This window comes from Pseudomonas orientalis (assembly GCF_022807995.1).
Taxonomy (GTDB): domain Bacteria; phylum Pseudomonadota; class Gammaproteobacteria; order Pseudomonadales; family Pseudomonadaceae; genus Aquipseudomonas; species Aquipseudomonas orientalis_B.
Genome location: NZ_CP094351.1, coordinates 525,223 through 582,893, shown reverse-complemented (window position 1 = coordinate 582,893; position 57,671 = coordinate 525,223). Strand labels below are relative to the sequence as shown.

General features: G+C 61.7%; 43 protein-coding genes and 1 riboswitch (1 of these 44 running past the window's edge). Of the genes, 12 read left to right on the top strand and 31 right to left on the bottom strand.

Annotated elements, in window-relative coordinates; genetic code table 11:
• The 7 genes from parC to MRY17_RS02365 all read right to left on the bottom strand — a co-directional run.
• Nucleotides 1-525, bottom strand: the beginning of a protein-coding gene (parC, locus tag MRY17_RS02395; RefSeq protein WP_243353242.1) for a DNA topoisomerase IV subunit A. 1,740 nt of this gene lie to the left of the window's left edge; 525 of the gene's 2,265 nt are visible here — the first part of the coding sequence; it begins with the start codon at nt 523-525; the stop codon falls past the left edge of the window.
• A gap of 70 nt (nt 526-595) precedes the next feature.
• Nucleotides 596-1,591, bottom strand: a complete 996-nt coding sequence (locus MRY17_RS02390; protein WP_243353241.1) for an esterase-like activity of phytase family protein — start codon at nt 1,589-1,591, stop codon at nt 596-598.
• Nucleotides 1,591-3,495, bottom strand: a complete 1,905-nt coding sequence (gene parE, locus MRY17_RS02385; RefSeq protein ID WP_057724311.1) for a DNA topoisomerase IV subunit B — start codon at nt 3,493-3,495, stop codon at nt 1,591-1,593. Before parE ends, MRY17_RS02390 begins: the two co-directional genes overlap by 1 nt.
• Nucleotides 3,496-3,540: 45 nt before the next feature.
• On the bottom strand, nt 3,541-4,149 hold the full coding sequence (locus MRY17_RS02380) for a YqiA/YcfP family alpha/beta fold hydrolase (RefSeq protein WP_243353240.1): 609 nt from the start codon (nt 4,147-4,149) through the stop codon (nt 3,541-3,543).
• A 182-nt stretch (nt 4,150-4,331) separates the two neighbouring features.
• Nucleotides 4,332-5,144 carry a 3',5'-cyclic-AMP phosphodiesterase gene (gene cpdA, locus MRY17_RS02375; RefSeq protein WP_243353239.1) on the bottom strand — a complete coding sequence of 271 codons (813 nt, stop codon included), beginning with the start codon at nt 5,142-5,144 and terminating at the stop codon, nt 4,332-4,334.
• 97 nt (nt 5,145-5,241) lie between these two features.
• Nucleotides 5,242-5,691: a DUF1249 domain-containing protein gene (locus MRY17_RS02370; protein ID WP_003209507.1), complete on the bottom strand. Its 450-nt coding sequence runs from the start codon at nt 5,689-5,691 to the stop codon at nt 5,242-5,244.
• Nucleotides 5,682-6,299, bottom strand: a complete 618-nt coding sequence (locus MRY17_RS02365; protein WP_243353238.1) for an NUDIX domain-containing protein — start codon at nt 6,297-6,299, stop codon at nt 5,682-5,684. Before MRY17_RS02365 ends, MRY17_RS02370 begins: the two co-directional genes overlap by 10 nt.
• Before the next feature lie 195 nt (nt 6,300-6,494).
• Between MRY17_RS02365 and MRY17_RS02360 the strand changes: the two genes are divergently transcribed.
• Nucleotides 6,495-7,241 (top strand): RsiV family protein, encoded by a 747-nt coding sequence (locus tag MRY17_RS02360; RefSeq protein WP_181285881.1) that lies wholly within the window; start codon nt 6,495-6,497, stop codon nt 7,239-7,241.
• Here MRY17_RS02360 and cytX read toward each other — a convergent pair.
• Nucleotides 7,210-8,499 (bottom strand): putative hydroxymethylpyrimidine transporter CytX, encoded by a 1,290-nt coding sequence (cytX, locus tag MRY17_RS02355; RefSeq protein ID WP_243353237.1) that lies wholly within the window; start codon nt 8,497-8,499, stop codon nt 7,210-7,212. The genes MRY17_RS02360 and cytX overlap by 32 nt on opposite strands.
• 164 nt (nt 8,500-8,663) lie before the next feature.
• Nucleotides 8,664-10,574: a phosphomethylpyrimidine synthase ThiC gene (thiC, locus tag MRY17_RS02350; protein WP_243353236.1), complete on the bottom strand. Its 1,911-nt coding sequence runs from the start codon at nt 10,572-10,574 to the stop codon at nt 8,664-8,666.
• A 147-nt stretch (nt 10,575-10,721) separates the two neighbouring features.
• A riboswitch (TPP riboswitch) is annotated at nt 10,722-10,827 on the bottom strand.
• A gap of 195 nt (nt 10,828-11,022) precedes the next feature.
• On the opposite strand from thiC, the gene MRY17_RS02345 reads away from it, so the two are divergent.
• Entirely contained in the window at nt 11,023-12,462 is a 1,440-nt protein-coding gene (locus tag MRY17_RS02345; protein WP_181285878.1) for a TolC family outer membrane protein, read from the top strand.
• A gap of 115 nt (nt 12,463-12,577) precedes the next feature.
• Here the strand turns inward: MRY17_RS02345 and waaA are convergent, their stop codons facing one another.
• Nucleotides 12,578-13,855, bottom strand: coding sequence for a lipid IV(A) 3-deoxy-D-manno-octulosonic acid transferase (gene waaA, locus MRY17_RS02340; RefSeq protein ID WP_243353235.1), 1,278 nt, complete (start codon nt 13,853-13,855; stop codon nt 12,578-12,580).
• Between the two features lie 190 nt (nt 13,856-14,045).
• On the opposite strand from waaA, the gene MRY17_RS02335 reads away from it, so the two are divergent.
• From MRY17_RS02335 to MRY17_RS02320, 4 genes are read left to right on the top strand one after another with little or no spacing between them, the layout of a single operon-like run.
• Nucleotides 14,046-14,381 (top strand): DMT family transporter, encoded by a 336-nt coding sequence (locus MRY17_RS02335; protein ID WP_076951831.1) that lies wholly within the window; start codon nt 14,046-14,048, stop codon nt 14,379-14,381.
• A 55-nt stretch (nt 14,382-14,436) separates the two neighbouring features.
• A complete protein-coding gene (locus MRY17_RS02330; RefSeq protein ID WP_243353234.1) occupies nt 14,437-15,612 on the top strand; it encodes an NAD(P)/FAD-dependent oxidoreductase in 1,176 nt (391 codons plus the stop codon).
• Entirely contained in the window at nt 15,609-16,421 is an 813-nt protein-coding gene (locus tag MRY17_RS02325; protein ID WP_243353233.1) for an aldo/keto reductase, read from the top strand. Before MRY17_RS02330 ends, MRY17_RS02325 begins: the two co-directional genes overlap by 4 nt.
• Nucleotides 16,422-16,462: 41 nt before the next feature.
• On the top strand, nt 16,463-17,431 hold the full coding sequence (locus tag MRY17_RS02320) for a metal ABC transporter ATPase (RefSeq protein ID WP_124356751.1): 969 nt from the start codon (nt 16,463-16,465) through the stop codon (nt 17,429-17,431).
• A 16-nt stretch (nt 17,432-17,447) separates the two neighbouring features.
• On the opposite strand, the gene MRY17_RS02315 is transcribed toward MRY17_RS02320, so the two are convergent.
• The 3 genes from MRY17_RS02315 to msbA form a co-directional block, all read right to left on the bottom strand.
• A complete protein-coding gene (locus tag MRY17_RS02315; protein WP_243353232.1) occupies nt 17,448-18,383 on the bottom strand; it encodes an NAD-dependent epimerase/dehydratase family protein in 936 nt (311 codons plus the stop codon).
• Nucleotides 18,376-19,800 carry a bifunctional D-glycero-beta-D-manno-heptose-7-phosphate kinase/D-glycero-beta-D-manno-heptose 1-phosphate adenylyltransferase HldE gene (gene hldE, locus MRY17_RS02310; protein ID WP_065886558.1) on the bottom strand — a complete coding sequence of 475 codons (1,425 nt, stop codon included), beginning with the start codon at nt 19,798-19,800 and terminating at the stop codon, nt 18,376-18,378. Before hldE ends, MRY17_RS02315 begins: the two co-directional genes overlap by 8 nt.
• A 241-nt stretch (nt 19,801-20,041) precedes the next feature.
• Nucleotides 20,042-21,847, bottom strand: a complete 1,806-nt coding sequence (gene msbA / locus MRY17_RS02305; RefSeq protein WP_181285873.1) for a lipid A export permease/ATP-binding protein MsbA — start codon at nt 21,845-21,847, stop codon at nt 20,042-20,044.
• A gap of 158 nt (nt 21,848-22,005) precedes the next feature.
• Here msbA and MRY17_RS02300 point away from each other — a divergent pair, with 158 nt between their 5' ends.
• The gene (locus tag MRY17_RS02300) at nt 22,006-23,862 is read left to right on the top strand and encodes a bifunctional O-antigen ligase/aminoglycoside phosphotransferase family protein (protein WP_181285872.1); all 1,857 of its coding nucleotides are present in this window, start codon (nt 22,006-22,008) and stop codon (nt 23,860-23,862) included.
• A gap of 53 nt (nt 23,863-23,915) precedes the next feature.
• Here MRY17_RS02300 and MRY17_RS02295 read toward each other — a convergent pair whose 3' ends face one another.
• The 6 genes from MRY17_RS02295 to MRY17_RS02270 all read right to left on the bottom strand — a co-directional run bounded on the left by MRY17_RS02295 (nt 23,916) and on the right by MRY17_RS02270 (nt 30,515).
• Nucleotides 23,916-24,797 (bottom strand): glycosyltransferase, encoded by an 882-nt coding sequence (locus tag MRY17_RS02295; RefSeq protein WP_243353231.1) that lies wholly within the window; start codon nt 24,795-24,797, stop codon nt 23,916-23,918.
• Complete coding sequence (locus MRY17_RS02290) at nt 24,794-25,942, bottom strand: glycosyltransferase family 4 protein (RefSeq protein ID WP_181285870.1); 1,149 nt, start codon at nt 25,940-25,942, stop codon at nt 24,794-24,796. The genes MRY17_RS02295 and MRY17_RS02290 overlap by 4 nt, the downstream gene beginning before the upstream one ends.
• Before the next feature lie 52 nt (nt 25,943-25,994).
• Complete coding sequence (locus MRY17_RS02285) at nt 25,995-27,395, bottom strand: PIG-L deacetylase family protein (RefSeq protein WP_243353230.1); 1,401 nt, start codon at nt 27,393-27,395, stop codon at nt 25,995-25,997.
• Nucleotides 27,392-28,288 (bottom strand): antimicrobial resistance protein Mig-14, encoded by an 897-nt coding sequence (locus MRY17_RS02280; RefSeq protein WP_191953185.1) that lies wholly within the window; start codon nt 28,286-28,288, stop codon nt 27,392-27,394. The genes MRY17_RS02285 and MRY17_RS02280 overlap by 4 nt, the downstream gene beginning before the upstream one ends.
• Nucleotides 28,289-30,046 (bottom strand): carbamoyltransferase family protein, encoded by a 1,758-nt coding sequence (locus MRY17_RS02275; protein ID WP_243353229.1) that lies wholly within the window; start codon nt 30,044-30,046, stop codon nt 28,289-28,291.
• A gap of 133 nt (nt 30,047-30,179) precedes the next feature.
• Nucleotides 30,180-30,515 carry a YceK/YidQ family lipoprotein gene (locus MRY17_RS02270; protein ID WP_243353228.1) on the bottom strand — a complete coding sequence of 112 codons (336 nt, stop codon included), beginning with the start codon at nt 30,513-30,515 and terminating at the stop codon, nt 30,180-30,182.
• Between the two features lie 204 nt (nt 30,516-30,719).
• Between MRY17_RS02270 and MRY17_RS02265 the strand changes: the two genes are divergently transcribed.
• On the top strand, nt 30,720-32,801 hold the full coding sequence (locus tag MRY17_RS02265) for a TonB-dependent receptor family protein (RefSeq protein ID WP_243353227.1): 2,082 nt from the start codon (nt 30,720-30,722) through the stop codon (nt 32,799-32,801).
• A gap of 170 nt (nt 32,802-32,971) precedes the next feature.
• On the opposite strand, the gene MRY17_RS02260 is transcribed toward MRY17_RS02265, so the two are convergent.
• The 8 genes from MRY17_RS02260 to glnE are packed head-to-tail and all read right to left on the bottom strand — an operon-like array spanning nt 32,972 to nt 42,924.
• The gene (locus tag MRY17_RS02260; protein WP_181285866.1) at nt 32,972-34,423 is read right to left on the bottom strand and encodes a lipopolysaccharide kinase InaA family protein; all 1,452 of its coding nucleotides are present in this window, start codon (nt 34,421-34,423) and stop codon (nt 32,972-32,974) included.
• Nucleotides 34,423-35,175: a lipopolysaccharide kinase InaA family protein gene (locus MRY17_RS02255; protein WP_181285865.1), complete on the bottom strand. Its 753-nt coding sequence runs from the start codon at nt 35,173-35,175 to the stop codon at nt 34,423-34,425. Before MRY17_RS02255 ends, MRY17_RS02260 begins: the two co-directional genes overlap by 1 nt.
• The gene (locus MRY17_RS02250) at nt 35,172-35,906 is read right to left on the bottom strand and encodes a lipopolysaccharide kinase InaA family protein (protein ID WP_243353226.1); all 735 of its coding nucleotides are present in this window, start codon (nt 35,904-35,906) and stop codon (nt 35,172-35,174) included. The genes MRY17_RS02255 and MRY17_RS02250 overlap by 4 nt, the downstream gene beginning before the upstream one ends.
• Nucleotides 35,906-36,712: a lipopolysaccharide core heptose(I) kinase RfaP gene (rfaP, locus tag MRY17_RS02245; RefSeq protein ID WP_191953187.1), complete on the bottom strand. Its 807-nt coding sequence runs from the start codon at nt 36,710-36,712 to the stop codon at nt 35,906-35,908. The genes MRY17_RS02250 and rfaP overlap by 1 nt, the downstream gene beginning before the upstream one ends.
• Nucleotides 36,709-37,833, bottom strand: coding sequence for a glycosyltransferase family 4 protein (locus MRY17_RS02240; RefSeq protein ID WP_181285863.1), 1,125 nt, complete (start codon nt 37,831-37,833; stop codon nt 36,709-36,711). Before MRY17_RS02240 ends, rfaP begins: the two co-directional genes overlap by 4 nt.
• A complete protein-coding gene (waaC, locus tag MRY17_RS02235) occupies nt 37,833-38,894 on the bottom strand; it encodes a lipopolysaccharide heptosyltransferase I (protein ID WP_181285862.1) in 1,062 nt (353 codons plus the stop codon). Before waaC ends, MRY17_RS02240 begins: the two co-directional genes overlap by 1 nt.
• 1 nt (nt 38,895) lies before the next feature.
• The gene (gene waaF, locus MRY17_RS02230; RefSeq protein WP_243353225.1) at nt 38,896-39,930 is read right to left on the bottom strand and encodes a lipopolysaccharide heptosyltransferase II; all 1,035 of its coding nucleotides are present in this window, start codon (nt 39,928-39,930) and stop codon (nt 38,896-38,898) included.
• Between the two features lie 54 nt (nt 39,931-39,984).
• A complete protein-coding gene (gene glnE, locus MRY17_RS02225) occupies nt 39,985-42,924 on the bottom strand; it encodes a bifunctional [glutamate--ammonia ligase]-adenylyl-L-tyrosine phosphorylase/[glutamate--ammonia-ligase] adenylyltransferase (RefSeq protein WP_243353224.1) in 2,940 nt (979 codons plus the stop codon).
• Between the two features lie 383 nt (nt 42,925-43,307).
• Here glnE and aceE point away from each other — a divergent pair, with 383 nt between their 5' ends.
• The 4 genes from aceE to msrA all read left to right on the top strand — a co-directional run bounded on the left by aceE (nt 43,308) and on the right by msrA (nt 51,324).
• The gene (aceE, locus tag MRY17_RS02220; protein ID WP_191955913.1) at nt 43,308-45,953 is read left to right on the top strand and encodes a pyruvate dehydrogenase (acetyl-transferring), homodimeric type; all 2,646 of its coding nucleotides are present in this window, start codon (nt 43,308-43,310) and stop codon (nt 45,951-45,953) included.
• Nucleotides 45,954-45,964: 11 nt separating this feature from the next.
• The gene (aceF, locus tag MRY17_RS02215) at nt 45,965-47,608 is read left to right on the top strand and encodes a dihydrolipoyllysine-residue acetyltransferase (protein WP_191953190.1); all 1,644 of its coding nucleotides are present in this window, start codon (nt 45,965-45,967) and stop codon (nt 47,606-47,608) included.
• 302 nt (nt 47,609-47,910) lie between these two features.
• On the top strand, nt 47,911-50,604 hold the full coding sequence (locus MRY17_RS02210) for a putative bifunctional diguanylate cyclase/phosphodiesterase (RefSeq protein ID WP_191953191.1): 2,694 nt from the start codon (nt 47,911-47,913) through the stop codon (nt 50,602-50,604).
• Nucleotides 50,605-50,676: 72 nt separating this feature from the next.
• Nucleotides 50,677-51,324 carry a peptide-methionine (S)-S-oxide reductase MsrA gene (gene msrA / locus MRY17_RS02205; RefSeq protein WP_124425866.1) on the top strand — a complete coding sequence of 216 codons (648 nt, stop codon included), beginning with the start codon at nt 50,677-50,679 and terminating at the stop codon, nt 51,322-51,324.
• Between the two features lie 726 nt (nt 51,325-52,050).
• Here the strand turns inward: msrA and MRY17_RS02200 are convergent.
• The 4 genes from MRY17_RS02200 to putP form a co-directional block, all read right to left on the bottom strand.
• Nucleotides 52,051-52,887, bottom strand: a complete 837-nt coding sequence (locus MRY17_RS02200) for a 23S rRNA (adenine(2030)-N(6))-methyltransferase RlmJ (RefSeq protein ID WP_243353223.1) — start codon at nt 52,885-52,887, stop codon at nt 52,051-52,053.
• 79 nt (nt 52,888-52,966) lie between these two features.
• The gene (locus MRY17_RS02195) at nt 52,967-53,692 is read right to left on the bottom strand and encodes a DUF4123 domain-containing protein (protein WP_243353222.1); all 726 of its coding nucleotides are present in this window, start codon (nt 53,690-53,692) and stop codon (nt 52,967-52,969) included.
• Complete coding sequence (locus MRY17_RS02190) at nt 53,692-55,710, bottom strand: type VI secretion system tip protein VgrG (protein WP_243353221.1); 2,019 nt, start codon at nt 55,708-55,710, stop codon at nt 53,692-53,694. Before MRY17_RS02190 ends, MRY17_RS02195 begins: the two co-directional genes overlap by 1 nt.
• Nucleotides 55,711-55,910: 200 nt before the next feature.
• Complete coding sequence (gene putP / locus MRY17_RS02185; protein ID WP_043050728.1) at nt 55,911-57,395, bottom strand: sodium/proline symporter PutP; 1,485 nt, start codon at nt 57,393-57,395, stop codon at nt 55,911-55,913.
• Nucleotides 57,396-57,671 lie beyond the last annotated feature (276 nt).

Sequence of the window (57,671 nt, the reverse complement as noted above, 5' to 3'; positions counted from 1 at the left end):
GCCATTGAGCAGGATATTCGGCAAACGTGCCGGCAGTACCAGGGGTTCGTCGAGGGTGCCGTCAAAGTTGGGCCCCCAGTTCGCGGTACCCTGGCCCAGTTCGCTGAGCAATACTTCCGAATAACGCGACAGGCGCGCCTCGGTGTAACGCATGGCGGCGAAGGACTTGGGATCATCCGGCGCCCCCCAGTTTCCCTGGCCATCGACCAGGGTGTAGCGGTAGCTGAACGGCTGGGCCATCAGCACCATGGCTTCGTAGCACGCCGAATCGCCGTGGGGGTGGAACTTGCCGAGCACGTCACCGACGGTACGCGCCGACTTCTTGTGCTTGGAGTCGGCGTCCAGGCCCAGCTCACTCATGGCGTAGATAATGCGCCGCTGTACCGGCTTCAGGCCGTCGCCGATATGCGGCAGGGCACGGTCCATGATCACGTACATGGAGTAGTTGAGGTAGGCATTTTCGGTGAAGTCAGCCAGCGATCGGCGTTCTACGCCATCTAAGCTGTCTGCGAGGATGTCACTCATGCGGGCCTCATCGTTGGGTAAGGCGCAGCGGAACTGCCGCTGCGCTGAGTCAATTCAAAAAAGTCTCGGTTCATGGCTGGGCACTCCAGCCACCGGCCGGGGCGGCGAAACGATAGACCACCGGGCGCTTTTCACCATCGGCACGCGCGCCGAAATTATTGTCGATGCCAATCCAGGCGCCGTCGGCATCTACCACCAGTGCTTCGGCCAGGCCATAGGGTTGGGGATAACGCCGTTCGGGCGTCAGGGTTTCATCGGCAAACGACCAGCACAGCTCAACCTTGGCCGTGAGCGGGTCGCGCCGGCAGATCTGGAACGCATTGCGCTCCAGGGTAAACAGCTTGCCGTTGAACAGCGCCAGGTCGGCAAAATCCTTGGACACGGCCTTGGCGTTGGTGAACTGCGCCGGCTGCACTTCCAGCCCGGCCTCGCTCAACAACACGCAAGCACCGTCGCAATCCCACACGCTCTGACCGCGCTTGATCGACATCAGGCCACGGCGCTCACGCTCGGCGGCCAGCCAGATCTGATTGCCTTGCGGGCTCACTGCCAGGCCTTCGAACAGCGCATTGAAGTGCAGCAACATGCCGCTGGCCCGCGCTTCGCGGACCATGCCCGGGGCGATCTTCAACCACTCGGGCGCACCGGCTGCCGGCACCTGCAACACCGCTGCATGGGCTTCGCTGACAATGTAGCGGTTGCCTGCGGCATCACAACTGATGCCTTCGAAATCCAGGTCGCCACCGCGAATGAACGAAGCCGCCGTGGTGCGCGAGCGCAACCCCCACGGCAAGCCGGACTCGGGCACGGGTGGCACGTCGATCTTCAACACCTCGGCGTTCCAGGTCGGCTCGCGAGTGTCCAGACGATAAATCTGGTCATCATCACGGTCCGATACCGTCCACAACGCCTTGCCGCACAGCGCCAGGCCCGACAGGTTGCCACCGCGCACGCCGTCTACCGGATGTTCGGACACCAGTTTGAGCTCAACCACGGGCGAGGCAACCCCATCGGTGGCCGCCAACCCGCACCCCATCAGGATCGCCAGGGCGACGCCTGTGCGCATCAGCCCAATACCTCGGCCAGGTTACCTTTGGATTCGAGCCAGGCCTTGCGATCCGGCGCACGCTTTTTCGCCAGCAGCATGTCCATCATTTCCGAGGTGCCAGCGAAGTCTTCCAGGGTCAACTGCACCAGGCGCCGGGTGTTCGGGTCCATGGTGGTTTCGCGCAGTTGCGGCGGGTTCATTTCACCCAGGCCCTTGAATCGCGTGACCTGTGGCTTGCCGCGTTTCTTCTCGGCCACCAGGCGGTCGAGGATGCCATCGCGCTCGGCTTCGTCCAGGGCGTAGAAAATTTCCTTGCCCAGGTCAATACGGTACAGCGGCGGCATCGCAACGTAGACGTGACCGGCATCCACCAACGGGCGGAAGTGCTGCACGAACAGCGCGCACAGCAGCGTGGCGATGTGCAGGCCGTCGGAGTCGGCGTCGGCGAGGATGCAGATCTTGCCGTAGCGCAGCTGGCTCATGTCCGCCGCGCCGGGGTCGACGCCGATGGCCACGGCGATGTTGTGCACTTCCTGGCTGGCCAGGACTTCGCTGCCGTCGACTTCCCAGGTGTTGAGGATCTTGCCGCGCAACGGCAGGATCGCCTGGAATTCCTTGTCCCGCGCCTGCTTGGCGGAACCGCCGGCGGAATCACCTTCCACCAGGAACAGCTCGGAGCGCATCGGGTCCTGCCCGGCGCAATCGGCCAGCTTGCCGGGCAATGCCGGGCCCTGGGTGATGCGCTTGCGCTCGACTTTCTTGCTGGCCTTGAGGCGACGACCGGCGTTGTTGATCGCAAGCTCGGCCAGGGCCAGGCCCAGTTCAGGATGCTCGTTGAGCCACAGGCTGAAGGCGTCCTTGACCACACCGGAGACAAACGCCGCCGCCTCGCGGGACGACAGGCGCTCCTTGGTCTGGCCGGAGAACTGCGGCTCCTGCATTTTCATCGACAGCACGAACGCAATGCGCTCCCACACGTCTTCCGGCGCCAGCTTCACGCCGCGCGGCAGCAGGCTGCGGTATTCGCAGAATTCGCGCATGGCGTCCAGCAAGCCCTGGCGCAAGCCGTTGACGTGGGTGCCGCCCTGGGCGGTGGGGATCAGGTTGACGTAGCTTTCCTGCACGCTGTCGCCGCCTTCGGGCAACCACAACAGCGCCCAGTCGACGGCTTCCTTGTTACCGGCCAGGCTGCCGCAGAACGGCGCGTTGGGCAGGCGCTCGAAGTCGCTGACCGAATCTTCCAGGTAGGAGCGCAGGCCGTCTTCGTAGTGCCACTCGACCTTCTCGCCGGTACCTTTGTCTTCAAAGCTCACCAACAGGCCCGGGCACAGCACGGCCTTGGCCTTGAGCACATGCTTGAGGCGGCTGATGGAAAATTTCGGCGAATCGAAGTATTTCGGGTCCGGCGCGAAGTACACGCTGGTGCCGGTATTGCGCTTGCCAACAGTGCCGATCACTTCGAGGTCGGTGGCTTTGTAGCCATCGGCGAAGGTCATCTGGTATTCGTTGCCGTCGCGCTTGACCTTGACCCTGACCTGCGTGGACAAGGCGTTGACCACCGAAATACCCACGCCGTGCAAGCCGCCGGAGAACTGGTAGTTCTTGTTGGAGAACTTGCCGCCGGCGTGCAGCTTGGTCAGGATCAGCTCGACGCCCGACACACCCTCTTCAGGGTGAATGTCCACCGGCATGCCGCGGCCGTCGTCGGACACTTCAAGGGAGTGGTCGGCATGGAGAATGACCTGTACCGACTTGGCGTGCCCGGCCAGGGCTTCGTCGACACTGTTGTCGATGACTTCCTGGGCAAGGTGGTTCGGCCGACTGGTGTCGGTGTACATGCCGGGGCGTTTGCGCACCGGGTCGAGGCCCGAGAGGACTTCGATGGCGTCGGCGTTATAAGAGCTAGCGCTGGGAGTGGCCATGGGGTCTCGTCGTGAGTCGTTCGATTAAAAAATGACCTGCGATTTTCACAGTGACGAAAAATCGAAGGATTGATACTGATCAGCGCCAATGCCGGCAAAGCACAGCAGTGCCGGCAATTGCCGGGCGAACCCTTGGTAGCCATGGTCGCCACCGGCCTGAATGCGCAAGGCACAGGCCCGGTAATACTGCTGGGCGAGGCGATAATCCAGGGTTTCGTCCCCGGTCTGCAACCACACCTGGTAACGCGCAGCGTCTTGAGGGGCCGCTACTTCCAGCTCGGACAACGCCGTGACGTGGTCGAGGGTCAATTCCCAGCTTTCATCGGTATAGAGGTTCTTCTGGGTGCCCAGGTAGCCGTCAAACATCCGATGGGGGCTGACCGCCGGGTTGACCAGCAGCGCCTTGAGGCCATGGCGTTCGGCAAGATGGGTTGCATAGTAGCCGCCCAATGAACTGCCGACCAGCAGCGGCCTGCCCAGCTCTGCGATGGCCTCCTCCAATTGAGGAATCGCCTGACGGGGATGGTGATGCAGCGCCGGAACACGCAACTGCCCGGCCAGGCCAAGCTTGCCCATGACGGTGATCAACTGGCTGGCCTTGTTGGAGGCTGGCGCACTGTTGAAACCGTGAATATAGAGGATCGAAGCGGACATGCCGGGCTCTCCGTGACTCAGCCAAAGAGGCGCAGTTTACAGGGATAAGGGGCCGGTGTGAGAACCCATGTGGGAGGGGGCTTGCCCCCGATGGCTGAGTGTCAGTCAGCACATGTGGCAGCTGACACACCGCAATCGGGGGCAAGCCCCCTCCCACATTTTTTGCTCAGTGTTGACAGCTATTAATAGCCGTTGCTGCCGTAGTCGACGGTGAAAGCGAAATTCTTGACCCGCTCCACCCCGGTCTCCAACCGCCCGTCGGCACGCAACCGCAGCCAGCGATAGCCTGGGGCCTGGTCGCTGACCTGAAAGTCGTCACTGCCCGGCGCGAACTGGATGCAGGTGGACGGCGACGCCAGCAGGCGCACGCCATTGTGCTGGTCGTCGATTTCCTGGTGCACGTGCCCCCACAACACCGCCTTCACTTGGGGGAACCGGTCAAGCACCGCAAACAGCGCATCGGGATTGCGCAGGCCGATAGGCTCCATCCAGGCGCAGCCGATCGACACCGGGTGATGATGCAGGCACACCAGATGATGCCGGTTCGGCGCCTCACTCAAGGCCTGGACAAGCAGTTGCAGTTGCTGGTCCTGCAGGTAGCCGGGCACGGAACCGGGTACGGCGGAATCCAGCAGGGTGATGCGCCAGTTGCCGACATCGACCACCGGCTCCAGCAGGTCGCTGTGCACGGCGGCGTCGGCCATGATCTGCGGCTCATCGTGGTTGCCGGCCAGCCAGCGGGCGGGAGCGCCCATCGGCGCGGTCATGTCGCGAAATTGCTGGTATGACGCCAGTGTGCCGTCCTGGGACAGATCGCCCGTGGCCAGCACCAGATCGATGTGCGGCTGCTGTTCGCGCACCAGGTCGATCACCCGCTGCAGGCTTTCGCGGGTGTTCATGCCCAGCAGCGTGACGTCTGCATCGGCAAACAAATGGCTGTCGGACAGTTGCACCAACAGCACAGCGTCAGGGTTCATGGCGGATACGCTCGGCAAGGCGCTCTCCCTAGCGGTCACAGGAATAGACAGGTGAGGCAATTATGCTGGGGCAGGACACAAAGAGGAAACCCAGAGAAACAAACGCAGTTCACATCTACCGCACGACTTCGAACTCATGACCCAGGGCCAGGCAGTGGCTCAACCATTCGCCGAGGAACACATTGAGCTGGGCTTTCTCATCGGGCTGGTGCATGAACACATTCGGATAAGGATAGATGCTGCGAAAACGTCGCGCATGTTCGGCGCTGATCACTTCGGCCATGCGTGCATCGTGGTACACCTGCACTTCCAGCTGCGGCACCGGCAGCCAGGGCAGGCTGTGTTCCTGGCGCACGCGCAAGGTGGTGGTATACGGGCAATTGACGATGACTTCCAGGGTCAGCACGCCGAGCATCTGGTCGCCGTGGGTCACGGCAATGCGCCGCGCCTCGGGCGTGTGGCGCATGTCGGGGAGCAGGCGCATCAGCCGCGCATAGTTGGCCTCGCACGCGGCTTGCAGCCCGATCAGGTCAACCCGGTAACGTTCCCGTGCCTTTACTGCCATAGCCCCCTCACTTCCACGCGATTAAGCGCAAGCCATTGCAGGGCGATGATGCTGGCTGCATTGGAAATTCTGCCGTCGCGTACCGCCTTGAAAGCATCTTCGAATGCCCAGGTGGCCACGCGGATATCTTCGGCCTCTTCCTCCAATCCATGGATGCCACCGGCCTGTGAGCTGTCGCAACGGCCCAGGTACAGGTGGACAAACTCGGTACTGCCGCCGGGCGACGGGAAATACTGGGTGATCGGCCACAAAGCGGAAAAGGTCAACCCAGCTTCCTCCTCGGCTTCGCGGTGTGCAACCTCCTCGGGTTGCTCGTCCTTGTCAATCAGGCCGGCGACCATTTCCACCAGCCACGGGTTGTCGGTACGGCCCATGGCGCCGACGCGAAACTGTTCGATCAGCACCACTTCATCGCGCTGCGGATCGTAGGGCAGTACGCACACCGCATCATGGCGCACGAAGACTTCACGATTGATCACGCGGCTCATGCCGCCGTCGAACTTCTCGTGGCGCAGTTGCACGCGATCGAGCTGATAGAAGCCCTTGTAGGCAGAGTCGCGCTGGACAATTTCGATGTTCTTTGGCGTCGACTTCGTTAAGTCCGTCATATTCTTCCTCGTCATAAGCCGTGCAGTGGGCGCCATCCTAACGCGCCCAAGCGGGTCGGCGCAGCCCCTTTCCGGTTGCCGGGATAGACGGCGGGCGTCAAACTCACGTTAATCAGTCTAGTGGCGAACTGGCGGCCCTGTTGGCAGTCCAAGCGCTACTCTATTTCGCTTTCCATCGATTTACGAAGGACACACATGTCGCTTTTAAAAATCGCCTCCATGGCTTGTATTGCCTTGACCCTGGGTGCCTGCCAGAGCCTGTTCCAGCCCGGCCAGCTCAAACCGCTGGACGTCACCACCGACAAGTCGGAGCAGATCAAGCCCGGCTGCGGCAGCCCTGATTGCCCGCTGGTGAACATCGACACCGTGCATTTCCCCGCCGACCCGCAACTGGACAAACTGGTCGAGCAGCGCCTGTTGCAGATGACCCGCACCACGCCCGGCGCCAGCGTCCCTGCGACCCTGAATGCCTACCGGGACACATTCCTGCGCGAATCCCCCGACCGCCACAGTATGTATTTGCAGGCCAAGGTACGTGAGCAGCATGACGGACTGGTGATCGTTGAAGTGTCCAGCTACCTGGACACCGGCGTGGCCCACGGTGAGCCTGGCCGCGGTTTCATCAATTATTCACGCGTGCTGCATAAGGAACTGAGCCTGGCCGACATGCTGTTGCCCGGCCAGGAGCAGGCGTTCTGGAATACGGCAAAAGTTGCCCACAACAGCTGGTTGATCAACACCAAGATGGACCGCGATCCGGAGTTCGTGAAGAACTGGCCATTCCAGAAAACTCCGAACGTGGCCTTGACCAGTGGCGGCGTGGTACTCAAGTACAACGTCACCACCATCGCCCCCTACGCACAGGGGCTGATCGAAATCACCATCCCCTATGCGCGCCTGACCGGTGTGATCAAGCCTGAGCTGATGCCCGCGCGCCACTGACCGCACGCCCCAGGATGAACTGCAGCAGCCCGGCCAGCAGCAATGCCGGCAGGGTCGCGCCGATATCCGGATACAGGTGGGCCAATAGATGGTAAGTGCCGATGCCGCCCAGCCATGCCACCAGCGCAGGCCAATGCAGCAGGGTCACCGCGCCCTGGCGCCGACGGCGCAGGATGAAGTGATCCACCAGTACCACGCCGAACAGCGGCGCGAACACTGAACCGATCAGCAACAGGAAGTTCTGGTATTGCGCCAGGGGCGCCAGGCAAGCGATCACGGTGCAAATCACACCAATGGCCAACGCCAGGTGCTCGACTTTCAAACGCAACAGCATCCCGCTCGACACCGCCGCCGAGTGAATATCGGCAAAGGCGTTCTCCGACTCGTCCAGCAGGATCAGCAACAGCGGAATACCCAGGCCGGCTCCGGCAAGGGCCAGCAGCAGGGCATTCACCTCACCGCTGGGCGCAAACGCCAGGGTATAGGCCACACCCAGGCTCATCAGCCAGAAATTTCCGATAAAAAACCCCAGCGCAGTGCCGCCGAACACGCTTTTCGCGCGCTTGCCAAAGCGTGAGTAGTCGGCGATCAGCGGCAGCCACGACAGCGGCATGGCGATGGCAATGTCAAAGCCCACCGCAAACGGCATCGAACCGTCACCGGCCTGGGCCCACAGCGCGACGAGGTCGGCCTTGGCGAACAGGTTCCAGGTCAGCCACAGACAGGCCGCGAGCAGCAGCCAGATGCCCCATTTACGCAGGATCTGCCGCACGAAGGTCAACGGTCCGCTCACCGCCAGCAAGGTGGCAAGGCCACCGAAAAATACTGTCCACAACAAGGGGCTCGCCAACAGGCTGCCCTCACTGAATGCGCGCGCGCCCAACAAGCTGGCGGCATCGCGCATTACGATGATTTCGAACGAACCCCAGCCAACCAATTGCAGCAGGTTCAACAGCGCCGGCAGGCTCGCGCCCCGCGTACCGAGGCTGAGCTTGAGCGCGGCCATGGCCGACAGCCCGGTGTCGCTGCCGATCACGCCGACGGCGGCCAGCAACAGCACGCCCACCAAGGTGCCGAGGAAGATGGCCAGCAATGAGCCGGACAAGCCCAGGCCCGGCGCCAGCAAGGCGCCGGTTTGCAGGACCATCAGGCCGATGCCGAGGGAGAACCACAGGGAGAACAGGTCGCGGGCGCCGAAGACGCGCTTGTCAGGAAGCACCGCGATGTCGGGTGAGTAAGTGCTGGGTTGAATGCTCAAGGGTGAAGTCTCTGAGGGGCTTTGTTGTCAGGGAAATTGCCATCGGGGGCAAGCCCCCTCCCACACTGGATCTGCGGTGAACACAAACGCTGTGTCAACCTCAGTCAAAATGTGGGAGGGGGCTTGCCCCCGATGGCGGCGGTACAGTCACCGCCACCTTCGGATCAGACCTTCTTGTAGAGCTGACTGCCTTCCTGCCTGAACCGCTCGGCCTGCTCGGCCAGGCCCCTGGCCACGTCCACATCCACATCCACCGCGTCGATGCGCTGATTGGCCGCGTATTCACGCACTTCATGGGTGACTTTCATCGAGCAGAATTTCGGCCCGCACATCGAGCAGAAATGCGCGACCTTGGCGGACTCTTTCGGCAGGGTCTCGTCGTGAAACGCCCGTGCGGTGTCCGGGTCCAGGCCCAGGTTGAACTGGTCTTCCCAGCGAAATTCGAAGCGCGCCTTGCTCAAGGCGTTGTCGCGAATCTGCGCGCCCGGGTGGCCCTTGGCAAGGTCGGCCGCGTGGGCGGCGATCTTGTAGGTGATGATCCCGGTCTTCACGTCATCCTTGTTCGGCAAGCCCAGGTGTTCCTTGGGCGTGACGTAGCAGAGCATGGCGCAGCCGAACCAGCCGATCATCGCCGCACCAATGCCGGAGGTGATGTGGTCGTAGCCCGGCGCGATGTCGGTGGTCAGCGGGCCGAGGGTGTAGAACGGCGCCTCGTCGCAGCACTCGAGCTGCTTGTCCATGTTCTCCTTGATCAACTGCATCGGCACATGGCCGGGGCCTTCGATCATGGTTTGCACGTCGTGCTTCCAGGCGATCTTGGTCAGTTCGCCCAGAGTTTCCAGCTCACCGAATTGCGCGGCGTCGTTGGCGTCGGCCACCGAGCCCGGACGCAAGCCATCACCCAGCGAAAAGCTGACGTCATAGGCTTTCATGATTTCGCAGATTTCTTCGAAATGCGTGTAGGCGAAGTTTTCCTTATGATGCGCCAGGCACCATTTGGCCATGATCGCACCGCCACGGCTGACGATGCCGGTGACGCGATTGGCGGTCAGCGGCACATAGCGCAGCAATACACCGGCATGGATCGTGAAGTAGTCGACGCCCTGTTCGGCCTGCTCGATCAGGGTGTCGCGAAACAGCTCCCAGGTCAGGTCTTCTGCCACACCGTCGACTTTTTCCAGTGCCTGGTAGATGGGGACCGTACCGATCGGCACCGGCGAGTTACGGATGATCCATTCGCGGGTTTCGTGGATGTGCTTGCCGGTGGACAGGTCCATGATGTTATCGGAGCCCCAGCGAATGCCCCAGGTCATCTTCGCCACTTCTTCTTCGATAGACGAGCCCAGCGCACTGTTACCGATATTGCCGTTGATCTTCACCAGGAAGTTACGGCCGATGATCATCGGTTCCAGTTCGGTGTGATTGATGTTGGCCGGGATAATTGCGCGGCCGCGGGCGATTTCATCACGGACAAATTCGGGCGTGATGATGTTTGGAATGCTGGCGCCAAAGCTGTGTCCCGCATGCTGTTGCTTGAGCAGGCCGGCGGCGCGGGCTTCCTCAAGCTTCATGTTTTCGCGGATGGCCACATATTCCATTTCGGGCGTAATGATGCCTTTGCGCGCGTAGTGCATCTGGCTGACGTTGGCGCCGGCCTTGGCCCGTCGTGGGTTCTGCAGGTGGGCAAAGCGCAGGTAAGCCAGGTCCGGGTTATCCAGGCGTTCCTGGCCGTAGCGTGAGCTCAGGCAAGCCAGTCGCTCGGTATCGCCGCGCTCTTCGATCCAGGGCGAGCGCACGTCGGCCAGGCCTTTGCGCACGTCGATGATCACGTTGGGATCGGTATACGGACCCGATGTGTCGTAGACCACCACCGGTGCATTGATTTCACCGCCGAACTCGGTGGGCGTCACATCCAGGCTGATTTCGCGCATGGGCACGCGAATATCGGGACGGGAGCCCTGTACATAGATCTTCTGTGAGCGGGTAAACGGTTGCACGGAGCCGGAGTCGACCTTGGCCGATTCACTCAAGTGCACGGTGTTTTTTGATCTTTGGCTTTTTAATTCGGTACTCATCAGGGCTCTCCAACTTATCCAGGCGGTGGATTGTTGTCGGAGCGAACCTGTGACGGACGGACGCACTGAAACCAGTGCTGTGCTTGCGCACGAGGGCTGTTCGATTGTCGAACAACTTCCCGGACGAAGCACAAGAGGACTCGCCGGGTGACGAGAAATCTTGTTCCCTACGCAGGCGTTAACCTGATCAGGTTCAACGGGATCCGGTATTTACCGATCTCAGCCTTCCAACAAGGCACCCCGACAAGAACCTGGCCAGTCTAGACCATGGAGTGGGCAAATTGCCAATGACGCTGTAGTCAGGATGATAAATGGCGTAATTACAGGATTGTTGTGCCGCAGCCCGGCCACTACACTCCTGAGCTGCCTCAAGGCTTGACGCTCCCGTTTCGCCACCGTAGCCTTGGGCAATAAATTATCATCGTAATATTTATTCAGGGATCGCCTCATGCTGCGCAAACTTTCACTGGCAGTTGCCGTGTCTTGTGCGACCAATGGAATGGTCTGGGCAGCTGAAGCGCCCTTGTCCGCCAGAACCGACCTGGTCAGCGTCTATCAGGAAGCGGCGAGCAACAACGCCGACCTGGCCGCTGCCCGCGCTCAATATGGCGCGCAGAAAGAAGTGGTGCCCCAGGCGCGCGCAGGCTTGCTGCCGAACCTGTCGGCCGGTGCCGACAGTAACAACGTGCGCACCCAGATCGACCAGCCCGCCGCCACGGCCAACCGCGACGCGCACTCCTGGCGCGCCACCCTGAGCCAGCCGCTGTTTCGCGCCGATCGCTGGTTCCAGCTGCAGGCCGCCGAAGCCGTCAACGAGCAAGCCTCGCTGCAACTGTCGGCCAGTGAACAGAACCTGATTTTGCAAAGTGCCGAGAGCTACTTCGCCGTGCTGCGCGCCCAGGACAACCTGGCTTCGACCAAAGCCGAAGAAAATGCCTTCAAACGTCAGCTCGACCAGTCCAGTGAGCGCTTCGACGTGGGCCTGTCGGACAAGACCGATGTGCTGCAATCCCAGGCCAGCTACGACACCGCGCGGGCCAACCGCATCGTGGCCCAGCGCCAGGTGGATGATGCCTTCGAGGCGCTGATCACCCTGACCAACCGCCAATACAACTCGGTCCAGGGCATCGTCCATACGCTGCCGGTGCTGCCGCCGGCGCCGAATGACGCCAAGGCCTGGGTCGAAACCGCCGGGCGTCAGAATCTCAACCTGCTGGCCAGCAATTACGCAGTGACCGCCGCCGAGGAAACCCTCAGGCAGCGCAAGGCCGGCCATTTGCCGACGCTTGATGCGGTGGCGCAATACGAAAAAGGCGACAACGACGCCCTGGGGTTCAGCAACCCGAATCAGTTGCCTATCCCGTACGGCGGCGATGTGTCGCAACGCACCATCGGCTTGCGGTTGAACATCCCGATCTACAGCGGCGGCCTCACCAGTTCGCAAGTACGCGAATCCTATTCGCGCCTCGACCAGACCGAGCAGCAACGCGAAGGCCTGCGCCGCCAGGTGGTGGAAAATACCCGCAACCTGCACCGCGCCGTGAACACCGATGTGGAACAGGTGCAAGCACGCCGCCAGTCGATCATCTCCAACCAGAGCGCGGTGGAAGCCACGGAAATCGGCTATCAGGTGGGCACGCGCAATATCGTCGACGTGCTGGACGCACAACGTCAGCTCTACTCGTCGGTGCGCAACTACAACAACAGCCGCTACGACTACATCCTCGACAACCTGCGCTTGAAGCAGGCCGCGGGCACCTTGAACCCGGGGGATCTGCAGGACCTGACGCGCTATTTGAAAGCCGACTACAACCCGGACAAAGACTTCCTGCCACCGGACCTGGCCAAAGCCGCCGCCGAGCAGCTCAAGGCCCGCCCGGGTTCCTGAAAACACCATAAACCAATGTGGGAGGGGGCTTGCCCCCGATGGCAGTGGGTCAGCCAGCCTATTGGGTGACTGACACACCGCTATCGGGGGCAAGCCCCCTCCCACATTTGATGGGTCAGTGAGCGATCAATCGTTCCAAACCCGCCAACAAACGCTCAAGCGCGCCCTGATTAGCCTGCATCACTTTCAGTCCCGCCTCGGCCATCCTGCGCGCATCCCGTGGCAGTTCGAACAACTGCCTGACCGCTTCGGCTAAACCTTCTGCGTCATCCACCTCGCGCAACGCCCCGGCCTCGCGCATCATCGCGCTGATCTCCAGGAAGTTGAACAGGTGCGGCCCCATGATCACCGGCTTGCCCAGCGCCGCCGGTTCCAGCGGATTATGCCCGCCGGTCGGTACCAGGCTGCCGCCGACAAAGGCGCTGTCGGCCAGAGCATAGAGAAACAGCAATTCTCCCATGGTGTCACCAAGCAGCACTGAGGTATCGGCATTGACCGCTTCGCCACTGGAGCGCCGCACCGTGACAAAGCCTTGCTGCACGCACCGCTCGAACGTCGGCCCGAAGCGTTCCTGATGCCGGGGCACCAGAATCAGCAGTGCATTGGGATAGCTGGCCAGCAATTGACGATGGGCGGCGAGCACGACTTCGTCTTCGCCTTCATGGGTGCTGGCGGCGATCCACACCGGGCGCTCGCCGGCACCCCACTGTTCGCGCAAGGCGGCGGCGCGCTCCGGCAGTTGGGGGTCGATGGTCAGGTCAAACTTGATCGAGCCGGTGACTTCAACGGTTTCAGGGCGTGCACCCAGGCTGCGAAAACGCTCGGCCTCGGTTTCGGTCTGCACGGCGAACCAGCTCATTTGCGCCAGCATCGGCGCGGTCAGTTTAGCGAACCGCGCATAACCCTTGGCCGAGCGCGCCGACAATCGCGCGTTGGCCAGGGCCACCGGAATTGCGCGTTGGGCACAAGCGTGGATATGGTTGGGCCACAGCTCGGTTTCCATGATGACCGCCAGCTTGGGTTGCACGCGATCGAGGAAACGCTTGGCGGCGCAGGGCAAGTCGTACGGCAGATAACAATGCTGGACGCGCGGCTCATCAGCAAACAGCGCCTGGATTCGCTCGGAACCAGTGGGCGTCATGCAGGTGACGGTCATCGGTAACTGCGGATAGCGTTTCAGAAGGGCTCGGATCATCGGCGCGGCGGCAATGCTTTCGCCCACCGATACCGCATGCACCCAGATCCCGCCGGGCTGCATCACGGGCAAGGCGCAGGAAAACCGCTCGCCCACGCGCCTGGCGTAAGCCGGCGCCTTGCGCGCGCGCAACCACAGTCGTAAAGCCACCAACGGCAGCGCCAGGTAAAACAGACAGGTGTAGAGAGTTCTATTCATGGCGGCGGAGTTTATCGGCTTTTTCAGTCGATCGCCTGCAAGCACTCGGTAAAACGTTCAGCCAGAAAGCGCGCGGCAGGCCCAACCCAGGCCGCTCATCAGCCATTCGGACAGGTAATGACTTTACCCCATCTGTTGAACCTCTAGAATGCCGACCTTATCAAACCTGCTTCACCCTGAGGATTGCACCATGAACGCCGCCTACTGTTACCTGGCCATCGCCATCTGCTCGGAAGTGATCGCGACCGTGTCCATGAAAGCCATCAAGGGTTGGAGCACACCTATCCCGCTGCTGCTGGTGATCGTCGGTTATGGCATCGCGTTCTGGATGCTGACCCTGGTCGTGCGCACCGTGCCGGTTGGCGTGGCTTATGCGGTATGGGCCGGGATGGGCATCGTGATGGTCAGCATTGCCGCGCTGTTCATCTACGGGCAGAAGCTGGATGTCCCGGCCATGCTGGGGATGGGGCTTATTGTGCTGGGCGTGGTGGTGATTCAGCTGTTCTCGAAAACCGCGGGTCACTGACCGCCCCTCAACAGCCTGTATACTGCGCCCCTTGTCTTGAACATTGAGGTCGCCGATGCCATCCGTTATTTCCACCGACGTTCTGATTGTCGGCGCCGGGGTTGCCGGCCTCTGGCTCAATGCGCGCCTGCGCCGCCAGGGGTTTTCCACGGTATTGGTGGAAAGCGCGACCCTGGGTGGCGGGCAGAGCGTGAAGTCCCAGGGAATCATCCACGGCGGTGCGAAATACGCCCTGCACGGTGCCCTCACCGGCGCCTCCGAAGCGATTGCCGACATGCCGCGCCGCTGGCGTGAAGCCCTGGCCGGCAATGGCGAACTGGACCTGTCCGGCGTGCGCCTGCTCTCTGAAGCTCATTACCTTTGGTCCCCCGGCACCCTCGCCGGCAATCTCACCAGCTTTTTCGCCAGCAAGGCCGTGCGCGGCCGTGTCGATCAGGTCAAGGGCGACGAACTGCCGGTTGCGCTGCAGGACCGTCGCTTCAAGGGCAAGGTCTACCGCCTGGCAGAATTGGTTGTGGATGTGCCGAGCCTGGTCGAACGCCTGGCGGAGCTGGCCGGTGACGGTTTGCTCGCAGGCCAGTACATCGAACCGCTGCGTGACGGCGACACGCTGGTGGGCCTGAAGGTCGACGGCCGCGAAATCCGCGCCCAGCGCATCGTCTTGAGTGCCGGCGCAGGCACCGCCGATCTGCTTGCGGCCCTGGGCTTGAGCCAGCCGGCGATGCAAACCCGCCCACTGCACATGATCCTCGCCAAAGGCCCGGGCCTGAAGCCGCTGTATGCCCATTGCCTGGGCGGCGGCACCAAGCCGCGCCTGACCATCACCACCCACCCTGCCGCGGACGGCAACTGGGTGTGGTACATCGGCGGCGATATCGCCGAGGCCGATGGCGTGGCGCGCACGCCGCAAGAACAGATCGCTACCGCGCAGAAAGAACTCGCTCAGTTGTTGCCATGGATCGACATGAGCCAGACCCAGTGGGCCACCCTGCGCGTCAATCGCGCCGAGCCACTGCAATCGGGCCTGAGCCGCCCCGACAACGCCTTCCTGGCCGAACAGGGCCGCCTGCTCGTGGGCTGGCCAACCAAGCTGGCCCTGGCGCCTGACTTCGCCGACCGGGTCATCAACAGCCTCGAACGCGATGGCATCCGCCCAGGCGCCAGCGAACCCCTGCCCGACCTGCCCAAGCCTGCGATCGGCCAACCCGCCTGGGAGCACCTGTTGCCATGAGCCTGCCAACCCTGCACGAACTGTATCGCCCCCTGGGCAGCACCGGCTTGCTGGTGTCGCCTCTGGGCCTGGGCACCGTCAAGCTGGGTCGCGACCAAGGGGTCAAATACCCCAGCGGCTTCCAGATTCCAAATGACGACGAGGCGCGAATGTTGCTGCGCCAGGCGCGTCAGCTGGGCATCAACCTGATCGACACCGCACCCGCCTACGGGCGTAGCGAAGAACGCCTGGGGCCGCTGCTGCGTGATCAGCGCAAGGACTGGGTGATCGTCAGCAAGGTCGGCGAAGAATTCGAGGACGGCATGTCCCGCCACGATTTCAGCGCCGCCCATACGCGGATGTCGATCGAGCGCAGCCTGAAACGACTTGAAACGGATTTTATCGACTTGGTGCTGGTGCACTCCGATGGCAACGACCTGCACATCCTCAACGACTGCGAGGTTTACCAGACCCTGGCGGAGTTGAAAAAAGAGGGCAAGATCCGCGGTTTCGGCTTCTCCGGCAAAACCGTTGAAGGCGGCGTGAAGGCGCTGGAGCAAGGTGATTGCGCCATGGTTACTTACAATCTGAACGAACAGGCCGAAAAAGCCGTCATTGATTACGCGGCGGCCCATGGCAAGGGCATCCTGGTGAAAAAAGCCCTGGCCAGCGGCCACGTGTGCCTGGCGCCTGGAATGGATCCAATTCAGGCCAGTTTCACGTTGTTGTTTGCGCAAACGGGCGTCGCCAGTGCTATTGTCGGGACCATCAATCCGCTGCACCTGGCCCATAACGTGGCAACCGCTGCCCGGGTCATTCGTCAACTCTGATGCCGCCCACGCGGCCGACCCCGTCGCACAAAGGAGCCGACATGCCGCGTACGCTCATAAGAAAGAACCCCAGCAACTTCAAGACACTGCCGCTGCACGTAGAAGCCACTCCCGAAGGCCTGAGCTACCAGAGCGTCGGCATGCCGCTCAACTTCGCCCAGACCCTGCAACGGCGCAAGCCGGTGGAGGTGCCGGACGCCGAGCGCTTCGCCCTGGAACTGGCCAACCTCGGCGTCTCGGTGCGCCTGACGCTGCACTGGCAAAACAAGGATTACTGGGTGCTGGTGCGCCAGCGTCGCCAGGATCGCGGCGATGTGGTGCTCAAGCTGATCTCCGGCTACGTCCCGGCCCATGAACTGAACCTGCCGCTGCATACGGCCATCCAGGAAATTGCCGAAGAATGCCTGCTGGAAACCCCTGAGGGCTGGCTCGGCGGGCGCTTCAACGATACCTGGCTGCCGGCGCCCTACTCCGCCGCGCTGCATTACCGTGAAGCCCTGCCGTTTCGCCTGAGCCCGCTGTCCGGCGCCGCGCGTCCGGTGCGCTGCGCCACCACCCAGTTGATCGAGCGGCCACGTGCGTATGTGCACCTGCCGACGGCGTCACTGCAGCTGATTTACGACTTGCGCCTGGAAGTGCCGAAGGAAGCCAAGTCCCTGAGCCTGTTCCATGTGGATGAGCGCCTGGAAGGAGACCAATTGGTCGCGCGCCTGGATCGCAAACGTCCGGACCTGTACCTGATGCCGCTCAAGGACGGCGAGCCGCTCGCCGAGCTGTACACCGTCAGGAAGGACCAGTTGTATCCGGCGAGTACACGGGGGTTGTACCTGGCCGAAAGCTTCGCCCGGCAGGACGGCTGGCTGGTGCGCGATGAGCGGATTCGCTGGAAGGACTGGCTCAGGCAGCAAGGCCTGGCAGAGCCGGAAAAAGAGTCGAAGCTCAAGCGCTTGACCGGCAAGGCGCAGCAGATGCTGCGCAAGATCGTGCCGAAGAAAAAAGCCAGGGGCTGACGCCCCAGGGTGCAACTCAACCCTTCAGCAAGCGCTCCAGACCGACTTTCAACGGCGTAGGTTCAGGCAGGGTGAAGCTTGCCAGCAGGCGCCGATTGTCGGCCCGCGAATGACGGATGTCTCCCAGGCGCGCCGGCCCGTAACTGATGACCGGCAACGTGCCCACCACTTGCTCCAGAGCCTGCAGCACCTGCCTGAGCGTGGTGGCGTGGTTCCAACCCACGTTGATTGCCCCGGCCGGAACGGTCGGCAGTTCGATGGCCTGCACCAGCACATCCACAAGGTCCTCCACATACATGAAGTCACGGGTTTGCTCGCCATCGCCAAACACGGCAATGGGCAAGCCCTGCTGTACCCGCTCGCTGAAAATGCTGATCACACCGGAATACGGCGATGACGGATCCTGGCGCGGACCGAAGATATTGAAGAAGCGGAAAATGACCGGCTCCAGGCCATGCTGGCGACGGTAGAAGTCAAAGTAGTGTTCACTGGCCAGTTTGTCCGAGGCATAAGGTGTCAGCGGTGCCTTGGTCGTCTCTTCGTCAATGGAAGCACCCTCGCCGTTGTTGCCATAGACCGCGGCACTGGAGGCGTATACCACACGCTTCACACCGGCCTTGCGCATGGCTTCGCAGATATTCAAGGTACCGATGAAATTGCTCTGGTGTGTACTGACCGGATCGTCCACGGATGCCTGGACCGATGCCACGGCTGCCAGGTGAACCACCGCCGACGCGCCAATGACCACTTGCGCCATAAGCTCGGCATCGGCCACGTCACCTTGCACCAGTTGCACGCGCGGGTTATCCAGGGGCAGGTTGCTGCGCTTGCCGGTAGACAGGTTATCCAGCACCCGCACCGAATAGCCCTTGGCGAGCAACGCGTCAACCAAATGCGAACCGATGAAGCCTGCGCCTCCGGTGATCAACACCCATTTATCAGCGTTATTCATTGTTACGTATTTTCTCGACGATGGCCGTGGTCGAACTGTTTTCCACCAACCCCAGCACTTTGACGGTGCCGCCATAGGCGCTGACGATGTCCGCACCAACCACCTGGTCGACCGAATAATCACCGCCCTTGACCAGCACGTCCGGCTTGACCTGGGCCAACAGGTTTTCCGGAGTGCCTTCAGAGAAGCTGATCACCCAGTCCACCGCGCCCAATCCAGCCAGGACCGCCATGCGCCGGTCGACGCTGTTGATCGGTCGGCCTGGGCCTTTCAGGCGGCTGACGGAGGCATCATCGTTGACCGCGACGATCAGGCGGTCGCCCTGGGCGCTCGCTTGCTCAAGGTAGGTCACGTGGCCGGCGTGCAGGATGTCGAAGCAACCGTTGGTGAACACAATGCTTTCGTTGTGGGCGCGAGCGTCGTCAATTGCCAGCAGCAATTGCTCGAGCCCCAGCACGCCGCGCTCCGAGCCTTCGGAGCGCTGGATGGCGCGGCGCAGCTCGGGGGCGCTGATGGCCGCGGTCCCCAACTTGCCGACCACAATGCCCGCTGCCAGGTTGGCCAGGGCCACGGCATGGGGCAGTTCCTCGCCGGCGGCGATGGACGCGGCCAGGGTGGAAATCACCGTATCACCGGCGCCGGTGACATCGAACACTTCCCGCGCACGCGCCGGCAGGTGCATTGCCGGGTGGCCGGGACGCAGCAGGGTCATGCCATGTTCGCCACGGGTCACCAGCAGGGCGCCGAGCTCAAGGTCGGCCATCAGTGCTGCGCCCTTGCTCACCAGTTCGTGCTCATCGGCGCAACCACCGACGACCGCTTCGAACTCGCTGAGGTTTGGCGTGATCAGGCTGGCGCCTCGATAAATCGAGAAGTCCTTGCCCTTGGGATCGGCCAGCACCGGAATATTCCGGGCCTTGGCGGCCTGGATCAGCACCTGGTGATTCTTCAGGGCGCCTTTGCCGTAGTCGGACAACACCAGCACCTTGATACCTTCGAGCAACGCGTTGACCTGGTCACCCAGGGCCAGGGCGTCGGTGGCGAAGGGTTCTTCGAAATCGATACGCAGCAATTGCTGGTGACGGCTCATGACCCGCAGCTTGACGATGGTCGGCTGATGAGCGATGCGCTGGAACAAGGCACGCACGCCGGCACCGCGCAGGCTGTTGGCCAGGCTGTCGGCGGCTTCGTCGTCACCGGTCACACCCACCAGGGAGGCCGGGGCGCCGAGCGCGGCAATATTGAGTGCGACGTTGGCAGCGCCACCTGGACGGTCTTCGATTTGCTCGACCTTGACCACCGGTACCGGCGCCTCAGGGGAAATCCGTGAGGTACCACCATGCCAGTAACGGTCGAGCATGACATCGCCGACCACCAAGACAGGGGCTTGATTGAATCGCGGCATGGACAACTTCATGGAGCAACCCACATACAAAATGAACAGGGGCGCGATATTAGCACAGGGTTTGCGATGGCTTGCGCCCACCGCAGGGCAAATGTGGGAGGGGGCTTGCTCCCGATAGCGGCGGGCCAGCCAGCACTTGTGCAAGCTGACACTGAGCTATCGGGGGCAAGCCCCCTCCCACAGGGGATCTGCGCTAACGGATCAGCATCAGGGCAAGCCCCCCTCCCACATTCGAGCCGTAGCGCCTGTTGGATCAGGTGATGTCGGCCGCTACCGGTGCATCCAGGCCCATGGCATGCAGGCGTGCGTAATAGCCGTTCTGCGCCAGCAGTTCGCCGTGGGTACCGCGTTCGACGATACGCCCGTCGTCCATCACCAGGATCAGGTCGGCCTTCTCGATGGTAGACAGGCGGTGCGCGATCACCAGAGTGGTGCGGCCCTGCATGACCTTGTCCAGCGCGGCCTGGATATGCCGCTCGGACTCGGTGTCGAGGGCCGAGGTGGCCTCGTCGAGAATCAGTACCGGTGCATTCTTGAGCAGGGCACGGGCAATCGCCAGGCGCTGGCGTTGGCCACCGGACAGCAGCACGCCGTTCTCGCCGACCTGGGTATCGAAGCCCTTGGGCAACTGGTCGATGAAGTCCTTGGCGTTGGCATCCGCCGCCGCCGCTTCAACGTCCTCGCGTGGCGCGCCGGCCAGGTCGCCATAGGCGATATTGTTGGTCACGGTATCGCTGAACAGGGTCACGTGCTGGGTGACCTGGGCAATGTGCTTGCGCAGGTTGAGCAGCTTGTAGTCCTCGATCTCGATGCCATCAAGCAGGATTTCACCGCTCTCATGGTGATAGAACCGCGGGATCAGGCTGGCCAGGGTCGACTTGCCACTGCCCGAGCGCCCCACCAGGGCGATCATCTGCCCAGGCTCGGCGGTAAAGCTGATGTCCTTGAGCACATGGCGCTCGGTGCCGGGGTAGGTGAAGTTCAGGTTGCGCACTTCCAGGCGACCGCTGACCTTGTCGCGTTCGAGGGTGCCGTGGTCGACCTCAACCTCTTCGTCCAGCTGTTCGAAAATGCTTTCGGCACCGGCCACGCCTTTCTGGATGGTCGAACTGACTTCCGACAGTTGGCGGATCGGCTTGGGCAACAGACCGGCCAGGGTAATGTAGGCCACCATGTCACCAGCCGACGCATCGCCGCGCAGGTACAAGACCAGGAACATCAGCACCGCCATCGCGGAGTAGATCACCAGTTGCAGCGCCGGGGTGTAGATCGCCCCGGTACGGGTCATGCGCAGTTGCTTGTTGGTGTTGCTCTGGCTGGCCTTGAGGAAACGCTTCTCTTCATAGACTTCGCCACCGAAACTGCGCACCACGCGGTAGCCCTGGATGGTTTCCGAGGCAACGTGGGTCACATCACCCATGGCCACCTGGATCTTCTTGCTCTGCTTGCGGAATTTCTTGCTGGCCGTGCTGACCATGATGGCAATCAACGGCAGGATGGCGATCATGACCAGCGTCAGGCGCCAGTTCATGAACAGCAGCGAGGCGAACAGGAAGATCACCGTCATGCCTTCGCGGATCACCACCTTGATCGCATCGGTCGCCGCCCCCGTGACCATGGTCACGTTGAAGGTGATGCGGGAAATCAGGTGCCCGGAATTGTGGTTGTCGAAGTAGCGGTTAGGCAGCGTCAGCAGGTTGTTGAACAACTGCACCCGCAAATCGTGGACCAGACCCAGAGAAACCTTGGCCAACAAGTAATTGCCCAGGAATGAGCCCAGGCCCTGCCAGGCCGCGATCAGGATGATCAGCAGCGGCACCGCCTGCAGCAATTGCAGGTCGCGCAGGAACGGCACGGTCGGAAACAGCACGGCTTCGGGGTTGGAAAGGCCGTCGACAAAGTATTTGAGGATGTAACCCAGCATCGGTTGGGTCGACGCGAAAATCAGAAATCCAAGGATACTCAGCGCGAACAAGCCCATGTAGGGCTTAACGTAACTGAGCAGGCGGAAGTATATTTTCAAGCTCGAAGGGCTTGCGCTCGGACTGGAGTCGGTCATATCACGCGGCGTTTTGAAAAAGGAGGCTGACTTTAGCACAGCTTCTCTGTTGTACTTGCACCCGGCGTACGCCGCGGCCCGGTAGGATCACGCGGGCGACATAACATAGCCACTACCTTAGGATGGTCGGCTTTCTCTTTCTGGAATGGCTCTATCGTATGCACTCCAAGCGCCTTATCTATGGCTCGAATCGCGTTTTTGACTTCCTGGTCCTGTGGATTTTGCCTGTTGGCTTGCTGCTGCTCTTGAGTGCACTGTTCTTCGTCGGCAACCGCAATGTACTGCACCGGATTGTCTACCTCCTGTTCAGCGTGCCGACCTTGTTCCTGTTGTGCATGCGCCCCAGGGAACTCAGGGACCTGTTGCGCGAACCTATCGCGCTGGCATTCCTGGCCTTCTGCGCCTGGGCGCTGACCAGTCTGCTCTGGAGTCCTGAGCCCAGCGCCGACACCGATCTGTTCAAGCGTCCGCTGAACACCTTCATGCTGTTTGGCGGCTGTGGGCTGCTGTTGCACTACCGCAACGAGTTGCTCAAGCCGATCTTCTTCGGTGCCGCAGTGATTGCGCTGGTGGTGTGCCTGGGCAACCTGGTGGCGTTCGCGAAGGCGTACGAACCTGGCATGCGCATGATCGGCGGCCTTGGCGCCCTCGACAATCCGTTGCTCAGCTCCCATCTGTTCGGTTTTTTCACCGTGTACTGGCTGTTTGTATGCCTGACCACCCAACGCCTGAAAGTGCTGTGGTTCAGCATACCGGCACTGGCGATCATGGGCATCACGGTGCTGGCGACCGGCTCTCGCACGCCGTTGGTGGCGTTGATGATGGTCGTGGTGTGGATGGCCCTGGTCAGTCGCAACCGCCGCTCGGCGCTGCTGCTCGGTGCGATGGTATTGGCCAGTGCCGCACTGCTGCTTTTTTATCCGGAGCTGATCACGGACCGTGGCAACTCGTTGCGTGTCGAGCTGTGGAAAATGTCGTTGAAACTTATCGCCGACCACCCCTGGATCGGCCATAGCTACGACTCCGAACTGTACCTGACCTTCGACAACGGCTACGAGCTGCGCGAAACCCATAGCTTTGCCCTTGGCGTGCTCTATTACGTCGGCATCATCGGTTTCATCCCCTGGATCTTCATGCTCGGTTTTGCCCTGTACAAGGGCATGCAGCGACGCGCACAACCGCTGTTCATCCTGGCATCGTCCCTGCTGGTGTACGGCATCGGCGCCGGCCTTACCGAAGGCGGCGGCATCCTGTCGCGACCCAAGGAGCATTGGTTCCTGCTGTGGATCCCGCTGGCGATCATTACCGGTCTGAGTATCGCCCAGCGCCACCGCAGCCTGCTGCGCATGCCGGTGCAATCGATCACACGCCCAGTGCTCGACCGGCTGAGCAGCAATGCCCAGGTGATCGAAGCCGATGGCCTGGGGCCAAAGGTCCTGCGCCTGGAGGACGGCAGCTTCCTCAAGCTGTTCCGCCCGCGCCGTTGGTACACCTCCGGCAGCTTCAACCCGTATTCCGAGCGCTTTGCCAGCAACAGCGAACAGTTGCGCAGCCTGGGCATTCCCACCCCGCACATCCTTGGCCTCTACCACCTGCCAGACGCCAGCGGTGCCGTGGCCTATACCCCGCTGCCCGGCCTGACCCTGCGCCAGGCCCTGCAAAGCCTGGACAGCAGCCTGCGCGAATCGCTGATCGAGCGCTTCGGCCGGTTCATGGCGCAATTGCATGAGCGTGGCGTGTATTTCCGCTCGCTGCACCTGGGCAACGTGTTGCTGATGGACGACGGTGAGTTCGGTCTGATTGACGTCGCCGACCTGCGCATCTACCCGTCGTCCCTGCGCTACGCCTTGCGCCAGCGTAATTTGCGCCACATGCAGCGCTATCCGCAGGACCGCAACTGGCTGTTCGAAACGCACTTCGAACACTTGGTAAAGGGCTATGCGACGGTTGCCAGCCCAACGGCTACCGCAAAACTGCGCGAACAGGTACACAGCCTGGCTCGTCCGGCCAGCTAATAAAAAGGCGATTATCACGGCCGTGATAATCGCCTTTTTTACACCCTTGGCCTTCAGCCCTTGAGCGGCGTCAGATACAGCCGCACCAACCCACGCAAGGTCTTGCGCCCCCAGAATTTCAGCGGAATCTGCTTGAGAATCTCGCGCGCCAGTGGCCGGTCACGGTCGGCGGTCTTGAGGAACATCGAGTTCAAAAAGTTGTAGCGCACCGCATCATAGGCCGGGTGGTCGCTGAACTTGGCGTAGGTCTTGAGGATGTTCTGGATCATGTAGCGGTGGTTCTTGTAGGTATTGCTGGCGTGCTGCCGGTACTGCGCCATCACCACGTCCAGCGCATCAATGGTGTAGCCCGCCGCTGTGATCTTCAATTGAATCAGCAGGTCTTCCAGGGGAATCAGCGGATCGAAACCACCGACCTCCTCCAGCGCCTCGCGGCGTATCAACATGGTGGGGGCGGGTGGAAACGGCTTGCGGTCCATGAAAATGTCGTCGAAGTCGAGACTGCGAAACGGCACATCGCGACGTTGTTTTTTCTCCGGATGCAGGTTGCCGTCACCGTCGATCAGCTCGATGTTGCCGGCGCAGATCCCCACCCTGGGCTTGCCTTCCATATAGGCCACCTGGGTCGCGATACGGTCGGGCAGCATGATGTCGTCTGACCCGAATGGAGCGATCAAACTGCCCTTGGCGCGGGCAAGCGCGTTGTTCAGTGTGGCGGTCAGCCCCTGGTTCTGTTGCACCTGGAAATCAAACCCGTGCTCAGCCTGCAGCCGCCGGATGCATTCGACGCTGTCATCCTTGGAGCCATCGTCGATCACCAGCAATTCGATATTCGGATACGTCTGGCCGAGCACACTGAGGATGCTCTGCTCGATGTACCGAGCGTGGTTGTAGGACGCGATAATCACCGAGACCAACGGTTGTTGCGCTGTCATGCTCTACCTGCTTCTTTCAAACCGGTTTCGATCAAATCCAGGTACTTGCCCTGGAACTCAGCCAAGGCATGGTTTGCCTCCAGGTAACGGAAGACCTGCTCACCCTTGGCACGTAACTGTTCATCACTCATCGCAAGGTAAGTGTCGAGCGCCGCAGCCAACTGGTCCACATTGCCGGGCTCATGGGACAAGCCGCCCGCCCCTTCAACCAGCGGCAACATGGCCGGCCCGTTGGAGGCGATCACCGGCAGGCGCCCGCTCATGCCTTCCAGCAGCGCCAGGCCCAGGCCTTCAAGCAGGGACGGCATGGTCCAGATATCGAAAGCGCGTACGTACTGCAGACCGTCTTCGCGAAAGCCCAGCAAGTGCGCACGGCCAGTGAGGCCAAGACGCTCGATGTCCGCGCGCAAGTCAGCTTCGGCACGGCCGGAACCGATGATACCCACCTGAGCCTCCGGGTATTTGTCCTTGAGCCGTGCAAACGCCTGCAACAGGTGCGTGTGCCCCTTGATCGGGACCAGACGGCCCAGGGCACCAATCATCCGTGCCTCCAGAGGCAGGCCAAGGGCCTGCCGCGCCTGCTCGCGCGGCAACTGCAAGGCCTCGGCCTGGGGGATGTCGATAGCGTTGGTGACAAACGTGGTGTTCTCGTGGGTAAAGCCACAGTTCAAGCCCACCAGGTAATCCCTCACCGCCGCCGAAACCCCGACAAACCGCCAGGCCGGACTGACCATGCGGCGCATCTGGCGCCGACGATAGGCCCGCTCATACTCGCCGAAACCGTGGGAGATGCCGATGCACAGAGGGATCTTCAACCAGCGGTTGAGCGCCAGCATCATGTTCACCGACTTGAAGCGGTTACAGATGACCACGTCGAACTTCTGCTCGCGGCAGTATTTGTAAATTTCCCACATTGCCCGCAGACGAATGCCCTTCAAGGCCTTCTCGGGAAATTCGAAGTATTTGGAATGGTCGGCCACACTCAGCGGTTGGCCCGGTTGCGGGCGACCACTGAGGAAGGCCGATGTGACCTCGAACCGTTCAACCGGCAACGACTTGACGATCTGCTCACCGAGGTCAGCGAAATCATGGAGTTTGACGTTGTAATCGGGCTGTAACTGCAAAACCTTGAAACGAGGCTTCATACTGCTCCATGAGGCAATCAGGCTGCCGCGCAGCCCGACGTAATAGTCAACTTCAGTCCTGCTTGAGCACCCAAAGCAGTTCGTGACGGCGCACGGCCTTGCGAAAAAACTCATTCTCGCCATAAGGCGATGGACCGCGGCCGGCCAGCAATTGTTGCAACAGCCGGCGCATTCGACGCTTGAAGGGCGGCCTGGGCTGCAGATCATGCATCATGCCCAGCGCCATGGCCTTGTCCTGCTGCTGGCTCACGCTCAGCACGCGGCAATACGGTTCAAACAGCTGGCCTGCATCGAAATGCGGCGGCAACGCAACGCCAGCGCCCGAATTACCCATGGGCCAGCGGTCGTTATCATGCAGGTGATTGGCGTACCCGAGCAATGTGCCGGGTTGCCACTCCAGCCCTTGCAACGCTTCAACAACGGCGTTGTAGGCGCAGATATGATCCGGGTGAGGGTCAAGGAGCGGTGTCGGCAACACGATCACCTCGGGCCGCGCCTTGAGCAGCACCGCACGTAGATCGGCAATCAGATTGACCCACGTCGGTGCGCCGTCCCGATCACCGGGCAGCGTCAGGCTGTTGAACCGGCGAAACAGCCGCGTATCGTCCAACTGCGCTTCGCGGGACGCCTGGGGCTGGTCCGGCGCGGCCTGCATGGCCGGCAGTTGCAGGCAGAAGTAGCCCAGTTGCAGGCACTGCGCCTCGGGAACACCGGCCCAGCGCGGGACGCACAGGCTGTCCCAGGCACGCAGGCGCCCTTTGAGTCGAGCGGCATCGGCTTTCGCCAAGCCCATCTGCTGATAGTGCTCGGCCTCGATTTCACCGGCGGTCAGGGTCACGATCCAGCTCTCATCCGCCTGGGCGTACAGGCCAAAGGCGGCCAGTTCGGCGTCGTCGGCGTGAGGGGCGATCACCATCACCCGCTGGCGGGCGTGATCCGGCTGACGGAATACCCACAGGTTCGGCCGGCCAACCACGCGGCAGAATCGTTCGCGCATCGTCAGCTCACCGGCAGCCAGCGTTGCGGCAGAACCGGTCAGATTGAGGTATCGCTTACCCGCCACGCCGCGCTCGAACGCCTGACAATCCTCCGCCAGTTCGACCGCCGGATCCAGGAAACGCCCGAGCCAACCGCTCTTGAGCTGCACTTCAAGAATAAGCGTCTCGTCACCCGCCAGTTCCAGCGGCGTATCCGGCACCCATCGCCCGTTATCCAGGCGCAGGCCAACGCACTGACTGCCCGGAGCGAAGCGGTACTGGTAGTCGTCCTTGGGCGAATAAAACAGATGATCGGCAAACCAGGCTTCGTGCGCCATCCACAGCAGCACCGCCAGGATCAGCGGCAGCCACCAGGCCACCAGCGCGCCCGTCACGATCAGTGCCAGCAAGCCGATCAACAACGCCACGCGTTTGTTGCGCCGATGACGCTTGAGCAATTGCTGTTTGCGGCTCATACGCTGAACACCGGCACCGGATTGCACCAGCGCTCTTTATATTCACGGTCGGCGCGCCCGAAAGAGAAGCGCAGCGGCAAATCCAGCGCGCGCGCATGCTCCCAGGCACTTTGTGTATTGAGGAAACTCAGCACGCTACCCGGGCTGAACGCCCGGGTCTCGGGGTCGACGCCACCGTTGACGTACTCAACGCTGATCCATTCGGGCGCTTGAACGCGGTACACCACCTGCACGGCAATCGGCGCGTCATTGAGAAACAGCACCGAACCGATCAGGAACGCCTTGAGCAATTCCAGCACCTCGGCCAGGCGCTCGGCACCGGTGGCGGGAAAGCCCCAGCGACGCTGGAACAGATCGCAATAAATCACCGCCAGCTCTGCGCCGGAAAACTCGCTGACCTGCCGCACCACGCCACCCGCCTCTTCCAGCAAGCGCAATTCACGCCGCTGGTTGTAGCGAAACTTTTTCGACAGGTCTTCGGGAGTGCGAGCCATGGCCAATTGCTCGGCCTGGGGCTTGAGGGTGCTGACACGCCCTTCGTTCAACGCCGACAAGTAACGCGCACGGTGGCGCAGCGGCACCTGCGCATCGGCGGCGATCGGCAGGATGATTTCGGCATTGCCCAGGTCAAACAGGCCCTTCTTGCCGGTGCGTTTGAGCACATCCTTGGATAAGGCCAGGTCGCGCCCCCAGGTGGCTATCGCCCCCTTGAGTTCGCCCCCTTGCTCCCAGCCAAGATAGCGCACCGGAATCTGCGCCAACCCCGCCAGGCGCTCAATCACCTGGGGATGGGTCGCCACGCTGCCGCCGTAACGCTGCCAGGCCTGGGCGTAAACGTCGGCATCGACAGGCGTCCAGCCACGTTCACGCCAACCCTGGAAGCGGTTCAGCATTTAAACCACAGCGTCATAAGGGTCCACGCCGTCCTTGACCACCAGGATGTCTTCCATGATCAGGTACTGCAGGTCGGAGCCGAAGAACATGTTCAGCGCGTCGGTCGGCGAGCAGATCATCGCTTCGCCACGACGGTTGAGCGAGGTGTTCAGGGACACGCCGTTGCCGGTCAGTACTTCCAGCTCTTTCATCATGTCGTAGTAGCGCGGGTTGTACTCGCGCTTGAGCACCTGGGCGCGGGAGGTGCCGTCTTCATGCACCACTTCCGGCACGCGGGTCTTCCATTCTTCCGACACTTCAAAGGTGAAGGTCATGAACGGCGCCGGATGGTCGACCTTGATCATTTGCGGGGCCACGGTGTCGAGCATCGACGGGCAGAAAGGCCTCCAGCGCTCGCGGAACTTGATCTGGTGGTTGATACGGTCGGCCACGCCGGTGGCGCTCGGGCAACCGATGATCGAGCGACCGCCCAGGGCACGCGGGCCAAACTCCATGCGGCCCTGGAACCAGGCCACCGGGTTGCCGTCGACCATGATCCTGGCGATGCGCTTGGGCATGTTTTCGATCTTGCGCCAGTTCGGCTTGCTTTCATGTCTGGCGCAGGCGGCGATCACGTCTTCGTTGCTGTAGGACGGGCCGAGGTAGACGTGCTCCATCTTCTCGACCGGTACACCACGGGCATGGGAAACGTAGGCCGCCGCACCGACGGCGGTGCCGGCGTCACCGGACGCCGGCTGGACGAACAGCTCTTTTACGTCGTCACGGGCAATGATCTTCTGGTTCAGCTTGACGTTCAGCGCGCAGCCGCCGGCAAAGGCCAGCTTGCCGGTGTCCTTGAGGATATCGCCCAGGTAATGATCGATCATCTGCAAGGCCAGTTTCTCGAACAGCGCCTGCATGCTGGCCGCGTAGTGGATGTACGGCTCGTCGGCGATATCGCCTTCGCGCTTGGGCCCCAGCCACTCGATCAGTTTTGGCGAGAAGTAGAACCCCTTGCCCTTCTCCTTGTAGCGGCGCAGGCCGATGACGTTGGCGTAGTCGGTGTTGATCACCAGTTCGCCGTTTTCAAAAGAGGCCAGGCGCGAGAAATCGTATTTGCTGGCATCGCCGTAAGGCGCCATGCCCATGACCTTGAACTCACCGTCGAGCATCTCGAAACCGAGGAACTCGGTGATCGCACCGTACAGGCCGCCCAGGGAGTCCGGGTCGTAGAATTCCTTGATCTTGTGGATCTTGCCGTTCTCGCCGTAGCCGAAGAACGTGGTGGCGTACTCACCCTTGCCGTCGATGCCCAGGATCGCGGTTTTTTCCTGAAAGCCCGAGCAGTGGTAGGCGCTGGAAGCATGGGCCAAATGGTGTTCCACCGGTTCGATCTTGATTTTCTTCGGATCGAAGCCCAGTTGCTCCAGGCACCAGACAATCTTGTTGCGATAGCGCTTGTAGCGACGGTTGCCCATCAGGATCGCGTCGAGCGCGCGGTCCGGGGCGTACCAGTAGCGTTTGGCATAGTGCCAGCGTGCCTCGCCGAACAGGCTGATCGGGGCGAACGGAATCGCCACCACGTCAACGTCCGAAGGCTTGATGCCGGCCTGCTCCAGGCAGAACTTCGCCGACTCATAGGGCATGCGGTTCTTTGCATGTTTGTCGCGTACGAAGCGCTCTTCTTCGGCGGCCGCAATCAGCTTGCCGTCGATATACAGGGCCGCGGAAGGATCATGGCTAAGGGCGCCGGACAGGCCAAGAATCGTCAATGCCACTGGGGTCTAGCCTCTTTTAGTCTGCATGCAGGCGCATCGCGCCTGAAAAAAGTGTGCCTCCCGCCCGGGCGGGAAACAGCTAAAGGGCGGGATTATAACTTAAAAGCAGCAGAAAGCTGTTAGCGGCAAGGCGCTAGCGCAGGTCGATGCTGCCGTCGGCGCTTTGCCGGTAGACCGTGTAGGGCAGCAAGAGCGTGTCCAGGACACCGGAGAGCGGCACATCGATGAAGGTCAAGGGGACGCTGTTCACCGCCAGCCCGCCCCCGGTATTCGGCGGCGCGTGCAGGACACACAGGTTATACGTCACACCACTGTAGATACGCGGCACGGACTGGCAATAGGTTTTATCCGCCTTGAGTGCTCTCACAGTGACGGCATCTTCTCGCATCACCGTAGTGACGGTCCCGCAGCCAAGCATCAATGACGCCATCCACACCACCGTCAGCAACTTCATGTTCTTTATGCGCATGTCTGGTTCTTCTTTTATGAATAAGGCCGGAAATCTAGCACCGGCTATCCGACGGCTCAGGCGTCCGATGCCGTCTCGTCGCGTGGGAAACGTCCTGTTCCACCCAACAGCCATGGAGTTCGGCAAAACCGGGGAGAATCGTTAAACTTGCGACATTTGCGCCCACGCCACTCAACTGCGTTGCGCCACGGACTCGGCTCCTTCATGACTCTACCCGCCTCCACCCGCCTTACCCTGCTCCTGCTGGGGCTGTGCAGCAGCGTCCAGGCCGAAGAAACGCCTTTGATGCTTGACCCCAGCGTGGTCACCGGCTCGCGCAGCGCCAGCCCGACCTTTGACCTGCCGTACTCGGTGGACGCCATCAGCCGCGAACAGATCAGCGACGGTCAACTTGGCATCAACGCCTCCGAAGCCCTGTCCCGCGTGCCTGGCCTGGTGGTGCAGAACCGCCAGAACTATGCGCAGGACCTGCAGATTTCTTCCCGTGGCTTCGGTGCCCGCTCGGCGTTCGGGGTGCGCGGCATCAAGCTGGTTGCCGACGGCATCCCCGCCAGCACCCCGGATGGCCAGGGCCAGGCAGCAACGTTCAACCTCGACACCGCCGAGCGCATCGAAGTCCTGCGCGGCCCGGCAGCCACCCTGTACGGCAGCAACGCCGGCGGGGTGATCCAGATGTTCTCCCGCGACGGCGAAGGCCCGCCACGCATCGGCGCCGAAACCCTGGTGGGCAGCGACGGGCTGAGCAAAAACCACCTCACCGCCGAAGGCGCAACCGAGGGTGCAGGCTTTGTGCTGGACGCTTCGCGCATGGACACCAATGGCTACCGCGACCACAGCAGCGCACGCCGTGACCAGACGTTCGCCAAGCTCAACTTCCAGCCCGATGACGACAGCAAGCTGGCGTTGATCTACAGCAGCCTGGAACAGAACGGTACGCAGGACCCGCTGGGGCAGAACTGGGCGGCGTACAAGGCTGACCCGCGTTCGGTGAGCACCAATGCGCTGACCTACAACACGCGTAAAAGCATCGACCATCAGCAACTGGGCATGAACTACGAGCGCTACATCGGCGATGCGACGCTGCAGGTGAATGCGTATACGGGGCGGCGCAGTGTGATTCAGTACCTGTCGATCCCCAGGGGCACACCCGCCAACGAGCGCGGCGGTGGCGTCGTGCAATTCGAGCGCAAATTCTATGGCGGCAGCCTGCGCTGGATGCAGCCCATCGAGAGCGCTCCCGGGGAGTTGATGATCATCACGGGCCTGGACTTCGACCAGAGCGAAGACAGCCGCCATGGCTACCAGAACTACAGCGGCGCCGCCCTGGGCGTGAAAGGCCAGCTACGCCGCGATGAAATAGACACCGCGCGCAGCCTCGATCCTTACCTCCAGGCCAACTGGGCCCTGGACCGCTGGACCCTGCAAGCCGGCGTTCGCCACAGCACCATGGAGCTGGATGTGCACGATCAGTTCCTCAGCAACGGCGATGCCAGCGGCAACAAGACCTACCAGAAGAACACGCCATCGATGAGTGTGATGTACGCCTTCACGCCCGATCTGCACGGCTACGTCAGCGCAGGCAAAGGCTTCGAAACGCCGACCCAGGCCGAGCTGGCCTATGCGCCGGGTAACGTCGAGGGTTTCAACTTTGGCTTGAAGCCGTCTGAAAGCACTCAATATGAACTGGGTTTGAAGGCACAACTGAACAACACCCGCGTCAACGCTGCGCTTTTCCAGATCACCACCGAAGACGAACTGGTCGTGCAGCAATCCATCGGCGGACGCACCAGCTACCAGAACGCCGGTCGCACGCTGCGTCGTGGATTCGAACTTGGGGTCGAGAGCCAACTCAGCGAGCAGTGGAGCGCCAACCTCGCCTACACCCGCCTGCACGCCACCTACGACAGCGACTTTGCCAGCGGCGCGAACACCATCGACAAAGGCAACTACCTGCCCGGCGTGCCGCAAACCACACTGTTCACCGAGCTGAGCTGGAACCCACGGGACTGGGTGAGTACCGCTGTGGAAGGCATGTACCGCAGCAAAGTCTACGTCGAAGACACCAACCGCCAACACGCCGCACCGGGCTACAGCGTATTCAACTGGCGCGCACGGTTTGAGCAGAAGGTGGAGCATTGGACGTTCCACCAGACCTTGCGCCTGGATAACCTGCTGGATCGTCAGTACGTGGGGTCGGTGATCGTGGGAGACGGCAATGGACGCTACTACGAAGCGGCGCCGGGGCGGTCGTGGTATGCAGGCGCTGGGGCTGAATACCAATTCTAATGTGGGAGGGAGCTTGCTCCCGACAGCGGTGGGTCAGTTACACAGGCATTCACTGACACACCGCATCGGGGGCAAGCCCCCTCCCACATTTGACTGTATTTACACATCTGAAGGTGTGAACACAGGCAGTGTGGGAGGGGGCTTGCCCCCGATAGGGCCGAAGGCCCGCTTCAGCCGGCGACGCGGACCTCTTTGGGCAACCGCTGATCAATCACCTGATACAACGCGCTGTCCTGCGGCCAGTTACGCATGAACCGCGCGCGATCCCTGGCATACGCCGCAGCGAAGCTGGCGACAGAGGAGTGCTGACACATGGCATCCAGGTCGATCATCGCCCAGCGCCCTTCGCTCCAGAACAGGTTATGGCCCTTGAAATCACCATGACTGATGCGCGCCTCAATCAGCTCGGCGAACAACTGGTCCAGCGCCAGCAGTTCCTCTTGCGGCGCATCGCCGCGTTCCACATAGGGCGCAAAGCGCTCGATGATGTCCGGCCCCGGCAGGTATTCGGTGACCAGATAGGCACGGCTGCGCAACCAGAAAAAGCGCTTCTCCAGGACCGCCAGCGGCTTGGGCGTAGCAAAGCCGAGGAACGCCAGGCGATTGCCTTCGCGCCAGGAATGCCAGGCACGGCTCGGGCGCCAGAAGCGTTTGAGCCAGTGGGCTAAACCCTTGATGTTGTAGCGCTTGATCACCAGAGACCGGCCGGCCACTTCGACCCTGGCCACGCTCGCCGCGCCGCCGGTCTTGTACAGATGCCCCTGGTCAAGCAGCGCGTCGGCCTGCTCCAGCACCGGCAGCATGGCAGCCTCTTCGTCACGACGAATCGCGCGCAGGCCAAAGGCGCCACGCACCACGCTGAACAGCGTGCACTCGCGGCCGACCTTGTTCAGGTAGTCGCGCAAACGCCAGGCGCTGACCTTGCGCACCTGCTTTTCGAGGGCTTCCAGCGGCAAGGCATGTTCACCGTTGGCCAGCAGGTAGTACACCAGCAATTCTTCGGTAAACGGCGCGAGGGTTTTCGGCAATTGGGCAAAGAACACCCCGAGGTTTTCCAGCACGCGATTGCGCGACAGCGGCTTACCCGCCTCTTCGACACGAATCCCCGCGCCGTCAATCAGATACAGCTTGCCGCCCTGGCGCAGCAGGTTATCCAAGTGCAGGTCTTCCTGCCATAACCCCTTGCCGTGCATCTGTGCAATCGCGCCGAGCGCTTCGGCAAGCACGGCGGTTTGCTCGTCGGCCAAGGGCGGCAAGCCTTCGACAGCGAGCCAGGCGTCGGCCAGGCTTTGGGCCCCTTCGAGAAATTCGAACAGCAGCCAGCCCCCCTCGCCTTCCTGCAAGCCGTCGGCCAGCAACAACGGCGTGGTCAGGCCTTGTTCGGCCAACAAGCGCACACCGCTGCGCTCACGCTGGAAATGCCGCGCCGCCGAGCTGCCGACCAGCAGCTTGGCCAGCACCGGGCGACCGCGCCATATTGCGGCGCCGACGTAGCGCTGCCCCGGCAATACCCGCAGCAGGCTGAGCAGTTGCAATTGGCCCGGGCCTGCCGCATCGGCAAGGTCGAGGGTCAGCGGCAGGCTGGGGGTACGGCCGGCGTTTTTCAGCTCGGATAAACGCATCAGCGGTTCTCCTTGTGGCTGCGGCGCGCGGTAAGCCGTTGGTACCAGGTGGCGACCAGCGCACTGTCTTCAGGCTGTTCAAGATACGCCGCCAGGAGTTGTCGCACCTGCCCATCCGACCATTGCGGCGCGCGGCGCAACAGGGGTTCGAGGTCCTTGACCCGGTCACGCCAGCCGAACAGCAGCGGGCGGGTTTTCTCGAGGTCGATCAACTGCGCGGCGTAACCGTCAGCGGTGGCTCGCAGGAAAATATGCTTGGGGTAAAAACAGCCATGCACCTGCCCCACGCTGTGCAGATGACGCGCCAGCTTGCCGCAGGCCAACAGAATTGCGCACTGCTGGGCGTCGCTCAATTGCGGCCAGTGTTCCAGCAACGAGTCCAGGTCATTCCAACCGTCGAGGGCGCGGGTGAGCAACATGGCTCGCCGCTCGCCCTTGACCTTGCGCTCACCGAAAAACGCCGCCTGCAAGGCAGGAATTCCGAGCTTGCGGTACAGGCTGATATTGCGAAACTCGCGGGCAAAACTTGGCTCGCCGAACGGCCGGTGCAAGGTACGCGTCAGGTAGTTGCTCTGGCGCTTGAGGTAGTAACCCTGACCTTCAAGTTCCAGGCGATACACGCTGCTCCATCCGTCGCCACTGGTGTTCGGCTCATCCACCGCATCCAGTTGCTTGGCCCACAACGTGTCGAAGGTAGCCAGGCCGTTGCGCTCAAGCAAAGCGCGGTCTTCGGCCGCCAGGAAGTCACTCATTCACGCCCCTCGAAAAACTTCACCACATGGCGAATTCGTTGTTTGTCTGACGTCGTCAGGTGCGTACGTTGGCGATATTGCATATAGAAACGCAGGCGCTGGGTGGCCGACAGATGATACTTGGCGACCTTGTCCAGGCAGGCCAGGTCTTTGGTAATGCGGTATTTGAGCCAGAAGCCGCGCCAGAAATCGCCGTTGGGACAGTCGATCATGTACAGGGTGCGCTGATCGTCCACCAGCAGGTTGCGCCACTTCAAGTCGTTATGGGTGAAGCGATGGTCGTGCATGGTCCGCGTGTACTCGGCGAGCTGGCGGCTGATACCGTCAACCCAGCGAGGGTCTTTCAGGCGCGGGTCATTATGCTCGGCCAACAGCGACAAGTCCTCGGTCCTGGGCAGCTCCCGGGTGATCATTGCGCCCCGGTCATAGGCCAGGCCCTTGCGGTCCAGACCCCAGGCCACCACGTCGGCGGTGGGAATGCCCCATTTGGCGAAGCGCTTGAGGTTCTGCCATTCGGATTTCACCCGAGGCCTGCCCAGGTAGCGGCGCAGGCCTTTGCCGGCGCCGACGTAGCGCTTGACGTAATAATTGATCCCGCCCCGCTCCACCCGGATCACTTCCGACAACGGGTCGCGGGTCAGGCGCTCGCCTTGCAGGGCGAACACCGCTTCCAGGCTTCCAAAGTCGTCCGCGAGCGCAGCGTAGGAAGGTTCCAGATTCCAACCCGCCATCAGAGCGCATCCCCGTACCGCTGCTTGCGCGCATAGAGTTTGTCGGCTTTGCCTTGCAGCCACAGCAACAGGGCGCTTTCTTCGGCGAGGATCTGGCGCAACGGCTGCTGGAAATAGCCCTTGAGAAAGCGCAGCTTGTCGCGACGGGTCAGGCCAATGTCCAGCGCCGAGAAGTACAGCGCCGCCAGGTCCTTGTCGCGCCAGCGCCGGCTGATTTTGTCGCGCGTCTGGGCGCGGTGCAGGTCGATGATCGAGAGCTTGAAGTTATCGGCCGTCACCGGCGTATCGGTGTGCAGCAGGAAGTGGCAGATGTAGCAGTCACGGTGATTGACGCCGCCGCGGTGCATCATGCCGGTCATGCGCGCCACTTCGGCGATCAGCGCGCGCTTGAGACGCGGCTGCGGCGGCTGCTTGAGCCAGTCGATGCTGAAGTCTTCCAGGCTGACAGTCGGCGCCAGTTCTTCGGTAATGATGAAGGAGTGCTGATCGGCCGGGTTGCTGCCGCGCTCGCCATAGGCCACGGCGGTCATGGTCGGCACGCCCAGTGCCTGCAGGCGCTGGATCGCCAGCCATTCCTGACCGGCGCCCAGCACCGGCAGCTTGGCGGTCACCAGATTCTTGACGATTTCGCCCCAGCCAATCCCACGGTGGATCTTCACGAAATAGCCGCGGCCATCCACCTCGGTACGCAGTGTGCGACGCGCCTCAAGTTCACGGTACACCTCGCCTTCCAGGCGCTCGACAGCGGCGAACGCGTCGTGCCCGGCCCAGAGGGTTTTGAACGGTTCGGCAAGCATCAATTTCATGGTTTTGGCTCCGCCAGAATCACATCCGCAGCGTGCTGCGGCATGCTGTAGAGGTCGGCCGTCTCGGCGAAGGCCAACCCATTGCGGCCCCAGGCCGCGCGCTGTGCAGAATCGGACAACATCCGCGCCAGGTACTCGTTGAGCTGCGCCTGTTCGAACGGCTCATCCAGCACCAGCCCGCTGTCGGCTTCGCCGATGTAATGGGCATACCCACACACCGCCGAGACCAGCACGGGCAGCCCGGCCACCAGGGCCTCGAGCAACACAGTGCCGGTATTTTCGTTATACGCCGGGTGGATCAACAGGTCGGCGCCGAGCAGGAAACGCGGGATATCACTGCGCCCTTTAAGGAACTGCACGTTATCGCCCAGGCCCAAGGTGGCGCTCTGCAATTGGAATACTTTGGGGTCGTCCTGGCCAATTACAAACAGGCGAGTGCGTTTCTTCAATTCGGACGGTAACGCCGCCAGCGCCTTGAGGCTGCGGTCGACGCCCTTGGTCTTGAAGCCCGAACCAATCTGCACCAGCAGCAAGTCGTCCTCGCCCAGGCCGAATTCCTGGCGGAACCCTTCGCGTATCATGGCCGCATCCGGCGGCGCACGGCGATCCTGGGCAATGCCCGGCGGCAACAGGTGGAAGCGTTCCAGCGGTGTGGCGTAATGCTTGATGAACAGTGGCTGCTGCACCTCGGAAATCATCAGGATTTCGGTCTTGGCGTCCTTGGCAAACACGGCCCGCTCGTAGTCGGCAAAGTGCTTGTAACGACCAAAATAACGGTACAGCGAATGACGCAGGTTTTGCGCCTTGTCTTCAAAGCAGCCGTCGGCGGCGTAGTACACGTCAAGGTCGGGCATTTTGTTGAAGCCGATCAGGCGATCCACCGGGCGTTTGGCAAGGTCGGCTTTCATCCACGCGCTGAGTTTCTCGTTGCGCCGATGGTTGAAGAATGCCTTGACCGGCGCCACCAGCACTTCGAAGCCCGGCGGGATATCGCCCTCCCAGATCAAGGTGTACACGCGGATTTTATGCCCGCGTTGCTGACACTCCAGGGCGATGCGCATGAAGTCGCGCTGCAGGCCACCGAAGGGAAAATATTTGTACAGTACGAAAGCCAATTGCATCAGTGCAGCTCCTCAGCCAGTAACAACGTGCTCAGCCGGCTCGCTACACGCTCAGGATTGAGGCGCGTGAAGCACAGGGGCGACTCGCGCTTGATGTCGAACCGCCGCAGGTCATCGGCGGTGGGTTGATAAGTGCATTGCTTTTGCAGGCACGGCGCACACGGCCAGTCGCTGGCCAAGTGGATCTGGCCTTTGCCGTAGGCGCCGGTAAGGCCCGGATTGGTAGGCCCGAACAGCGAAATGGTCGGCACATCCAGCGCAGCCGCCAGATGGCCCAGACCGGTGTCCACCGCCACACAGGCACGGGCACCGGCCAACACACGGGCCACGCCCGCCAGGTTCAGTTTAGGCAGCACTTCGGCGTTGGCCAGGCCTTGAGCCAGGCGCTCGGCGCGGGCCTTTTCGTCGGCATTGCCCCACGGCAATTTTACGTCCACGCCCAGGCGCCCCATGCGTTCGGCCAGTTCGCGCCAGTAGGCCTCGGGCCAATGCTTGGTGTCCCAGGTCGTGCCGTGCAGCAGCAGCACGAAGGGTTTCTTCGGCGGCAGGCCCAGCAGTTTCTCGCCGCTCAGGCCATAGTCGCCCAGGCCCTTGGGCAGGTCGTACCCCAGCGCCACGGCAAACAGTTGGCGCAAACGCTCCACTGCATGTTGCCCGCGGGCCACGGCCAGGCGTCGGGAATAAAAGCGCGCCGCCAAGGGTTCGCGTGCCGAGCTTTTATCGAAGCCGGCCACCGGTGCCCGCACGTAGCGGGTCAGCCAGGCACTTTTCAACAGGCCCTGGGCGTCGATCACCAGGTCATATCGGGTCGACTGCACCGCCTGTTTGAACCGCCGCCATTCGCCGCTCTTGAGGGTCTGCCAGAGGTTCTTGCGCCAGCGACGGATCGCCACCGGGATCACCTTGTCCACCGCCGGGTGCCACGTGGGGATTTCGGCAAAGCCTTCTTCCACCACCCAGTCGAAACGGATACCGGGGATCGCCCGCGCCGCGTCGGTCAGTGCCGGCAAGGCGTGAATCACGTCGCCCAGGGATGAGGTCTTGATTACCAGTACCCGCAACTCAATGAACCTCGACCACGTCGCCGTGCAACCGCTGCAAGGCGTCGGTCACCGGCTGCGGCAGCAATTGGCGCAGGCAATTGTAGTGGCCGAAACGGCAGGTGCGCTCAAAACAGGGGCTGCAATCCAGGCCCAGGCGCACCACTTCGACCTTGTCCGCCAGCGGCGGGGTGAAGCCGGGTGACGTCGAGCCGTACACCGCCACCAAGGGACGATTCAGCGCGGCGGCGACGTGCATCAGGCCGGAGTCATTGGACACCACGGCATCGGCGCAGGACAGCAAGTCGATGGCCTCGGCCAGGGACGTCTCGCCGCTGAGGTTGACTGACTCTTCGCGCAGGCCCGGGATCAGGCGCTGGCGAATATCCTCACCCACCGAATGATCGTTCTTCGAGCCAAACAGCCACACCTGCCAGCCTTCGCGAATCCTGGTCTCGGCGACTTTGGCGTAATGCTCCGACGGCCAGCGCTTGGACTCGCCGAACTCGGCGCCCGGGCACAATGCCAATACCGGGCGATCCAGCGTCAGGCCGAACTTGGCCAGCGCCGCAGCGCGGGTCACCGGGTCGATCTGCAGGCTGGGGCGCGGGTACGGCGTGGGCAATTGCGCGCCCGGCTCGTAGGCCAGGGCCATGAAACGCTCGATCATCAGCGGGTAGCGGGCTTTATCCAGGGTGCGTACGTCATTGAGCAGCACATAGCGAAACTCACCGCGCCAGCCGGTACGCTTGGGGATGCCGGCAAAAAACGGCACCAGCGCCGACTTCAACGAGTTGGGCAACAGGATGGCCTGGTCGTACTGGCCGGCCATGGATTTGCCGATGCGACGGCGGGTCGCCAATTCCAGCGCGCCATGGCCGAGCGGAAAGCTCAAGGCCTTGCGCACTTGCGGCATGCGCTCAAGGATCGGCCGGCTCCACTCAGGGGCGAGCACGTCGATCTGGCAGTCCGGATAGCGCAGGCGCAGGCACTGGAACAGTGTCTGCGCCATCACCATGTCTCCGACCCAGCTGGGCCCAACGATCAGAATATTCATGTCATTTCCACAAACGATGCGGGGAGGCTTATGCCTCCCCGCCCTAATAGTGTGTCAGCTCAAGCCCAGCGCTTGCCAGATTCGCATCACCTGGCGCCGTTCATCGGCGAACTGGTCGCCGGGCACCGTGCCGGCCTCGTTCTGCAAGGCTTGGCGGTGCGCAGCGGAGCGGTAGGCCTTATACACTTCACGCAACAAGTGGGCATCGGCGGCGGGCATCAGCCCGACCTGCTCCAGACCTTCAAGAATGCGGATATTGTCGGTGTAGCGCAGCAACGAGGGATGTTGCGCAGACCACGCCAAAGCCGCGTATTGCACCATAAATTCAATATCGACGATACCTCCGGCGTCCTGCTTGAGGTCGAACAGCGCCGTGGCTTCGAAGGCATTGGCGCCTCTGCCGGCCGTCGTGCTGCGGGTTCCAAGGTTGTCGCGCATCTTGGCGCGCATCTCGCTGACCTCCTGGCGCAGCTTGGCCAGATCCCGTTCGCGCCCCAAGACTTTAGCGCGTACCTGCTCGAATGCATGACCCACATCCTGGCTGCCCACCAGCACGCGTGCGCGAATCAGCGCCTGATGCTCCCAGGTCCAGGCTTCATTTTGCTGATAGCGGTCGAATGCGCCCAGTGAACTGACCAACAAGCCGGACGCCCCGGAAGGGCGCAGACGCATGTCCACCTCATACAGCTGGCCGGAGTTGGTCTGGGTGGTCAGCAGGTGAATGATGCGCTGGCCCAGGCGCGTGAAGAACTGCGCGCCGTCGATCGGCTTGGCGCCGTCGGTCTCGGCCTGCGGGTCGCCATCATGGATGAACACCAGGTCCAGGTCCGAACCATGCCCCAGTTCGATACCGCCGACTTTCCCATAACCAACAATGATGAACCCGGGATCGCACAGACTGCCGTCCAGCCGTTGCGGTGAACCATGGCGGGCCACGGTCTGGCGCCAGGCCAGCGCCAGCACTTGTTCGAGAATGGCCTCGGCCAGCCAGGTGAGGTAGTCGCTGACTTTCATCAACGGCAGGCTGCCGGCGATTTCCGACGCGGCCACGCGCAGACGGTGCGCAAGCTTGAAATGGCGCAGGGCTTCCATCTGTTGCTCGAGGTCGTCCTCGGGGATACGCGTGAGGCGCTCGCGCAACTCGGCGGCCAGCTCCGGTGCCAGCGGCGGCTTGAACAAGCGCCCTTCGTTGAGCAATTCATCCAGCAACAGCGGAAAGCGCGTGATCTGCTCGGCGATCCACGGGCTCGCGGCGCACAGGGTCAGCAGACGGCGCAGGGCGTCCGGGTTTTCGGTGAGCAGCACCAGGTACGCGGAACGCCGGGCGACGGCCTCCACCAGCGGCAATACGCGCTCCAATACCAGGTCCGGGTTGGCGTGCTCGACCGCCTGGGCCAGCAGGCGCGGGATAAACGCGTCCAGCCGCTCGCGACCGAGGCGCTGCATGGCGCGCAATTGCGGGCTACCGCGCAGGCCTGCCAGGGCTTTGAGTGCCTTGGGCGCATCGGTAAAGCCGCCTTCGCTCAATTGGCGGCAGGCGGCGTCGTCATCTTGGGATTCTTCCCACAATGGCAACCATTCCCCGCCGACCACCAGTTCGCTTTCTTCGCCCTCTTCTTCATCAGGATCGGCAATCACCTGGCGGAAATGCCAATCCACACGCCCACGCCAATACATCAGGCGCTCGTGGAACGCGGCCCAATCGGCAAAGCCCAGCATGAAGGCAATACGCGCCTGGTCTTCGGGGCTGTCCGGGAGCATCTGGGTCTGGCGATCGGCAATCGCCTGGATCGCGTGTTCGGTGTAACGCAGGAACTCGTAGCCATTGCGCAGCTCACTGATCACCGCAGCCGGCAAATAACCCTGGCCTTCCAGAGTCCCGAGCACATTTAACAGCGGGCGTTGCTGCAGACTGAGATCGCGCCCCCCATGGATCAGTTGAAACGCCTGGGCAATGAATTCCACCTCGCGAATACCGCCCGAACCCAGCTTGATATTGTCGGCCATGCCCTTGCGCCGTACTTCCTGCTGGATCAGCTGCTTCATGGTGCGCAGCGCTTCGATGGCCGAGAAGTCCAGGTAACGGCGATAGACGAACGGACGCAGCATGTCGAGCAACTGCGCTCCGGCCACCTGGTCACCGGCGACCACGCGAGCCTTGATCATGGCGTAGCGTTCCCAGTCGCGGCCCTGGTCCTGGTAATACTGCTCCAGCGCATTGAAGCTGAGCACCAGCGCGCCGGCCGAACCGTAGGGACGCAGGCGCATGTCGACGCGAAACACGAAACCGTCGACCGTCATCGGGTCGAGCGCCTTGATCAGTTTTTGCCCAACACGAATGAAAAATTCCTGGTTATCCAGGGCGCGCTTGACCCCCACGGTCTCGCCGCCTTCGGGGTAGGCGAAGATCAGGTCGATATCCGACGACAGGTTCAGCTCCACCGCCCCGAGCTTGCCCATGCCGAGGATGACCATGTGCTGCGCCTCACCGCTGCGCCGTCCGGTGGGCGTGCCGAACTGCACACAGTGGCGCTGGTACAGCCATTGATAGGCCTGGTCGATGCACGCGTCGGCCATGTCGGACAGGTCGCGGCAGGTTTGTACCAGATCGGCCTGGCGGGTCAGGTCGCGCCAGATGATGCGCACCTGCTGGCGCGTGCGCTGACGGCGCAGCATACGGCCCAGCTCATCTTCCGTTTCAGCCTGTTGCACGGCGCCGGCGATCTGGCCGCATAGCTCACCTGGCGCAAAACCTCGGTCCAGCTCGCCCCAGGCCGCCAGCTCGAGCAACATCAAAGGGTCACGAACACTCTGTTCAATCACGAAATCACTGGCCGCGCACACCCGCACGAAGTCGGCCCAACGTTGCGGCGTCCAGCCAGAAAGGCCATGATCGTCATCCAGCGCGGCCACGGCGTCACGAAATGACTGCTCGGCCCGGCTGGCGTAAGGCAACAGAATGGCCGGCAGTTCGGCCAGCGTTGGAAGGCTCATGGTCTATCCTTGATCGGCGGGTAAATGGCGTGTAGTTGTGAACGCAGGAGCCCTGCTCGATGAAGGACTGTCGAACAAAAGTTAGAAATAGCTGAAATTAAATCAATCTTGGCAGGCAACATCAAACTTTCACCTTTTCTTGTTCGCAATAGACCAACAATAACGATTATGCTCACCAGCCAGACCGAGCCATACGCTCAGTCTTGTGTAGTTTTACTACTCGTATATACATTCGAAAGGCTGAAATGGCCGACGATTTGTAGTAAAACTACAGGACGCCGAAGCAACCTTCGGCCATCCAAGAATTTATGTCGTCTGCCCACAAGGCCAGTCGCAAACTTCAGGCAACCGATTCTGGTAGCCTTTCCGCCCTGGAGCAAGCCATGCAAGACCTCGATCCCGTCGAAACCCAGGAATGGCTGGACGCCCTGGAATCGGTTCTCGACAAAGAAGGCGAAGACCGTGCTCATTACCTGATGACCCGTATGGGCGAACTCGCGACCCGCAGCGGCTCGCAGTTGCCTTACGCCATCACTACGCCATACCGCAACACCATCCCCGTTACCCACGAAGCACGCATGCCTGGCGACCTGTTCATGGAACGCCGCATTCGCTCGCTGGTACGCTGGAACGCCATGGCGATGGTAATGCGCACGAACTTGAAAGATTCGGACCTGGGCGGTCACATCTCCAGCTTCGCTTCCAGCGCAACCCTGTATGACATCGGCTTCAACTACTTCTTCCAGGCCCCCACCGACGAACACGGCGGCGACCTGATCTACTTCCAGGGTCACACCTCGCCAGGCGTCTACGCCCGTGCGTTCATGGAAGGCCGCATCAGCGAAGAACAAATGAACAACTTCCGCCAGGAAGTCGACGGTCAGGGCCTGTCGTCCTATCCGCACCCTTGGCTGATGCCTGATTTCTGGCAGTTCCCGACCGTTTCCATGGGCCTGGGCCCGATCCAGGCGATCTACCAGGCACGCTTCATGAAGTACCTGGAAGCCCGTGGCTTCATCCCCGAAGGCAAGCAGAAAGTCTGGTGCTTCCTGGGCGACGGCGAATGCGACGAGCCGGAATCCCTGGGCGCCATCTCCCTGGCCGGCCGCGAAAAGCTGGACAACCTGATCTTCGTCATCAACTGCAACCTGCAGCGCCTCGACGGCCCGGTTCGCGGCAACGGCAAGATCATCCAGGAACTCGAAGGCGTGTTCCGCGGCGCTCACTGGAACGTGACCAAAGTCATCTGGGGCCGTTTCTGGGACCCACTGCTGGCCAAGGACGTCGACGGTATCCTGCAACGCCGCATGGACGAAGTCATCGACGGCGAGTACCAGAACTACAAGGCCAAAGACGGCGCGTTCGTGCGCGAGCATTTCTTCAACACGCCTGAACTCAAGGCGATGGTTGCCGACCTGTCCGACGATGAGATCTGGAAACTCAACCGTGGCGGCCACGACCCGTACAAGGTCTACGCGGCGTACCACGAAGCGGTCAACCACAAGGAACAACCGACCGTCATCCTGGCCAAGACCATCAAGGGTTATGGCACCGGCGCCGGCGAAGCGAAGAACACCGCGCACAACACCAAGAAAGTCGATGTCGACAGCCTGAAGTTGTTCCGCGACCGCTTCGACATCCCGGTCAAGGACGAAGAGCTGGAGAACCTGCCGTTCTTCAAGCCAGAGCCAAACAGCGCCGAAGCCCGCTACCTGAGCGAGCGCCGCACTGCACTGGGCGGTTTCGTGCCACAGCGCCGCGCCAACAGCTTCAGCGTACCGACGCCAGACCTGAGCACCCTCAAGGCAATCCTTGACGGCTCGGGCGACCGTGAAATCTCCACCACCATGGCCTTCGTACGGATCCTCGCACAACTGGTCAAGGACAAGGAAATCGGTTCGCGCATCGTCCCGATCATCCCGGACGAAGCACGTACCTTCGGTATGGAAGGCATGTTCCGTCAGTTGGGCATCTACTCCTCCGTCGGCCAGCTCTACGAGCCAGTCGATAAAGACCAGGTGATGTTCTACAAGGAAGACAAGAAGGGCCAGATCCTCGAAGAAGGCATCAACGAAGCGGGCGCCATGAGCTCCTTCATCGCTGCCGGTACGTCGTACTCCAGCCACAACCAGCCGATGCTGCCGTTCTACATCTTCTACTCGATGTTCGGCTTCCAGCGCATTGGCGACCTGGCGTGGGCAGCGGGCGACAGCCGTACCCGTGGCTTCCTGATCGGCGGTACCGCCGGCCGGACCACGCTGAACGGCGAAGGCCTGCAACACGAAGACGGGCACAGCCACATTCTGGCTGCCACCATCCCGAACTGCCGCACCTTTGATCCAACCTACGGCTACGAGCTGGCGGTGATCATCCAGGACGGCATGAAGAAGATGACCGAAGAGCAGCAGGACGTTTTCTACTACATCACCGTGATGAACGAGTCCTACCAGCAGCCAGCCATGCCGGCCGGCGTGGAAGAAGGCATCATCAAGGGCATGTACCTGCTCGAAGAAGACACCAAGGAAGCGGCGCACCACGTACAGCTGATGGGCTCCGGCACCATCCTGCGCGAAGTGCGTGAAGCGGCGAAGATCCTGCGTGACGAATTCAACGTCGGCGCTGATGTGTGGAGCGTGACCAGCTTCAACGAACTGCGTCGCGACGGCCTGGCCGTTGAGCGCAGCAACCGCCTGCACCCTGGCCAGAAGCCAGCCAGGAGCTATGTCGAAGAATGCCTGGCCGGCCGTAAAGGTCCGGTCATCGCCTCGACCGACTACATGAAACTGTTTGCTGAACAGATTCGCCAGTGGGTCCCGTCCAAGGAATTCAAAGTCCTGGGCACCGACGGTTTCGGCCGCAGTGACAGCCGCAAGAAGCTGCGTCACTTCTTCGAAGTCGACCGTCACTTCGTGGTGTTGGCAGCCCTGGAAGCTTTGGCTGACCGTGGTGAGATCGAACCCAAGGTGGTGGCTGACGCCATCGTCAAGTTCGGGATCAACCCGGAAAAACGCAACCCACTGGACTGCTGAGGAGATTTTTTGTGAGCGAACTCATTCGCGTACCTGACATCGGCAGCGGTGAAGGTGAAGTAATCGAGCTGTTTGTGAAGGTCGGTGACACCGTCGAAGCCGACCAGAGCATCCTGACCCTGGAGTCGGACAAGGCGAGCATGGAAATCCCTGCTCCCAAGGCCGGCGTGGTCAAGAGCCTGAAAGTGAAGCTGGGCGACCGCCTGAAAGAAGGCGACGAACTGCTGGAGCTGGAAATTGAGGGTGCTGCCGATGCAGCCCCTGCAGCTGCCGCTCCGGCCGCCGCTGCACCTGCACCTGCACCTGAAAAGCCTGCCGCCGCCGAGGCCCCAGCGGCCCCGGCTGCCGCACCTGCCGCCGCCACCGTCCAGGACATTCACGTCCCGGACATCGGCTCGTCGGGCAAGGCCAAGATCATCGAGCTGCTGGTCAAGGTCGGCGACACCGTCGAAGCCGACCAGTCGCTGATCACCCTGGAGTCCGACAAGGCCTCCATGGAGATTCCATCGCCGGCTGCCGGTGTGGTGGAAAGCATTGCGGTCAAGCTGGAAGACGAAGTCGGCACTGGTGACTTCATCCTCAAGCTGAAAGTACAAGGCGCTGCGCCTGCAGCCGCTCCAGCACCGGCCGCCGCTCCGGCTGCCAAGGCAGAAGCTGCTCCGGCTGCTGCTGCCCCTGCGCCTGCTGCAAAAGCTGAGGCCGCTCCGGCCCCTGCTGCTGCACCTGCGCCAAGCGGTGCCAAGGTTCACGCCGGCCCTGCCGTGCGTCAATTGGCCCGTGAATTCGGCGTCGAGCTGAGTGCTGTGTCGGCAACCGGCCCTCACGGCCGCGTGCTGAAGGAAGACGTGCAGGCTTACGTCAAGGCCATGATGCAGAAAGCCAAGGAAGCGCCGGCTGCCGGCGGCGCTACCGGCGGCTCGGGCATTCCGCCGATCCGTACCGTCGATTTCAGCCGCTTCGGCGAAATCGAAGAAGTGCCGATGACCCGCCTGATGCAAATCGGCGCGGCCGGCCTGCACGCGAGCTGGCTGAATATCCCGCACGTGACTCAGTTCGACCAGGCCGATATCACCGACCTGGAAGCCTTCCGCGTTGCGCAGAAAGCCGTGGCCGAAAAAGCCGGCGTGAAGCTGACCGTGCTGCCCCTGCTGCTCAAGGCCTGTGCGCACCTGCTCAAGGAACTGCCGGACTTCAACAGCTCGCTGGCGCCAAGCGGCAAAGCGATCATCCGCAAGAAGTACGTGCACATCGGTTTTGCGGTCGACACCCCTGACGGCCTGCTGGTACCGGTCATCAAGAACGTCGACCAGAAGAGCCTGTTGCAACTGGCTGGCGAAGCGGCTGCACTGGCGGCCAAGGCCCGCGACAAGAAGCTTACTCCGGACGACATGCAGGGCGCGTGCTTCACCATCTCCAGCCTCGGGCACATTGGCGGCACTGGCTTCACGCCAATCGTCAACGCGCCGGAAGTGGCGATCCTGGGTGTGTCCAAGGCCACCATCCAGCCGGTGTGGGACGGTAAAGCGTTCCAGCCCAAGCTGATGCTGCCACTGTCGCTGTCCTACGATCACCGCGTGATCAACGGCGCCGCAGCGGCACGCTTCACCCAGCGCCTGAGCCAGTTGCTGAACGACATCCGCACCATCCTGCTGTAAGCCGCAATGGCCTCCCCTGGCGGGAGGCCGTTGCCGCATCGATTTCCGAGCGCCACGCTCGTACCTCAACCCCGCCACTTGGCGGGGCTTTTTTTGGGGTTTGCTGTACACACAGGACAGGCTTGTACACCTTCTGTCACTCCGATTGCAGAAATCCCCCCCATGGCCGATAACAGGCTTATAGCACTTAGCCTTCATCCTCTCTTGTCAGTGCGTGCCGCATGATGCAACCTTGCCGCAAGCAACAGTAAAGAGGGGCGTGAGCCCGGCGCCGTGCGCATTTTCCCAAGCGAGTTTCCCCCATGAAAAGCCAACCCGATGTCGCCCGCATGGCGACCGAGGTAGTGACGCAATTACCGGTGCCTTCGCGCCTCGGTATGCTGCGTTTCGAGCGGCTTAATGAGGCAAGCTGGGCGCTGCTCTATCTCGACCCGAACTGCGAGCGCCAATTCGGCCTGCCGGCGGTCGAACTCTGCGCCCTGCTCGGCACGCCATACGCCAGCCTGATGGAGCCCCAGGCGCGCTATCAACTGCATGACGCGATCCAGCAGCAACTGAGCCAAAGCGCGCACTACCTGGTGCGCTATACCCTGCACACCAACGACGGCCCGCTGAGCCTGCTCGAAATGGGCGAGGCCTACAAACAGCACAACCGTCACCTGCTGCGCGGCTACCTGATGGTGGTGGATGGCCTGTTCAGCGAACTTCCCGTCACGGTGCCGACCGCCGACCTGGAAAACCAGAACAGCCGCCTGCAAATCGCCCTGGAACTCAACCAGCGCGCGCAACAGGAACAACTGCAGCACCTGGAGCGGGTACGCGCCCAGCAGGAGTTGATCCTGCTGCTGGCCCGCCAGCGCTACACCACACCCAATTCGCTGCAGGAAGCCGCTGAATTGATCACCCGCAGCGCCTGCGATATTTATCAGATCGATTGCGCCAGCATCTGGAACCTGGAAGGCCAGCGCCTGGTGCCGATTTCGGCCTATCACCGTGCCGATCAACAACACCATTTGCCCGAAGCGATCGACGCCAGTTGCTTCCCCGACTACCTCGAAGCCCTGCACAGCAGCCGCGCCATCGATGCCACCCATGCCATGCGCGACCCGCGCACCCGGGAAATGGCCGAAAGCCTGATCGCCAAGGATGTTCACGCCATGCTCGACGCGAGCATCCGGGTGGATGGCCAAGTCGTCGGCGTACTGTGCCTGGAGCAAAGCGGCAGCCCGCGCGCATGGCAGTCCGATGAGATCGCCTTTGCCGGCGAGCTGGCGGACCAGTTCGCCCAAGTGATCAACAACCACAACCGACGCACCGCCACCAGCGCCCTGCATCTGTTCCAGCGCGCGGTGGAACAAAGCGCCAATGCCTTTTTGCTGGTCAATTGCGATGGCGTGGTGGAGTACGTCAACCCAAGCTTTACCGCCATTACCCAATACAGCGCCGAAGAGGTGCACGGCCATCGCCTGGCGCAGTTGCCAGCCCTGGAGAACCTCAGCGAGTTGCTGTTCGACGCGCCGTCGGCCCTGGCCAAGAGCAACAGCTGGCAAGGTGAATTCAAAAGCCGGCGCAAAAACCTGGAACCCTACTGGGGCCAGCTGTCGATTTCCAAGGTATATGGCGACAACCGCGAGTTGACCCATTACATCGGCATCTACGAAGACATCACCCAGACCAAGCTGGCGCAGCAGCGCATCGAACGCCTGGCCTACACCGATAATCTGACCAACCTGGGCAACCGCCCGGCGTTCATCCGCAACCTCGACGAACGCTTTGCCCGCGACAGCGACAGCCCGATCAGCCTGCTGCTGGTGGACATCGACAACTTCAAGCGGATCAACGACAGCCTCGGCCACCAGACCGGTGACAAACTGCTGATCAGCCTGGCCCGACGCCTGCGCAACAGCTTGAGCAGCGGCGGCAGCCTGGCGCGCTTTGCCAGTAACGAGTTTGCGGTGCTGCTCGACGATGCCGACATGGAGACGGGCCAGCAGGTCGCCAGCCAGCTGCTGGCCACCCTCGACAAGCCGATGTTCGTCGACAACCAATTGATCAGCGTGACCGGCTCCGTGGGCCTGGCTTGCGCCCCGCTGCACGGGCGCGACCCGCAGACCCTGATGCGCAACGCCGGCCTGGCCCTGCACAAGGCCAAGGCCAACGGCAAACACCAGGTGCAAGTGTTCACCGAAGCCCTGAATGCCGAGGCCAGCTACAAGTTGTTTGTGGAAAACAACCTGCGCCGCGCCCTGACCCAGAACGAGCTGGACGTGTTCTACCAGCCCAAGCTGTGCCTGCGCAGTGGTCGCCTGCTGGGCATGGAAGCGCTGTTGCGCTGGAACCACCCGGAAAAGGGCATGATCCGCCCCGACCAGTTCATCAGCGTGGCCGAAGAGACCGGCTTGATCATCCCCATCGGCAAATGGGTCGCCCGTCAGGCGTGCCGGATGAGCCGGCAATTGACGGCGGCGGGCCTGGGTAATTTGCAGGTGGCAATCAATCTGTCGCCCAAGCAGTTTTCCGACCCGGACCTGGTGGCCTCGATTGCCACGATCCTCAAGGAAGAACAGTTGCCCGCCAATCTGCTGGAGCTTGAGCTGACCGAAGGCCTGCTGCTGGAAGCCACCGAAGACACGCGCCAGCAGCTGGACCAACTGAAGAGTTTTGGCCTGACCCTGGCCATGGACGACTTCGGCACCGGTTACTCGTCGCTGAGCTACTTGAAAAAATTCCCCATCGACATCATTAAGATCGACCGGAGCTTTATCCACGAAATCCCGGATAACCAGGACGACATGGAGATCACCTCGGCGGTTATCGCCATGGCCCACAACCTCAAGCTCAAGGTGGTGGCCGAAGGCATCGAGACCGCCGAGCAACTGGCGTTCCTGCGCCGGCATCGTTGCGACGTGGGCCAAGGCTATCTGTTCGACCGGCCAATCCCCGGCGCCGAGTTGCTGGAGAAGCTTAAACGCTATCCACGCGGGCCAATCGCCTGACAGCGCGGTAACTCTCGGGCACACTGGCTGTCTGACAATTTACTGTTACTCAACCTGACGAGAGGACTGATCATGGTCTTGCGCTCGGAAATTCTGGTGAACAAAAACGTGCTGCCTACTCAAGAACAAGCCTTGCCCGGCCGTGAAACTCCGATGGCATTGCCGGAAACCCATTACGTCAACGGTAACCCGCTGTTGGGCCCTTTCACCGACGACGTTGGCTTCGCGATATTCGGCCTGGGATGTTTCTGGGGCGCTGAACGTAAGTTCTGGGAACGCGACGGCGTGGTCAGCACCGTGGTCGGCTACGCCGGTGGCTTCACGCCGAACCCGACCTACGAAGAAGTCTGCTCTGGCCTGACCGGCCACAGCGAAGTGGTGCTGGTGGTGTATGACCAGGCCAAAGTGAAATACGAAGACCTGCTGAAGATGTTCTGGGAACTGCACAACCCGACCCAGGGCATGCGCCAGGGCAACGATATCGGCAGCCAGTACCGTTCGGTGATCTATGCCACCACGCCAGAGCAATTGGCGGCGGCCAAGGCCAGCGCCGAGGCGTATCAGCAAGAGCTGACCAAGGCCGGCCTGGGTGAGATCACCACCGAAATCGACGAAGCGCCGACGGTGTACTTCGCCGAGGCCTATCACCAGCAGTACCTGGCGAAGAACCCGCAAGGCTATTGCGGGATCGGCGGCACCGGCGTGACCTGCCCGATCTAAAGAGCAACACAGACTAAAAAATGTGGGAGGGGGCTTGCCCCCGATAGCGGAGTGTCAGTTACAGACGTAATGACTGACACCCAGCAATCGGGGGCAAGCCCCCTCCCACATTGGGTCCGTGCCTGGTTTTAGAACCGGTTACTCAGCAAGAAGCCAATCCATGGATCGGCCGCACTGGCCTGACATCCCCGATCTAAAGCACAACACAGCTCAAAAATGTGGGAGAGGGCTTGCCCCCGATAGCGGAGTGTCAGTTACAGATGTAATGACTGACACCCAGCAATCGGGGGCAAGCCCCCTCCCACATTGGATCCGTGCCTGGTTTTTGAACCGGTTACTCAGCGATAAGCCAATCCATGGATCGGCGGCGCCGGCGTGACCTCCCCGATCTAAAGCACAACACAGCTCAAAAATGTGGGAGAGGGTTTGCCCCCGATAGCGGAGTGTCAGTTACAGATGTAATGACTGACACCCAGCAATCGGGGGCAAGCCCCCTCCCACATTGGGTTTTGTGTTTGCTTGAAAACCGGTTACTCCGCGATAAGCCAATCCATGGATCGGCCGCACTGGCCTGACCTCCCCGATCTAAAGCACAACACAGATCAAAAATGTGGGAGGGGGCTTGCCCCCCATAGCGGAGTGTCAGTTACAGATGTAATGACTGGCACCCAGCAATCGGGGGCAAGCCCCCCTCCCACACTGGTTTTGTGTTTGGCTTGAAATAGGCTATTCAGCGATAAGCCAATCCATCTGCCAGCCACCCTGGGTCTGGCCAAGCTGTTTGGACAGCCACGGCAGCAGTTCGCGCAATTCCTCTTCCAGGCCCCACGGCGGGTTGGCAATCGCCAGGCCTGAGCCGGTCAAGGTGTTGGGCGTGTCCAGAGGATGCACCAGCAGCTCGACACGCAGTAGCTTCGGTGCACCGGTGCCGGCCAGGTCCTGGTAAAAGCGGCGCAACATGCGCTGGTCTTTCACCGGGTACCAGATCGCCGCGACGGTCTGGCGCATGCGGCTGACGGCTTCCTTGAGGGACGCCGCGCAACGCTGCATTTCATCGAGTTTTTCGAACGGCGGATCGATCAGCATCAGCGCACGTTTTTCCGGCACCGGCAACAAGGCGCGCGGCACATGCCAGCCTTCGCCCAAGTGCACCTTGACCCGGCGATCCCCCTTCATGTTGTCCTTGAGCAGTACGCCGTCTTCCGGGTGCTTTTCGTTGAGCAGCACACGGTCCTGGGGGCGCGTCAGGCGCCGCGCCAGCTCCGGCGAGCCCGGGTAGTAGCGCAACTGGCCATCCGGGTTCATCTCGTGCAGCACGCGCATGTAATCGGCGGTGAGCGGCGGCAGGTCGTTTGCGCCCCACAGGCGGGCGATGCCTTCCAGGTATTCACCGGTGCGGTTGGCCTGGTCGCCCTGCAGGTCATACAGGCCAATGCCGGCGTGGGTATCGAGGTAGGCGAACGGCTGTTCCTTGCGCGACATCAGGGCGATGAGGCGAGTCAAGGTCAGGTGTTTGAAGACATCGGCGTGGTTGCCGGCGTGAAAGGCGTGACGATAATTCATGGTTGCTCCTGCGCAGGGGGCGAAGTTTACCTTCTACCGGCGCAAAGGTGCAGGGCCGCATGGCGGCTGGCGTCTTTGTCTAACTCAACTGCGACGCGAGGTAATCGGCCAGCGCTGCCGGGCTGGCCCCCGGCCTGCGCACGAACCAGCCGAGCTTGTGCTGCAAGGTGGCCGGCGTGAAGGCCGCATACAGATCAGGACGCTGCTCTTGCAGCCATTGCAGCAGGTTGTCGATCAGCACGCGCGGCGACTGTTCCTCCAGGTGCCTGAGCAACGGCGCAGGCACTCGCCACCACGGGCATACTTGAGCTGGCGTGACCGGGCCAGTCGTCACGGTCAGCGGCTGGCCATTGATCAGGTAACGCTCAAACACCGGCAAGACCTCGCCTGCCTGGTCACCCAATTGCTGCCACATCGGCTGAAACTGAGCGCCATCCCAAAAGCGCAAAAACACCGCCTGATCATTGGGCATCAGTACCTTGGTCAAGCTTTGCAGGTGGGCCACCACACTGTCCAACGTGCCGGAAGATACCGCCAACCACCCCCAGTCCGTGGCGTGCGCGGCGGCTATCCAATCGAGAAACGCACTGCCCGGCTCGACGATACCCACATAAGGCATCACTGCCTGCCAATTGGCGTAGGCGGTGCCTGCCCAGATCGCTTGCGGCAGCGGCCCCGCCATCATGGCTTGCCAGGCGGCGAGCGGCTTGGCGTCACTGGCATTGCCCAGTACGACAAAAAGCCGTTCATCAGCCAGCAGGGGAAACTGTGCCAGCCAAGTGTGGGGGTCCAAGGGTGCGTGCATCAGGGAATACTCCGTGTGTGCTCGGCGATATCGCACTGCCCTGCGCGGCAACGCTCGCACTCTTCACAAAAAGGCGCGCTGCGCTTCAGGTTGGCCGCTTGCGCAGGGCTCAGGGGGAGCGGGGTAACCGCCTGCACCGTCTCCTTCAAACCAGGCGTCAACGGCGCCGCCGTAGCTGCCGGAGCCCCGCCAGGCTGGATCGGCACACTGCTGAAAATGCCGGCCGCCGACAGCGTGATCGACTGCCCTCCCGCCTGAATCGTAACGCTGGCCCCGGCATCGATGACGATGCTTTGCCCTGCCCCAAGTTGAAGGGTGCGAGCGGCACGCACGTGCTGCGAACCGCCCACCACCAGGTGATCATCCTGCTTGAGTTCAGTCAGGCGATTGCCATGGGTGATGCGTTGCTCTTGGCCCTGCAATTCATGGTGCGACTCGCCGCCTACCGTGATCCGGCGCTGGTTATCGACCTGCACCTGCTGGTCATGCACTACGTGCTGGGTCCAGTCGCGCTGAGCGCGCAGGTAGATTTGCTCGGCGCCCTTGCGGTCTTCGATGCGCAGCTCATTGTAGCCACCGCCACCGGGGCTGCTCTGGCTGCGAAAGAGACTCTGGGTTTTGTCCGCCGGCAGGTCGAGGGGCAAACGATTCGCCGCGTTGGGCAGGCAACCCATCACCAGCGGCATATCCACGTCACCATCGACAAAGCCCACCAGTACTTCCATACCTACCCGTGGGATCAACACCGCCCCATAGCGGTCATGGGCCCAGCCGCTCGCCACGCGCAGCCAGCAACTGGAATGCTCGTTGCGTTCCCCGTCGCGATCCCAGGCCATCTGCACTTTGACCCGACCGTATTCGTCGCAATGAATCTCACTGTCGGCAGGCCCGGTAACCACCGCGTTCTGATAGCCCGACAGCTGCGGACGAGACATGATCAAAGGCGTTCGAAACGGCACATCCCAAGGCGTCACGACAAATTCGTTGCTGTAGCCTGCAGGCACGTCTTCCCCGCAGGTCTCTGGCGCAGACTCCTCCAGCACTTGCGGCTGCTGCCCTGTATGGTGCAACTGGGTCACCAGCCACAGATCATTCCATTCCTGACGCGGGTGGCCGGCCATCTTCAGAAACCGCCCGGTGACCAGGGCCGGCTGGTCGCTGGTACCGCTGGCCTGGCGAAAGTCGCTGCGGTGACGCTCCAACACACGTTGCGCCAGGTACTTGCCGTGCGCTCGATCCGTGAAGTGACCCGGGTAGCGGTGCTCGTCGAGGGACGGCAGCTGCCCGCTGGATGCCGTGCTTTCCAATACCAGGCTGGGCTTCTTGAAGTCGTAGGCCCGCAGGTTCACGCCGGCGGTACGGGTTTCGAGCCGCAGGATAAAGCGCTTGATCGCAGGGGCCTCGGCCACCATCCCGGAACCGGCCAGGTAGGGCGTGTCCTGGTCCGGTCGGCTGAACACACTCTGGTCATCGCCAAACACCAGCAGGTGACGCTCGGGACTGTGCTGAAAGTGATAGTGAATACCTGACTCTACGCACAGGCGCTGGATGAACTGCAAATCGGTTTCGTCGAACTGAACACAGTACTCACGCTCGGGATACTGACCGCTCAGGCGAAACTCGAAGGTATCCCCCCGAATATCCTGGGCCTCCAGCACCAGCGCGATGATCTGCGGCACGGTTTTTTGCTGAAAGATCCGCTGGTGACTGCTGTGTTCCAGATACGCCAACTGCGGCACCAGGGTGATCTGGTAACGGGTCAGGCGCTTGCCCGAATCGCCTTGCGCGACGCGGTAAACCTGGCCATGAATACCGTGACCCTGGGCGTCGAACCCCAGGAATGCCTGACGGTGCAGAAGGCTGTCGAGGTCAAGGTCGGGTTGCTCGCTGACCAACTCAAGGTCAAAGCGAAAGGGCAGGCTGATAAATTCATCGCCCATGAATCCTTGAACCCTGAGATCACAAGGCTCCCCATCCAGGGTCAGGTTAAAGGCACTTTGATTGGCAGGAGCGAACATCCGGTGTTTCTCTGCGAAGGGTGAGCGAGCGATTCTGCAACAGCCATTTGCCGAGTCGGGCACTGCTGCGGAAAATAAGTAAGGTCCTACATCGGCGATGCCGGAATCCTCAAGGCCTGATCGCTCAGGCAAAAAAAAGGCCCGCATCCATCGGACGCAGGCCTTCTTTTCGATGACTGGGCGATCAACGCCCAGCGTTATTACTTGTTGAGGTTGTAGTCTTTTTCCGCCGCATCAAAGCGCTCGACCATACCGGCAGTCGGTGCGCCCATCTTGCTGACAAAGTAGATCGCCAGGCTGGCGAAGATGAAGCCTGGGATGATTTCGTACAGGCCAAGCAACTCGAAGTGTTTCCACACGATCACGGTGATCGCACCCACCAGGATGCCGGCCAGTGCGCCGTTGCGGGTCATGTGTTTCCAGATCACCGAGATCAGCACCACAGGGCCGAAGGCGGCACCGAATCCGGCCCAGGCGTAGCTGACCAGGCCCAGTACGCGGTTTTCCGGATTGGCGGCCATGGCGATGGCGATCAAGGCCACCACCAGCACCATGATCCGACCGACCCACACCAGCTCAAGCTGGGAGGCGCCCTTGCGCAGGAATGCCTTGTAGAAGTCTTCGGTCAGGGCACTGGAACACACCAGCAATTGGCAGCTCAGGGTGCTCATCACGGCCGCCAGGATCGCCGACAGCAACACACCGGCAACCCATGGATTGAACAGGATCTTGGCCAGCTCGATAAACACGCGCTCAGGGTTTTCGGTCACGGGACCGGCCACCTCAGGATGCGCCGAGAAGTAAGCGATGCCGAAGAAGCCGACCGCCACGGTGCCACCCAGGCACAGGATCATCCAGGTCATGGAGATGCGACGCGCCTTGGCGATCGACTTCACCGAGTCCGCCGCCATGAAGCGCGCGAGGATGTGCGGCTGGCCGAAGTAACCCAGGCCCCAGCCCATCAGCGAGATGATGCCGATGAAGGTGGTGTTTTTCAGCATGTCGAAGTTGGTCGGGTCCTTGGCTTCGATGGCCAGGAAGGTGGTATCCACGCCGCCGGTGGCCAGCAGCACGATGATCGGGGTCAGGATCAACGCGAAGATCATCAGCGTGGCTTGCACGGTGTCAGTCCAGCTGACCGCCAGGAAACCGCCGATAAAGGTGTAGGCGATGGTCGCCGCAGCACCGGCCCACAGCGCCGTCTCGTAGGACATGCCGAAGGTGCTTTCGAACAGGCGCGCACCGGCCACAATGCCGGAGGCGCAGTAAATGGTGAAGAACACCAGGATCACCACGGCGGAAATGATCCGCAGCAGGCCGCTTTTATCTTCGAAGCGGCTGGAGAAGTAATCCGGCAGGGTCAGGGCGTCGCCGTTGTGTTCGGTCTGCACCCGCAGGCGACCGGCTACGAACAGCCAATTGAGGTAGGCACCGACGATCAGGCCGATGGCGATCCAGCTTTCCGACAAGCCAGACATGTAGATCGCGCCGGGCAGGCCCATCAACAACCAGCCGCTCATATCGGAAGCACCGGCGGACAAGGCTGTCACCACGCTACCGAGGCTGCGACCGCCAAGGATGTAATCGGAAAGGTTGTTGGTGGAGCGATAGGCCATCAGACCGATCAGCACCATTGCTGCGATATAGATCACGAACGTGATCAGGGTTGGATTACTAACGCTCATATGAGTGACGCCCTGGCTTTGTTTTTATGTAGCGACGGTCTGTCAGCCCGCTACCGGTAGTAACCGATAAACGAGACTGAATGCCGCGCATTTATGACTGGCGTTTCCCCAGGAAAGCCGCCAGCCGATGAACCAAACCGTAGAAGTGGTTGCACCTTGGTGCGCGAATGCTATTCAACAATGTAAATAAGGTGCAACCAGTTTCTTGCGAATAAGTTGCACCCGTGCGCATTTCAGGACAAACACCGTGTTTTTGCTCCTTTTCGGAGCAAGCAC

Coding starts and splice junctions, on each gene's coding strand:
- MRY17_RS02390 (WP_243353241.1), bottom strand. CDS start 1,591: ATGCGCACAGGCGTCGCCCTGGCGATCCTGATGGGGTGCGGGTTGGCG.
- parE (WP_057724311.1), bottom strand. CDS start 3,495: ATGGCCACTCCCAGCGCTAGCTCTTATAACGCCGACGCCATCGAAGTC.
- MRY17_RS02380 (WP_243353240.1), bottom strand. CDS start 4,149: ATGTCCGCTTCGATCCTCTATATTCACGGTTTCAACAGTGCGCCAGCC.
- MRY17_RS02370 (WP_003209507.1), bottom strand. CDS start 5,691: ATGGCAGTAAAGGCACGGGAACGTTACCGGGTTGACCTGATCGGGCTG.
- MRY17_RS02365 (WP_243353238.1), bottom strand. CDS start 6,299: ATGACGGACTTAACGAAGTCGACGCCAAAGAACATCGAAATTGTCCAG.
- MRY17_RS02360 (WP_181285881.1), top strand. CDS start 6,495: ATGTCGCTTTTAAAAATCGCCTCCATGGCTTGTATTGCCTTGACCCTG.
- thiC (WP_243353236.1), bottom strand. CDS start 10,574: ATGAGTACCGAATTAAAAAGCCAAAGATCAAAAAACACCGTGCACTTG.
- MRY17_RS02345 (WP_181285878.1), top strand. CDS start 11,023: ATGCTGCGCAAACTTTCACTGGCAGTTGCCGTGTCTTGTGCGACCAAT.
- waaA (WP_243353235.1), bottom strand. CDS start 13,855: ATGAATAGAACTCTCTACACCTGTCTGTTTTACCTGGCGCTGCCGTTG.
- MRY17_RS02335 (WP_076951831.1), top strand. CDS start 14,046: ATGAACGCCGCCTACTGTTACCTGGCCATCGCCATCTGCTCGGAAGTG.
- MRY17_RS02330 (WP_243353234.1), top strand. CDS start 14,437: ATGCCATCCGTTATTTCCACCGACGTTCTGATTGTCGGCGCCGGGGTT.
- MRY17_RS02325 (WP_243353233.1), top strand. CDS start 15,609: ATGAGCCTGCCAACCCTGCACGAACTGTATCGCCCCCTGGGCAGCACC.
- MRY17_RS02320 (WP_124356751.1), top strand. CDS start 16,463: ATGCCGCGTACGCTCATAAGAAAGAACCCCAGCAACTTCAAGACACTG.
- MRY17_RS02315 (WP_243353232.1), bottom strand. CDS start 18,383: ATGAATAACGCTGATAAATGGGTGTTGATCACCGGAGGCGCAGGCTTC.
- hldE (WP_065886558.1), bottom strand. CDS start 19,800: ATGAAGTTGTCCATGCCGCGATTCAATCAAGCCCCTGTCTTGGTGGTC.
- msbA (WP_181285873.1), bottom strand. CDS start 21,847: ATGACCGACTCCAGTCCGAGCGCAAGCCCTTCGAGCTTGAAAATATAC.
- MRY17_RS02300 (WP_181285872.1), top strand. CDS start 22,006: ATGCACTCCAAGCGCCTTATCTATGGCTCGAATCGCGTTTTTGACTTC.
- MRY17_RS02295 (WP_243353231.1), bottom strand. CDS start 24,797: ATGACAGCGCAACAACCGTTGGTCTCGGTGATTATCGCGTCCTACAAC.
- MRY17_RS02290 (WP_181285870.1), bottom strand. CDS start 25,942: ATGAAGCCTCGTTTCAAGGTTTTGCAGTTACAGCCCGATTACAACGTC.
- MRY17_RS02285 (WP_243353230.1), bottom strand. CDS start 27,395: ATGAGCCGCAAACAGCAATTGCTCAAGCGTCATCGGCGCAACAAACGC.
- MRY17_RS02280 (WP_191953185.1), bottom strand. CDS start 28,288: ATGCTGAACCGCTTCCAGGGTTGGCGTGAACGTGGCTGGACGCCTGTC.
- MRY17_RS02270 (WP_243353228.1), bottom strand. CDS start 30,515: ATGCGCATAAAGAACATGAAGTTGCTGACGGTGGTGTGGATGGCGTCA.
- MRY17_RS02265 (WP_243353227.1), top strand. CDS start 30,720: ATGACTCTACCCGCCTCCACCCGCCTTACCCTGCTCCTGCTGGGGCTG.
- MRY17_RS02260 (WP_181285866.1), bottom strand. CDS start 34,423: ATGCGTTTATCCGAGCTGAAAAACGCCGGCCGTACCCCCAGCCTGCCG.
- MRY17_RS02255 (WP_181285865.1), bottom strand. CDS start 35,175: ATGAGTGACTTCCTGGCGGCCGAAGACCGCGCTTTGCTTGAGCGCAAC.
- MRY17_RS02250 (WP_243353226.1), bottom strand. CDS start 35,906: ATGGCGGGTTGGAATCTGGAACCTTCCTACGCTGCGCTCGCGGACGAC.
- rfaP (WP_191953187.1), bottom strand. CDS start 36,712: ATGAAATTGATGCTTGCCGAACCGTTCAAAACCCTCTGGGCCGGGCAC.
- MRY17_RS02240 (WP_181285863.1), bottom strand. CDS start 37,833: ATGCAATTGGCTTTCGTACTGTACAAATATTTTCCCTTCGGTGGCCTG.
- waaF (WP_243353225.1), bottom strand. CDS start 39,930: ATGAATATTCTGATCGTTGGGCCCAGCTGGGTCGGAGACATGGTGATG.
- glnE (WP_243353224.1), bottom strand. CDS start 42,924: ATGAGCCTTCCAACGCTGGCCGAACTGCCGGCCATTCTGTTGCCTTAC.
- aceE (WP_191955913.1), top strand. CDS start 43,308: ATGCAAGACCTCGATCCCGTCGAAACCCAGGAATGGCTGGACGCCCTG.
- MRY17_RS02210 (WP_191953191.1), top strand. CDS start 47,911: ATGAAAAGCCAACCCGATGTCGCCCGCATGGCGACCGAGGTAGTGACG.
- msrA (WP_124425866.1), top strand. CDS start 50,677: ATGGTCTTGCGCTCGGAAATTCTGGTGAACAAAAACGTGCTGCCTACT.
- MRY17_RS02200 (WP_243353223.1), bottom strand. CDS start 52,887: ATGAATTATCGTCACGCCTTTCACGCCGGCAACCACGCCGATGTCTTC.
- MRY17_RS02195 (WP_243353222.1), bottom strand. CDS start 53,692: ATGCACGCACCCTTGGACCCCCACACTTGGCTGGCACAGTTTCCCCTG.
- MRY17_RS02190 (WP_243353221.1), bottom strand. CDS start 55,710: ATGTTCGCTCCTGCCAATCAAAGTGCCTTTAACCTGACCCTGGATGGG.
- putP (WP_043050728.1), bottom strand. CDS start 57,395: ATGAGCGTTAGTAATCCAACCCTGATCACGTTCGTGATCTATATCGCA.